General features: G+C 59.9%; 36 protein-coding genes and 1 pseudogene (1 of these 37 cut by a window edge). 25 read left to right on the top strand and 12 right to left on the bottom strand.

The window, feature by feature from the left end; genetic code table 11:
* Window positions 1-104: pseudogene (locus ACYJRZ_RS10530) on the top strand (short-chain dehydrogenase/reductase); the annotation flags it as partial.
* Window positions 105-231: 127 nt separating this feature from the next.
* Here ACYJRZ_RS10530 and purN read toward each other — a convergent pair.
* Window positions 232-831 carry a phosphoribosylglycinamide formyltransferase gene (purN, locus tag ACYJRZ_RS10525; protein ID WP_459458643.1) on the bottom strand — a complete coding sequence of 200 codons (600 nt, stop codon included), beginning with the start codon at window positions 829-831 and terminating at the stop codon, window positions 232-234.
* Window positions 832-1,009: 178 nt separating this feature from the next.
* On the opposite strand from purN, the gene ACYJRZ_RS10520 reads away from it, so the two are divergent.
* Complete coding sequence (locus tag ACYJRZ_RS10520) at window positions 1,010-2,122, top strand: pyridoxal phosphate-dependent aminotransferase (RefSeq protein WP_459458641.1); 1,113 nt, start codon at window positions 1,010-1,012, stop codon at window positions 2,120-2,122.
* 131 nt (window positions 2,123-2,253) lie between these two features.
* Here the strand turns inward: ACYJRZ_RS10520 and ACYJRZ_RS10515 are convergent, their stop codons facing one another.
* Complete coding sequence (locus ACYJRZ_RS10515) at window positions 2,254-2,517, bottom strand: sel1 repeat family protein (protein ID WP_047627276.1); 264 nt, start codon at window positions 2,515-2,517, stop codon at window positions 2,254-2,256.
* A gap of 462 nt (window positions 2,518-2,979) precedes the next feature.
* Here ACYJRZ_RS10515 and ACYJRZ_RS10510 point away from each other — a divergent pair, with 462 nt between their 5' ends.
* The 3 genes from ACYJRZ_RS10510 to ACYJRZ_RS10500 all read left to right on the top strand — a co-directional run bounded on the left by ACYJRZ_RS10510 (window position 2,980) and on the right by ACYJRZ_RS10500 (window position 5,338).
* Complete coding sequence (locus ACYJRZ_RS10510) at window positions 2,980-3,318, top strand: DUF2147 domain-containing protein (RefSeq protein WP_459458639.1); 339 nt, start codon at window positions 2,980-2,982, stop codon at window positions 3,316-3,318.
* A 205-nt stretch (window positions 3,319-3,523) separates the two neighbouring features.
* Entirely contained in the window at window positions 3,524-3,700 is a 177-nt protein-coding gene (locus ACYJRZ_RS10505) for a hypothetical protein (protein WP_459458637.1), read from the top strand.
* A gap of 135 nt (window positions 3,701-3,835) precedes the next feature.
* A complete protein-coding gene (locus ACYJRZ_RS10500) occupies window positions 3,836-5,338 on the top strand; it encodes an AMP nucleosidase (protein WP_459458635.1) in 1,503 nt (500 codons plus the stop codon).
* 32 nt (window positions 5,339-5,370) lie between these two features.
* On the opposite strand, the gene ACYJRZ_RS10495 is transcribed toward ACYJRZ_RS10500, so the two are convergent.
* Window positions 5,371-5,601, bottom strand: coding sequence for a hypothetical protein (locus ACYJRZ_RS10495; protein WP_459458633.1), 231 nt, complete (start codon window positions 5,599-5,601; stop codon window positions 5,371-5,373).
* Between the two features lie 153 nt (window positions 5,602-5,754).
* Between ACYJRZ_RS10495 and ACYJRZ_RS10490 the strand changes: the two genes are divergently transcribed.
* From ACYJRZ_RS10490 to ACYJRZ_RS10475, 4 genes are read left to right on the top strand one after another with little or no spacing between them, the layout of a single operon-like run.
* Window positions 5,755-6,114, top strand: a complete 360-nt coding sequence (locus tag ACYJRZ_RS10490; RefSeq protein ID WP_459458631.1) for a YciI family protein — start codon at window positions 5,755-5,757, stop codon at window positions 6,112-6,114.
* A gap of 10 nt (window positions 6,115-6,124) precedes the next feature.
* Window positions 6,125-6,487, top strand: coding sequence for a YciI family protein (locus ACYJRZ_RS10485; RefSeq protein WP_459458629.1), 363 nt, complete (start codon window positions 6,125-6,127; stop codon window positions 6,485-6,487).
* Between the two features lie 16 nt (window positions 6,488-6,503).
* Window positions 6,504-6,881 carry a YciI family protein gene (locus ACYJRZ_RS10480; RefSeq protein WP_459458627.1) on the top strand — a complete coding sequence of 126 codons (378 nt, stop codon included), beginning with the start codon at window positions 6,504-6,506 and terminating at the stop codon, window positions 6,879-6,881.
* Window positions 6,882-6,891: 10 nt separating this feature from the next.
* Window positions 6,892-8,133, top strand: a complete 1,242-nt coding sequence (locus tag ACYJRZ_RS10475; RefSeq protein WP_459458754.1) for an RNA polymerase sigma factor — start codon at window positions 6,892-6,894, stop codon at window positions 8,131-8,133.
* A 15-nt stretch (window positions 8,134-8,148) separates the two neighbouring features.
* Here the strand turns inward: ACYJRZ_RS10475 and ACYJRZ_RS10470 are convergent, their stop codons facing one another.
* Window positions 8,149-9,117: a lysylphosphatidylglycerol synthase domain-containing protein gene (locus ACYJRZ_RS10470; RefSeq protein WP_459458625.1), complete on the bottom strand. Its 969-nt coding sequence runs from the start codon at window positions 9,115-9,117 to the stop codon at window positions 8,149-8,151.
* A 96-nt stretch (window positions 9,118-9,213) separates the two neighbouring features.
* Between ACYJRZ_RS10470 and ACYJRZ_RS10465 the strand changes: the two genes are divergently transcribed.
* Both ACYJRZ_RS10465 and ACYJRZ_RS10460 read left to right on the top strand, forming a co-directional pair.
* Entirely contained in the window at window positions 9,214-10,233 is a 1,020-nt protein-coding gene (locus ACYJRZ_RS10465; RefSeq protein ID WP_459458752.1) for a glycosyltransferase family 2 protein, read from the top strand.
* A gap of 49 nt (window positions 10,234-10,282) precedes the next feature.
* On the top strand, window positions 10,283-10,903 hold the full coding sequence (locus ACYJRZ_RS10460) for an NUDIX hydrolase (RefSeq protein ID WP_459458623.1): 621 nt from the start codon (window positions 10,283-10,285) through the stop codon (window positions 10,901-10,903).
* On the opposite strand, the gene ACYJRZ_RS10455 is transcribed toward ACYJRZ_RS10460, so the two are convergent.
* A complete protein-coding gene (locus ACYJRZ_RS10455; RefSeq protein ID WP_459458621.1) occupies window positions 10,904-12,271 on the bottom strand; it encodes an aspartate aminotransferase family protein in 1,368 nt (455 codons plus the stop codon).
* Window positions 12,272-12,431: 160 nt separating this feature from the next.
* Here ACYJRZ_RS10455 and ACYJRZ_RS10450 point away from each other — a divergent pair, with 160 nt between their 5' ends.
* Window positions 12,432-13,772, top strand: a complete 1,341-nt coding sequence (locus ACYJRZ_RS10450; protein ID WP_459458619.1) for a glutamine synthetase family protein — start codon at window positions 12,432-12,434, stop codon at window positions 13,770-13,772.
* A 5-nt stretch (window positions 13,773-13,777) separates the two neighbouring features.
* On the opposite strand, the gene ACYJRZ_RS10445 is transcribed toward ACYJRZ_RS10450, so the two are convergent.
* Window positions 13,778-14,725: a diacylglycerol/lipid kinase family protein gene (locus tag ACYJRZ_RS10445; RefSeq protein ID WP_459458617.1), complete on the bottom strand. Its 948-nt coding sequence runs from the start codon at window positions 14,723-14,725 to the stop codon at window positions 13,778-13,780.
* A 325-nt stretch (window positions 14,726-15,050) separates the two neighbouring features.
* Between ACYJRZ_RS10445 and ACYJRZ_RS10440 the strand changes: the two genes are divergently transcribed.
* Window positions 15,051-16,259, top strand: coding sequence for an MFS transporter (locus ACYJRZ_RS10440; RefSeq protein WP_459458750.1), 1,209 nt, complete (start codon window positions 15,051-15,053; stop codon window positions 16,257-16,259).
* Here ACYJRZ_RS10440 and ACYJRZ_RS10435 read toward each other — a convergent pair.
* The gene (locus ACYJRZ_RS10435; protein WP_459458615.1) at window positions 16,224-16,628 is read right to left on the bottom strand and encodes a winged helix-turn-helix transcriptional regulator; all 405 of its coding nucleotides are present in this window, start codon (window positions 16,626-16,628) and stop codon (window positions 16,224-16,226) included. The genes ACYJRZ_RS10440 and ACYJRZ_RS10435 overlap by 36 nt on opposite strands.
* 105 nt (window positions 16,629-16,733) lie before the next feature.
* Here ACYJRZ_RS10435 and ACYJRZ_RS10430 point away from each other — a divergent pair, with 105 nt between their 5' ends.
* Both ACYJRZ_RS10430 and mgtE read left to right on the top strand, forming a co-directional pair.
* The gene (locus tag ACYJRZ_RS10430) at window positions 16,734-17,747 is read left to right on the top strand and encodes a zinc-binding alcohol dehydrogenase family protein (RefSeq protein WP_459458613.1); all 1,014 of its coding nucleotides are present in this window, start codon (window positions 16,734-16,736) and stop codon (window positions 17,745-17,747) included.
* A gap of 353 nt (window positions 17,748-18,100) precedes the next feature.
* On the top strand, window positions 18,101-19,474 hold the full coding sequence (mgtE, locus tag ACYJRZ_RS10425; protein WP_459458611.1) for a magnesium transporter: 1,374 nt from the start codon (window positions 18,101-18,103) through the stop codon (window positions 19,472-19,474).
* Between the two features lie 68 nt (window positions 19,475-19,542).
* Here mgtE and ACYJRZ_RS10420 read toward each other — a convergent pair whose 3' ends face one another.
* Window positions 19,543-20,016, bottom strand: a complete 474-nt coding sequence (locus ACYJRZ_RS10420) for an Lrp/AsnC family transcriptional regulator (RefSeq protein WP_459458609.1) — start codon at window positions 20,014-20,016, stop codon at window positions 19,543-19,545.
* Between the two features lie 144 nt (window positions 20,017-20,160).
* On the opposite strand from ACYJRZ_RS10420, the gene ACYJRZ_RS10415 reads away from it, so the two are divergent.
* On the top strand, window positions 20,161-21,075 hold the full coding sequence (locus ACYJRZ_RS10415; RefSeq protein ID WP_459458607.1) for a DMT family transporter: 915 nt from the start codon (window positions 20,161-20,163) through the stop codon (window positions 21,073-21,075).
* A gap of 79 nt (window positions 21,076-21,154) precedes the next feature.
* On the opposite strand, the gene ACYJRZ_RS10410 is transcribed toward ACYJRZ_RS10415, so the two are convergent.
* Both ACYJRZ_RS10410 and ACYJRZ_RS10405 read right to left on the bottom strand, forming a co-directional pair.
* Window positions 21,155-21,688: a GNAT family N-acetyltransferase gene (locus ACYJRZ_RS10410; protein ID WP_459458605.1), complete on the bottom strand. Its 534-nt coding sequence runs from the start codon at window positions 21,686-21,688 to the stop codon at window positions 21,155-21,157.
* Between the two features lie 6 nt (window positions 21,689-21,694).
* Window positions 21,695-23,359, bottom strand: coding sequence for an electron transfer flavoprotein-ubiquinone oxidoreductase (locus ACYJRZ_RS10405; RefSeq protein WP_459458603.1), 1,665 nt, complete (start codon window positions 23,357-23,359; stop codon window positions 21,695-21,697).
* Window positions 23,360-23,649: 290 nt separating this feature from the next.
* Here ACYJRZ_RS10405 and ACYJRZ_RS10400 point away from each other — a divergent pair, with 290 nt between their 5' ends.
* From ACYJRZ_RS10400 to ACYJRZ_RS10370, 7 genes are all read left to right on the top strand, one after another.
* On the top strand, window positions 23,650-24,438 hold the full coding sequence (locus tag ACYJRZ_RS10400) for an SDR family oxidoreductase (RefSeq protein ID WP_459458601.1): 789 nt from the start codon (window positions 23,650-23,652) through the stop codon (window positions 24,436-24,438).
* 425 nt (window positions 24,439-24,863) lie between these two features.
* Window positions 24,864-26,096 carry an efflux RND transporter periplasmic adaptor subunit gene (locus ACYJRZ_RS10395; RefSeq protein WP_459458599.1) on the top strand — a complete coding sequence of 411 codons (1,233 nt, stop codon included), beginning with the start codon at window positions 24,864-24,866 and terminating at the stop codon, window positions 26,094-26,096.
* Window positions 26,093-29,212, top strand: a complete 3,120-nt coding sequence (locus ACYJRZ_RS10390) for an efflux RND transporter permease subunit (RefSeq protein WP_459458597.1) — start codon at window positions 26,093-26,095, stop codon at window positions 29,210-29,212. The genes ACYJRZ_RS10395 and ACYJRZ_RS10390 overlap by 4 nt, the downstream gene beginning before the upstream one ends.
* Before the next feature lie 217 nt (window positions 29,213-29,429).
* A complete protein-coding gene (locus tag ACYJRZ_RS10385; protein WP_459458595.1) occupies window positions 29,430-30,719 on the top strand; it encodes an Hsp70 family protein in 1,290 nt (429 codons plus the stop codon).
* A gap of 54 nt (window positions 30,720-30,773) precedes the next feature.
* Window positions 30,774-31,661 (top strand): uracil-DNA glycosylase, encoded by an 888-nt coding sequence (locus ACYJRZ_RS10380; RefSeq protein WP_459458593.1) that lies wholly within the window; start codon window positions 30,774-30,776, stop codon window positions 31,659-31,661.
* A gap of 140 nt (window positions 31,662-31,801) precedes the next feature.
* Window positions 31,802-31,993, top strand: a complete 192-nt coding sequence (locus ACYJRZ_RS10375) for a hypothetical protein (protein ID WP_459458591.1) — start codon at window positions 31,802-31,804, stop codon at window positions 31,991-31,993.
* Between the two features lie 60 nt (window positions 31,994-32,053).
* The gene (locus ACYJRZ_RS10370) at window positions 32,054-32,209 is read left to right on the top strand and encodes a hypothetical protein (protein WP_459458589.1); all 156 of its coding nucleotides are present in this window, start codon (window positions 32,054-32,056) and stop codon (window positions 32,207-32,209) included.
* 9 nt (window positions 32,210-32,218) lie between these two features.
* Here the strand turns inward: ACYJRZ_RS10370 and ACYJRZ_RS10365 are convergent, their stop codons facing one another.
* A complete protein-coding gene (locus ACYJRZ_RS10365; RefSeq protein ID WP_459458587.1) occupies window positions 32,219-33,076 on the bottom strand; it encodes a hypothetical protein in 858 nt (285 codons plus the stop codon).
* Window positions 33,077-33,545: 469 nt separating this feature from the next.
* Between ACYJRZ_RS10365 and pepN the strand changes: the two genes are divergently transcribed.
* Together pepN and ACYJRZ_RS10355 are read left to right on the top strand one after the other, a co-directional pair.
* Window positions 33,546-36,194, top strand: a complete 2,649-nt coding sequence (pepN, locus tag ACYJRZ_RS10360) for an aminopeptidase N (protein WP_459458585.1) — start codon at window positions 33,546-33,548, stop codon at window positions 36,192-36,194.
* A gap of 229 nt (window positions 36,195-36,423) precedes the next feature.
* Window positions 36,424-38,739 (top strand): PAS domain-containing sensor histidine kinase, encoded by a 2,316-nt coding sequence (locus tag ACYJRZ_RS10355; protein WP_459458583.1) that lies wholly within the window; start codon window positions 36,424-36,426, stop codon window positions 38,737-38,739.
* Here the strand turns inward: ACYJRZ_RS10355 and ACYJRZ_RS10350 are convergent, their stop codons facing one another.
* Window positions 38,740-40,515 carry the 3' portion of a bifunctional [glutamine synthetase] adenylyltransferase/[glutamine synthetase]-adenylyl-L-tyrosine phosphorylase gene (locus tag ACYJRZ_RS10350; RefSeq protein ID WP_459458581.1) on the bottom strand. It continues 1,185 nt past the right edge of the window, so 1,776 of the gene's 2,961 nt are visible here — the last part of the coding sequence; its start codon lies off the right edge, out of view; it ends in the stop codon at window positions 38,740-38,742.

Raw genomic sequence — 40,515 nt, 5'->3', positions numbered from 1 at the left:
ACGTAGCGAAGGCAGTGTGGCGGGCAGCCACCGATCCATCCGCCCCGCTGCGAATTCCGGGCGGCGCAGATGCTGAACTCTGGATGGCTGAGGCAGGTTTGTAATCGGAACCGGTAGCAGCCAAAAGGCTGCCGCCATTCCGACTTCGATCATGCATTAGAGGGAACACGCAGCCGTCGGCCCCGGGAGCCCGGCCAGCGGCTGCATTTAACCCATTTCGGACGTGTGGTTCTATAGCGGCAGGCGCAGCCCGCCTATTGACATGCGGCGTATGAGATCGGTGAAAAGGTCGCATTCCGCAGCCATGACCCGTTGTTCCAGAGAAACTACGCTATCGTCGGGATGGATTTGAACGGTCGTTGTGGCCACGGTTCTTACGTGGTCATACTCTCCATCTACGAGGTGGATCGTTGCGCCTGTTTCGGTCTCCCGATTGTCGAGCACGGCTTGGTGAACTCTTCGCTCGTACATTCCCGATCCGCCGTATTTGGGTAGCAGCCCTGGATGAACATTCAATATTCGCCCATCAAACGCGGCCAGCGTAAGTGGGCCAAGTTTCTTGAGGTAGCCAGACAAGACAACGAGTTCGGTGCCATAGGCGACAAGCGTGTCGCAAAGCTGTTTGTCCGCATCAGCTTCCCTGCCCTTCGTCGCAATGTGAAACGAGGGAATACCGTTGGCCTCAGCATAGGCTAAGGCTGCGGACGAAGCCCTATTGCTGATCAGCACGACAGCCGCAGCGTTCACTGTGTTTGCTCGAATGGCCTCGTTGATCGTTCGAAATGAGGTTCCATTGTTTGATGCAAGGAACGCTATTGCGAGCTTACCCATCAGGGGCCTCGTTGATCGATGCTATCGCGATGACCGAGACTCCCTTTAAGGGCAACTGGCACGGATTTTCAATGAGTGCGACGACGCAATCCGAAGGCCGCGTCTTTCCGCTCTTGCAACCACCTGCCAAGCGCCTATTCTGCCGCACCCAGCAACCGAATTCGGGAAAAAAGCCAGCATGTCCGCCTTCTCGCGCTTCACGCCGCTGATCAGCGCCCTTCCCTCCACCGTTCCTTTCGTCGGCCCAGAAGCGTTGGAGCGTCAGCGCGGGCTGACGGTCAAGGCCCGTATCGGTGCCAATGAGAACGGCTTCGGGCCGGCGCCCTCCGTCATCGCGGCCATGCGCGAGCGGGCCGGCGATATCTGGATGTATAATGATCCGGAGAATTACGAGCTGAAGCAGGCGCTTGCGGCGCATCTCGGCGTCCAGCCCGCCAATATCGCTGTCGGCGAGGGCATCGACAGCCTGCTCGGCCTGATCGCGCGCATGGTCATCGAGCCAGGTACACCTGTCGTTACCTCGCTCGGCGGCTATCCCACCTTCAATTTCCATGTCGCCGGGTTTGGCGGCCGCCTCGTCACCGTGCCCTATGTCGACGATCGCGAGGATCTCGATGGTTTGCTCGAAGCGGTGAAGCGAGAGAATGCGCCGCTCGTCTATTTCGCCAATCCCGACAATCCGATGGGCAGCTGGTGGGATGCCGACAAGATCGTCGCCTTTGCCCGTGAATTGCCTGACAATTGCCTGCTGATCCTCGACGAAGCCTATAGCGAAACCGGGCCTGCCAGCTCTCTGGCGGATATCTCCGCCCTAATCGACTTGCCGAATGTCTTGCGCACCCGAACATTCTCCAAGGCCTATGGGCTGGCCGGCGCCCGTGTCGGCTATGCCATCGGCGCGCCGGAGACCGTGCTGACCTTCGACAAGATCCGTAATCATTTCGGTATGAACAGGCTCGCGACCGTGGCGGCGCTCGCCGCGTTGAAGGATCAGGCCTATCTCGCCGAGGTGATCGGCAAGATCCAAGCTGCGCGTGAAGAGATCGGCGCGATCGCCCGCGACAATGGTCTAGTACCCCTTGCCTCCGCCACCAACTTCGTCGCCATCGATTGCGGCCGCGACGGCACCTATGCCCGCGCGATCGTCGACGGGCTGATCCAGCACGGCGTCTTCATCCGTATGCCGGGCGTAGCGCCGCTCAATCGCTGCGTCCGCGTGAGCGTCGGGCCAAAGCAAGATCTCGCTCTCTTGGCCGAGGCGTTGCCGAAGGTCCTGAAGGCGATCGGTTAAGCTCAAAACGACGAAACCGCGCCTGCCTTGTCCCGGCCGGTCGCGGTTTTCATCGTTCGGCGGCTCGCCTCTCCCCGTCCGCCGACATCCCCTCCTTTGAGGTCAGTGCGTCGTATTCGGTTTGGCCCGCTTCAGTGCGTAGTCATCCACTCGCGGGCGGCGCGCAGCGCTGCTGCGAGCTGCATCTTGGTCAAGGTCGCGGCAACGTCGGCGCGAAGCTCGGCGGCGCGCTCGCTGCCACGAATGGCGGCGATATTCAACCATTTGTGGGCGGCAACGAGGTCTGCATTGCAGCCCCTGCCGGTCGCGTAGTTTACGCCCAGTTCGCAAAGGGCATCGGCGCTGTTACCACCCATCATGGCATTTCCAGACATGGTCGTTTCGAAGCGTGCCATCGGTTTTATCCCTGTTTTACTTCTGTTCGTATCTGCCCTGTTTTCCGTTCGAACCTTGCCGTCGTTCGCGGCTTTCCGGTTCTTCCGGCCGGCGGGTTTGCCCCGCTCGTCTGATGGCTTCACTATCGCAGACGGCTTTCAAAAAACGCCTAAAATGCATGATTAATTCGATGCAAACAAAGTGCAAATGCTTGGTAAACTTGGGATTTTGTTAAACATCGCTTCCCTTGCAAATTAAGGATTTTCGCGTGAGTTTAACCTTCCATTAGGATTTTGATTTAAACCCTTCGTTCACCACAAAAAGAGCGCAGTTGAATTCGATGTCGTGTTTCGAGGATGTGCGGATACCCACGGAAACGGGATTTGAGCTCCGAAAACCGTATTTACCTTTACGTTCGCGTTAGATAATCTCGCCACATTCCCGGCAGTGGAGCCGGAGGCGCCTCGGGGAGGAATAAGAACATGATCCGTGCGACCATTCTTGCTGGTGCAATGCTATTGGGTGCGAATGCGGCCTTTGCGGAAGAGCCGATCGTCGGCAACTGGAAAACAGTTGAGGGCGATACCGCCGCCATAGCTTCCTGCGGCGACAGCTATTGCGTGACGCTGAAGACGGGCAAATATGCTGGCAAGCAGATCGGCAAGATGCAGGGCAAGGGCAACAGTTACACGGGCGAATTGACCGACCCATCCGAAGACAAGACCTATAGCGGCTCCGGCACGGTCAGCGGCAACAAGATCAAGATGCAGGGCTGCGTGCTGAAGGTATTCTGCAAGTCGCAGACCTGGACAAAGCTCTGAAAAACCTCTCACCCTTGTCGATAAACGTCGTGAAGCCTGCCCGCCAACTGCCGGCAGGCGTCTTGTTATTTACCTGCGAGGAGAGGCCGGCGACCATTCGAAACCGGTAATATTTCTGAACGCCGGATGAACCGGTATCTCAGCACCTGTTCAGCCTGACCATGGCAAAACAGTGTCCAGTATAGGGCACGGGTAGGCCAAGGACATGGACTCGATCATCATCGCACGGCGCTTCATTGTCATCATGCTGTTTGCTGCCGTCTTCGCATTCAGCTTCTCGGTTGCGGTAGAGCATGGCGGCCGCAGCGGTGCGCAGTCGCATTTTGGGGCAAGCTTCACTTGCCTGCAAACCGGCACCCCTTACTGCACGACCGTGCAGTAAGTGGATGTCTCCGCGCGTGACGCGTCGGAGCCCTGAGGCGGCAGAACCCTCGATGCGGCCAAAAATAGCTGCGAGAATCCGGGCCGCCTGTTGCAACGTCGTTTGCTTGTAACCAACGACACTCTATAATGGCTCATGAGCAACAGAATCTCTCCCTTTTCACCCCTCGACATCTCCTCTCCCAGCCCGTTCCAGCCGCGGACCTTCGATGATCCGGGCAAGGCCGTAGAAGCGCTGACGGAGCTATACGATCGCAACACCGCGTTCCTGATCGACAATTTCACCAAGCTTGCCAAGGGCGCGCCGATCACCGCGCGCTACCGGGCCTTCTATCCGCAGGTCAGCATCGAGACGACGAGCTTCGGCCATGTCGACTCGCGCCTTTCCTACGGCCATGTCACCGCGCCCGGCGTCTACACGACGACGATCACCCGCCCGCAACTCTTCAAGCACTACCTCAAGGAACAGCTGACGCTGCTGATGCGCAGCCATAATGTTCCGGTGGTCGTGTCGGAATCGACGACGCCCATTCCGATCCATTTCGCTTTCGGCGAAGGCGCTCATGTGGAAGCAACCGCGAGTATTTTCGAAGACATTCCGCTGCGCGACCTCTTCGACACACCGGACTTGAACACCACGGACGACGAAATCGCCAACGGCGAATATATCCCGCCGCCGGGCGAGCCCTCGCCGCTTGCGCCATTTACCGCGCAGCGCATCGACTATTCGCTGGCCCGCCTCGTCCACTACACAGCGACCAGTGCCGCGCATTTCCAGAATTTCGTGCTGTTCACGAACTACCAGTTCTATATCGACGAGTTCTGCAAATGGGCGCGCGACCTGATGGCGAGCGGCGGCGATGGCTATACCGAATTCGTGGAACCGGGCAACATCATCACCAAGGCTGGCTCCAGCCAGCCGGAAGGCGATGTGGCCGCGCCGCGGCTGCCGCAGATGCCGGCCTACCATCTGAAGAAGAAGGGGCACGCCGGCATCACCATGATCAATATCGGCGTCGGTCCCTCCAACGCCAAGACGATCACCGACCACGTCGCCGTCCTGCGCCCGCATGCCTGGCTGATGCTCGGCCATTGCGCGGGCCTGCGCAACAGCCAGCGGCTCGGCGATTATGTGCTCGCCCATGCCTATATGCGCGAGGACCACGTTCTCGACGACGACCTTCCGGTCTGGGTGCCGATCCCGGCGCTCGCCGAAGTGCAGGTGGCGCTTGAAGCGGCCGTTGCTGAAATCACCGGCTACGAAGGCTTCGAGCTGAAGCGCATCATGCGCACGGGCACGGTCGGCACCATCGACAACCGCAACTGGGAACTGCGCGATCAGGCGGGCCCGGTGAAGCGGCTGTCGCAAGCCCGCGCGGTTGCGCTCGATATGGAGTCGGCGACCATCGCCGCCAACGGCTTCCGCTTCCGCGTTCCCTACGGCACGCTGCTCTGCGTTTCGGACAAGCCTTTGCATGGCGAGTTGAAGCTGCCGGGAATGGCGACGGCCTTCTATCGCACGCAGGTCAACCAGCATCTGCAGATCGGTATTCGCGCCATCCAGAAACTGGCCGCCATGCCGCCGGAAGCGCTGCATTCGCGCAAGCTGCGCAGCTTCTTCGAAACTGCATTTCAGTAAGCCACGAGCCAGCAAAGCAATGGGGCATCACCCTATTGCTTTTCTGCTGACACCGATTGCATCTGAGAAGCGGCCGCGACCTGCGGCCGTTGGCCGTTGGGCGTCGCCCACAAATTCAGACCAAGGATCATCACGGCAAAAATGGCAAATCCGATCATCGTGCGAGCAATCACTTCGCCGGGATTTGACATTTCCAATAACTCCTCGTCCGACATGGTCTTCTTGTGCCAGTGATAGATGAGCGCTGCTTCCAGATTGTACATGTCCGTTCTCCTTTTGAGATGACGGAACTGGTCGACCGGGTTCGGGCTTTTTCGACAGCATCGAAAATTTTTGTCATGCTGTGGATCGGGATGTCGATTTGCTTGGCAGCCGCTCGTCTATGGCTGTCAGCAAATTGAAGAGGAGACGCTGCGATGAAATATCTTTGCCAGGTCTGGTTCGATGGCACGATGCTCGACGTCATGACCAAGGATGAAAAGCACAAGCTCGATTCGGATTCGCTCGGCTATGACCGAGACCTGATGGCGAGCGGCAATATGATCCACGCCGAAGCGCTGCAATCGCCAAGATCTGCGGTGACGGTACGCGTCCGCAACGGCGAGACGGCGGTGACGGATGGACCTTTCATCGAAACCAAGGAGTATCTTGGCGGCTTCATCCTGATCGAGGCGAAGGACCTGAACGATGCGATCCGGATCGCAGCCGGCATCCCGCTCGCCAAGCTCGGTGCGATCGAAGTGCGGCCGATCCATAATTTCGGCCCGGACGTTTGAGGAGGCGACCATGAAATTCCTTTGCCAGGTATGGTTCGAGAGCGCGGAAATCGCCAAGATTTCCGAAGAGGAAGGGCGAAAACTGACCCAGGATTCGGTCGATAACGACAACCGGCTGCGCGAGAGTGGCCATCTCATCGTCGCCAATGCTCTGCGTGAACCGGAGAGTGCGAAAACAGTTCGCGTGCGCAGGGGCGAAACCGCCGTTACCGACGGCCCATTCGCGGAGATCAAGGAACATCTCGGCGGCTTCGTGCTGATCGAGGCCCGGGACATGGAAGAAGCGATTGAAATCGCCGCCACCTTCCCTGTCGCCCGCTACGGCATGATCGAGGTCCGCGCCGCTTACGATATCCGCTTTCCGAACGAATAGTAGCGGGGGAAAATATATGCGGTTTCTATGCCTGATCTACACAACAGTCGATGTCGACGGACGATTGACGCCGAACGAGATGAACCATCTGATCGCCGAACACTTCGTCTTCGACGAGGGCTTGCGGCAGGACGGCACCATGATCGTTTCCGATGCGCTGGCGCTCCGGGACAAGTCGGTCGTTGTCCGGCCGGACGGCGACACATTTTCGGTCACGGACGGTCCCTTTGCGGAGACCAAGGAACACCTGGCCGGCTTCTATCTCATAGAAGCTGCCGATCTTAGGGAAGCAACTGAGATCGCCAAACGCATTCCCTCGGCGCGTTACGGCGCCGTCGAAATCCGTCCGGTTCGTATCCTGACCCTGCGGGGAGACCTGGCGGAGGAAGGCTGACGTCGTGTCACTGAACCAAACCATCGACGGCATCTATCGCAGCCACTCGCGCCGCGTGCTGGCAACGTTGATCCGCCTGCTTGGCGATTTCGACCGGGCCGAGGAAGCGCTCCACGATGCCTTCGCGGCGGCGGCGCAGCAATGGACTGAGGAGACGATCCCGGCCAATCCCTATGCCTGGCTTGTTTCTGCCGGACGATTTCGCGCCATCGACAATATAAGGCGGCGCACACGTTTCGACTCTGCCCAGGCCGATATTGCCGACAGCCTATATCCCGAGGGCGAGATAATGGAAACATCGCAAAGCGAGGAGATCGAGGACGACATGTTGCGGCTGATCTTCACCTGCTGCCACCCGCTTATTCCCGCCGAGGCGCGGATGGCCATGGCCTTGCGGGAGGTCTGCGGCCTGACGACGGAAGAGATCGCTCACGCCTTTCTGATTCCGCCGCCGACCGTCGCCCAGCGCATCGTCCGCGCCAAAAACCGCATCCGCACCGCCCACATACCTTATGAAGTACCCGATAAGGCGCATCTACCGGAGCGGCTGGCGCAGGTGCTGCACGTCATCTACCTCGTCTTCAACGAAGGCTATTCGGCATCATCGGGTGCTGCGATCGTGCGCGCCGATCTGGCCGCGGAAGCCATACGGCTCGGCAGGCTTTTGCTGCAGCTATTGCCGGATTCGGAAGTCGAGGGACTGCTGGCAATCATGCTGTTGCAGGATTCGCGGCGGCATGCGCGTGCCGATACCTCTGGCGATCTCGTTCTGCTCGTCGACCAGGACCGCGCCCTTTGGGATCGCGCGCAGATTCGCGAAGGTTTAGCGCTGTCGTCGCGGGCTATGTCCGCGGAGAGCGTCGGCAGCTATGCCCTGCAGGCGGCGATTGCCGCGGAACATGCCCGCGCCGCGACCGCAGAAGATACCGACTGGCGAAAGCTGGTGATGCTCTATGACCTGCTGCTGACGGCGAGCCCCTCCCCGGTGATCGAACTCAATCGGGCGGTGGCAGTCTCCATCTGTGATGGTCCGGCGGCGGCACTCTCCATCGTCGACGGGCTGCTGCAGGAGGAACGGATGGCGCGGTATCACCTCACTCACGCGGCAAAAGCCGACTTTCTTCGCCAGCTTGGTCGGGTGGACGAGGCCCACCAATCCTACCAAACAGCGCTTTCGCTGTGTCAGCAGGCGCCTGAGCAAGCGTTCCTGCGCAAGCGATTGGCCGAACTCGGCGACCAGACCCACCACTGAAGATGCTGCAATCTTTCAGGGTATGAGCACGCGTCTGCGCGAGATCAGCAATCCGATCGCCGTCCCTGTTAGCGCCGAGACCACGATCAGCAGATGGGCATTGATGCTGGCCTGCGCGAGATTTTCGATTGCCTCTTTCGCGCTCGAAGCACCAAAGGCCATGGCACCGGCGGTAATGCCGGCCGGATAAGTGCCGACGCCTCCGGGCGCATGGACCGGAAGGACCGATGACAACTCGCCGCCGAGCGCGCCGCCGAAGCTTGCCGAAAGCGGCCTGACATTCATAAGGCCGAGCGCCCAGGCAAGCACCACGACCTTGACGAGCCAGTTGACGATGGTCGTCAGCCAGGCGCGCGCAAAGGCACTGGCATCAACCGGCAGACCGCGCTCCAGCTCATGCACTAGCCCCTGCGCCTTTTTCGGCAGGATGCGCGCCGCAAGGCGGATCAGCGGCCGACGGGAAGCAAAACCCGCGACCGGCAGCAGCAAGAAGACTGCCCACACGATCCAGGCTAGGACATGGTAGAGCGAAGTAAGCGCAAGGCCGACACCGGCCGCGGCCAGCAGCGCATGCAGATCGAGCAACCGCATGACGAACAGCGCGGAGGTGCCGCGGGCCAGCGGAATGCCGAATTCGGAGCGCATCAGTACCGGGAAGCTGGTCTCTCCGGTGCGGAAGGGCATCATGATATTCAGCAGATTATGGACCTGCGTCACACGAAACAGCGCCGCAAAATGGCCCGAGGTTTCCTTCGGGAAATAATCATAGATGCGCCAGGTGCGCAGGAAATAGGTGCTCGTCAGGAGCGCCAGCGCCAGAAGGATCGGCAAGGCGCCGACCTTGCCCCATTGTGCCAGGATCGAGGTCCAGCCCCAGAACCATTCGATGAAGGCAGCATAGGCAAGGACGACCGCAAGCGTCAGCAGCGTCATTCGGTTGCGAATAAACCAATTCTGTCGGCTGGCAACCGTCGGAGTCTTCATGTAGTTAGGGCACCCAAATGCGAGCGGAAGGCTGAAACCGGACTTTTCGCTCGTTTCGTCCGGCAGGTACTGCCGGTCTTTTAGGAGAAAGAAGTGTTGCAGACAACGGCAGAGTCGACCCTCCCCCAGGCCGATCCGGCAAGCCCTCTCGAGCTTTCGCTGGTCGTGCCTGTCTTCAACGAGGAAGAAAGCGTCGGACCGCTCATCGAGCGCATCTGTGCCGCCATGCGTGGATTTGATAAGTCCTGGGAGCTGATCCTGGTCGATGACGGCAGCACGGACGCGACGCTCGTCAATGCCCGCCGGTCGCTTTCGCGGGAAGGGCTGACGTTGCGCATCGTCGAGCTTCAGCGCAATTTCGGCCAGACGGCCGCCATGCAGGCCGGCATCGACGCGGCGAACGGCCGCCTGATCGCCACCATGGATGGGGACCTGCAGAACGACCCGAAGGATATTCCTTCCATGGTAGAGGAACTGGAACGGCGGCAGCTCGATCTGCTCGTCGGCTGGCGCAAGAACCGCCAGGACGGCCTTCTCCTGCGCAAGATTCCCTCCTGGTGCGCCAACTACCTGATCGGCCGCATCACCGGCGTCAAACTGCACGATTATGGCTGCAGCCTGAAGATCTATCGCTCGTCCATCATCAAGCAGGTCAAGCTGATGGGCGAGATGCATCGCTTCATTCCAGCCTGGGTCGCCGGCGTCGTGCCGAGTTCGCGCATCGGCGAAGTTCCGGTCACTCACCATGCCCGCCAGCACGGCACGTCGAAATACGGGATCTCGCGCACCTTCCGCGTCATCCTCGATCTGCTGTCCGTGATGTTTTTCATGCGTTACAAGGCGCGGCCGGGACACTTCTTCGGCTCGCTCGGCCTCGGCCTCGGTGCGCTTGCCGGCATCATCCTGCTCTGGCTCTTCATCGACAAGTTCATCTTCGGCGACGATATCGGCAGCCGCCCGCTGCTGATGGTCGGGGTCGTGCTGCTGCTGTCCTCGGTGCAGATGATCACGACAGGCATCCTCGCCGAAATGATCGCCCGCATCTATTATCGCGACGATCTCTCGCCGAACTATATCGTGCGCAAGATCTTCGATCGAGATCATCAGGACGCTTAGGCATATTGCGCTGGGCACGGGCCTACCCGCAACAGGAGCTGAACCGCGCATGAACTCGAAAGACGACATCAGGCGCTTGCTGTCTGACACGGTGGACCTGCCCCCATGGCGGACAACAAGCTCAACGCACCTTGTTCATGATCGCTGGCTGAAGGTTCGTGCGGATAACTGCGTGACGGCGGAGGGCGTGGAGATCGCGCCCTATTACGTGCTGGAATATCCCGATTGGGTCGAGATCATTGCGCTCGATGCCGAGGATCATATCTATCTCGTTCAGCAGTATCGTCACGGCCTCGGCGTCGTGGCGCTCGAGCTCCCCGGGGGAGCCGTGGATGCGAGCGATGAAGGTCCGGTCGAGGCGGCCGCGCGCGAGCTGCGCGAGGAAACCGGCCTCGCCTCCACCGATTGGGAGTATGTCGGCAAGCTCGCGCCCAATCCGGCCACGCATACGAACCACTCGCATATCGTCATTGCCCGCAATGTCGAGCTTGCAAGCAGGCCGACGGGCGACCCGACCGAGCGCATCCGCCTGATCCGCATGCCGATCCGCCAAGCAATCGAGCTGGCGCTGGAAGGCAAGATGATCCAGGTCATCCATGTTGCGGCGCTGACCCTTGCCCTTCACAAGGCGGGCAAGTGGGAAGTGCCAGCACCAGCGTTCAGGCCCTGATTACGATTTCACTTCCGCCCAGACGGCGTCGAGAGCGGCGCGCGCGATGCGTACCATCGCATCAACTTCCTCGTGGCTGATGACCAGCGGCGGCGAGGCTAGCATGCGGTCGCCGGTGGCGCGCAGCACCAGGCCGTTCGCCAAAGCATGGTTGCGAACGGCGGAGCCGATTGCATCCGGCTTTTCGAAGCGGCGACGTATCGATTTGTCGGCGGCGAGCTGCAGGCCGCCCATGAGGCCGATGCTGACGGCCTCGCCGACCATGTCGTGATCGGCAAGACTGCCCCAAGCCTTGGCGAAATAGGGGCCGATATCGTCGCGCACACGCTCGATCAGCTCGTCTTCTTCGATGATCCGCAGATTTTCGAGAGCGGCGGCCGCACAAACCGGGTGGCCGGAATAGGTGAAGCCGTGGTTGAATTCGCCGACCTCATTTATGAGCACATCGGCGATACGATCGCTGACGAGCACGCCGCCGATCGGCAAGTAGCCTGATGACAATCCCTTGGCGATCGGGGCCAGATCCGGCTCGACGCCGAAATGCTGATGGCCGAACCATGCGCCGAGACGGCCGAAGCCGCAGATGACTTCATCGCAGACAAGCAGGATGTTCCTTGCCTTGCAGATGCGTGCGATCTCCGGCCAATAAGTGGACGGCGGGATGATGACGCCGCCGGCACCTTGCACAGGCTCAGCGATGAAGGCCGCGACGCTATCCTCACCCAATTCATCGATCTTGGCTTCAAGTTCACGAGCCATCTTCAGGCCGAATTCCTCCGGCGAGAGATCGCCGCCCTCGGCATACCAATAGGGCTGACCGATATGCACGACGCCTGATATCGGCAGATCGCCTTGCTCGTGCATGTATTTCATGCCGCCCATGCTGGCACCGGCAACCGTGGAGCCGTGGTAGCCGTTCTTACGGGCAATGATTGTCTTCTTCGTCGGCTTGCCTACGGCAGCCCAGTAGACCCTTGCCATGCGGAACCAGGTATCGTTAGCCTCGGAGCCGGAATTGGTGAAGAAGACATGGTTGAACTGCGGTCCGGCATGGGCGCAGACCTTTTCGGCAAGCAGCGTCGCGGGTGTCGTGGTGGTGCCGAAGAAGGTATTGTAATAGGGCAGCTCGTTCATCTGCCTGGCGACGGCATCGGCAATTTCGCTGCGGCCGTAGCCGATGTTCACGCACCAGAGACCGGCAAAGCCATCCAGATACTTCCGCCCTTCCGCATCGAAAATATAGACGCCCTCACCGCGCTGGATGACGCGCGCACCTTCAGCATTGAGCTTGCGCATATCCGCGAAGGGATGGAGGTGATGGGCGGCGTCGAGGGCGGCGAGATTGGAGCGGGAGGATGTATCGGACATGGCTTATTCAAACCCTCTTTGAATTGGCGCCGGCCAGGCAAGTCGGCCAACGCCGCGACGATGTGCCTGGCCCAAGGCACGAAACCGCTACGCAGCCACACTTGACTGAAAGCTATCTTGGTTTACGACCATGCCGTGAGCATGGGGGATTTACAAGAGCATGGCGACCGACAACGCAACCGAAGGTAACGCGCGCATCGAAGTGCTGATCTCGGACATGAACGGTCGCCTGCGCGGCAAGCAGATCCCGATTGCTGCCGAAAAGAAGGTTTGGTCCGACGCAGTGCGCCTGCCGACTTCGACGCAATCGCTCGATATCTGGGGTTGCGACAACGACGAGATTACCGGCCTGTCGATGACGATCGGCGATCCGGACGGCACTTGCGTCGCCGACCGGCGCACCCTCGCCGACATGCCTTGGGCACCAACGGGATCGAAGCAGGTGCTCGCCACCATGCATGAGCTCGATGGCCGCCCGAGCTTCCAGGACCCGCGTGCCATTCTTGCCTCCGTCGTTGATCGCTACAAGGCGCTAGGCCTGACGCCCGTTATCGCGACTGAGCTGGAGTTCTATCTTTTGGCCGGAGACTGGCGCGATAGAGGCATCCCCTCACCGCCGCCGGCCCTGACCTATCTGGGCGAGCCGAATGGCTTTCAGCTCTACGACATGGATGCCGTCGATCTCCTTGACGACTACCTCGAAACGCTACGCGCCTACGCCCGGGCGCAAGGCCTACCGGCGGATGCGACGACGGCGGAGTTCGGCCCAGGCCAGTTCGAGGTCAATCTGCTGCATCGCCCGGATGCACTGGCGGCCGCAGATGACTGCATCATGCTGAAGCGCGTGGCCGAACAGGCGGCGCGCAAGCATGGCCTGAAATCCACTTGCATGGCGAAGCCCTATACCGATCATGCCGGCTCGGGACTACACGTGCATGCCAGCATCGTCGACGCTCAGGGCCGCAATGTCCTCGATGCGGCCGGCGGCGAGCCGAAGAGGCTAAAGTCGATCTGCGCGGGCCTGCTGCAGACGTTGCAGGACGCGCAGCTGGTCTTTGCGCCCTATGCCAATTCCTATCGCCGTTTCCAGCCAGGCTCCTTTGCCCCTGCCGATCTGACCTGGGGCTTCGGCCATCGCGGCACGGCCGTGCGCATTCCCGAAAAGGACGGACCGGGCGCACGCATCGAGCACCGTGTCGCCGGTGCGGATGCCAATCCCTATCTGGTACTGGCTGCAATCCTCGGCGGCATACTACTCGGCCTGCAGAACGACCTCGATCCCGGTGAGGAGACGACGCCGGCTTATGTGCCGGCCGATGCCCCCAAGCTGACGCATGATTTCCTGACGGCCGTCGAGCGCTTCCGAGCATCTGCCTTCATTGCGGACATCTTCGGTGCGCGGTATCAGAAGCTCTACGGCGAGACGAAGCATAAGGAAGCGCTCAGCCACCTGCGCTCAGTTTCCGATTTTGATTATAGAACCTACCTGCCGCGCCTCTGAACCCGTCAGATAGCAACGCTGTCGGCGGCGCCCTCGCGCGCAACGCTGGCGGCGGTCCCCTCTCGGACCATCACCTTGAGCTCGCCCGGATGCACCTTGAGCGTCACGTCACGCTCAAGCGGTAGCAACTCGCCATCCATGACGCAGTTGGCGAGCTGGCGCAGCTTCGGGAAATGCAGATGCACCTCCGACGCGTGCATGACCATGATATCGGTATTCTCGCGAACCCGGCCACGCAGCATGTCGATGGCAAGTCGTGCGACACCGAGCGGCCGCAGCGGCTTTGCCATGTAGAATCCCAGTTCGCCGCTGCGCAGGCTATCGGCGTAGAGCAGCGCATTGGCACCGAAGGGATTGTTCGAAACCGAGATCGCCGAGACATGCCGCCGCTCGCGAATGCCGCCGGCCTCGAAGTCTACATCGAATTCCGGCGGATTGGCGATGACGCCGAAGGCGGCGCGCGTGCTGGCCGACATTTTTCCGATGCGCGAACGATAGGTATAACCATTGCGATAGCGGACCATGCGCGCATGCAAGCCCGCCGAAAACTGATGAATGAAAGCGCGACCGTTGGCGCTGCCGATATCGACATTATCGACCTCACCCGCCGCGAGCACGCTCAACGTCTGCCAGATGTCGAGCGGCAGGCGCAACGAACGGGCAAAGAGGTTCATGGTGCCGGCCGGAATGACACCGAGGGCGACGCCGTTTTTCCAGGCAATGGCGGCGGCCGCCGAAATAGTGCCATCCCCGCCGCCGGCGACAATGCCGTCAATATCATCACGACGTGCAGCACGCTCCATCGCCGAGACGACGTTGCGCCCCTCCACGACAAAAGCTTCGAAATCATGACCGGCGTCGCGGAAGACCTGTTCCGCTTTCCTTTCATAGGCAGCCATGTCGGTCGTGCGGAACGTTCCGCCATCGCGATTGAAAAAGCCGATCAACTTCATTGGGCTCTCGGTCTTTCAGCAAATTGTCTCAGGGGCTGAGGCCCCGTGCGCTTCTTCTCAGATGGTTTTGGATGGAATGATTTCAAGCGTTGTGGCCGTTTCGCCGAGACCGGCCGCAGCACACTTATGCATGATCTACCATGCTGCACTGCATAAAATGCACGCGACAGGAAGAGTGCTCTCATTGATACTCTTAGGAGGGGTGTGTCCATGCCCGCCTGTCCCTTATTCCATTTTGATGCACTGAGCGCCGAATGCCGGGATTTGTCGCCTGATTCGCGGCGTTTGACCTTCGTGTGCCGCCCAAGGAGTTTCCGTGAGCGATATTTCCGTCGAGGCCCTCAATAGCCAAACCATCATCGAAGCGCCGTCGCGCACCGCGATCGCACTGGTGACTTTGGCGCTGGCCGTCGGCAGCTTCGGCATCGGCACGGGCGAATTCGTCATCATGGGACTCCTGCCCGAAGTCGCCAACACTTTCGGGGTCACCACGCCGGAAGCGGGCCATGTGATCAGTGCCTATGCGCTTGGCGTTGTCGTCGGTGCACCAATCATCGCCGTGCTTGCCGCCAAGATGGCGCGCCGCACGCTGCTCCTGTTGATGATGGCAATCTTCGCCGCCGGCAATATTTCCAGCGCCTTTGCTCCGACCTTCGAGAGCTTCACGGCGCTGCGCTTCATCACCGGCCTGCCGCATGGCGCCTATTTCGGCGTTGCGGCGCTCGTTGCCGCCTCGATGGTGCCGGTGCACCGCCGCGTGCGCGCCGTCGGCCAGGTCATGCTCGGCCTCACGATCGCGACCCTGATCGGCACGCCGATCGCGACTTTCCTCGGGCAACTTCTGAATTGGCGCGCAGCCTTCATGATGGTCGGCGCTATCGGCCTTGCCACCATGTTGCTGATCGCCCTCTTCCTCCCCAAGGACAAGGTTGAGGAAGGCGCCAGCATCACGCGCGAGCTCGGCGCGCTGAAGCGCATTCAGGTCTGGCTGACGCTGGGCATCGCCGCCGTCGGCTTCGGCGGCATGTTTTCGATCTTCAGCTACGTCGCGACGACCACGACCGATGTTGCCGGCCTCGGCTCCGCCATGGTGCCGGTCGTGCTGGCTCTCTTCGGCATCGGCATGAATGTCGGCAATATCGTCGGTTCGCGCCTTGGCGATATCTCCATCAAGGGAACGATCGGCGGCATGATGATCTTCAACATCGTCATCATGACGCTCTTTTCGCTGACGGCGGCTAATCCGATCATGCTCTGCATCTGCGTCTTCCTGATCGGTTGCGGCTTTGCCGCCTGCCCGGCCGTACAGACGCGCCTGATGGATGTGGCTGCCGACGCTCAAACACTGGCCGCCGCCTCCAATCACTCCGCCTTCAACATTGCCAATGCGCTCGGCGCCTGGCTTGGCGGGCTGGTGATCTCCTGGGGCTTTACGGCGGCTGCGACCGGCTATGTCGGCGCAGCTCTTTCCGTTGCCGGTCTTGCCGTCTTCGCCGTTTCAGTTGGCCTGGAGCGCTGCAGCGGGCGCGCATGACATGCCAGGGGCGCCTAGCTGCTGGCGCCCGTCGCGGCAAAATACATTCTCCTCGCCCCAGACGGCCATCGCCTTGATGATCGGCCCCAGGCTGGCGCCAAGTGGCGTCAGCGCATAATCGACGCGCGGCGGCACGACCGGAAAGACGGTGCGTGATAGTAGCCCGGATTCTTCCAATTCCCGTAATTGCTTGGTCAACATGCGCTGCGTTACCGATGGCAGCTTGCGGCGGATTTCGTTGAAGCGCAGCGTTCCATCCATCAGGTGAAACAGGATCACGCCCTTCCATTTGCCGTCGAGCACGCTCAGCGTCGCCTCGACCGGGCATCCGGGAAAATTGCCGACGAGCTTGGAGCGGGGAACCGACATTTGACAGTATCCTTTTTGTATCTACGTACAGAAAATGTGCATTCTTGCACCTTTTGAGGATAATGCGCATCTAGCCTCTGTGCAACCAACCCAGGAGCTTCTCCCATGCGCGCAGTCGCCTATAAGCACCCACAACCAATTTCGGCAGAAACATCCCTGATCGACATCGAGCTGCCGACGCCCGAGGCAAAGGGTCATGATCTCCTCGTCGAAGTGAAGGCCGTTTCCGTCAATCCGGTCGATGTCAAAGTCCGCGCCAACGTCGCCCCGCCCGAAGGTGAATACAAGGTCATCGGCTGGGATGCTGCGGGCATCGTCAAGGCGGTCGGCCGCGACGTCACCATGTTCAAGCCGGGAGACGAAGTCTTCTATGCAGGCGCCATCAATCGGGGCGGCTCCAATGCTGAATTCCATCTGGTCGACGAGCGCATCGTCGGCGCGAAACCGAAGAGCTTGGATTTTCCAGCTGCTGCCGCGCTGCCGCTGACCTCGATTACGGCCTACGAGACACTCTTCGACCGGCTGAAGGTGCAGAATCCGGTTCCCGGCGCAACCAATGCCATTCTCGTTATCGGCGGAGCCGGCGGGGTTGGATCGATCGCAATCCAGATCGCACGCGCGCTGACGGGTCTCACCATTATCGCCACGGCATCCCGGCCGGAAACGCAGGCTTGGGTGAAGGAATTGGGCGCCCATCACGTCATCGATCATTCGAAGCCGCTTGCGCCGCAGATCGAAGCGCTCGGCACCGGCGCGCCGGCTTTCGTCTTCTCGACGACGAACACGTCTGATCATATCGGATCGATCGTCGAAGCGATCGCGCCGCAAGGTCGCTTCGCCCTGATCGACGATCCAAAGACGCTCGACATCGTGCCCTTCAAGTGGAAGGCGGTGTCGATCCATTGGGAAATGATGTTTACCCGCCCCCTCTACAACACCGCCGACATGATCGAGCAGCACAAGTTGCTGACGAAGATCGCCGAGCTCGTCGATTCCGACAAGATTCGCTCGACCCTGACGGAGACCGCGGGCACGATCAACGCCGCCAATCTGAAGAAGGCGCATGCTCTCGTCGAGACCGGCAAGATGAAGGGCAAGGTCGTTCTGGCGGGCTTCTGAGCGGCCAATATTCGCAACAGATCGGGCCGGGCGCATGTCGTCCGGCCGCTTTGTTTAACGCATTTGCACCAGGTTTTGTTGCATCGCGAAAATTTGCAGCCGCCTAAACAAATTTTTATCGCAGGATCGAGCATTTAGGCGTGTCCGCCTCTTGACTTTTCATGCCTTCGGCGCGACTTCTCCGCACGTGGGGAACAGCGTTTTCCATACCGATTAACCGGAGCCATCTTTCGATGCCTAGCGACAGTAGTAGTCGATTGCCTTTGCCGTCAGTAGCATTCGTGCACTAACCGACTCCTGTCGGCTCGCCACGATCCGCTACGACGGCGGATCGACCGGAAAGGCGAGCTATAATGAACATCAACAGCTTTCCCGCGCGGGCCGGCAATGCCGCTCGTGCATTCATCAATAATAATCGCGCCGTCACCATTGCGGAACGCGTCGAGGCTCTGAACGCAACGGATGTGGCAGAGGCTGCCCGCATTCTCGCCAAAATGCCGGAAGAGCGCGCCGTGCGCATTCTCGACCGGCCGGAGCTGCGCAACGCACCTGCCATCCTCGAAGTCATGGGCAATGCGGACGCTTCGCGGCTGCTGCACGGCATGTCCAATGACCGCGTCGCCGACGTGCTGCTCGAAATGGACGTCGACGCACGCGCCCGGCTGTTCGCGACCTTTGACGAGCATGCAAGGCAGGCGATCCAGGGCCTGATGGGCTATCCGCCGCGCACGGCCGGCGGCATCATGACGACGGAATTCGTCAGCGTTTTCGCGAGCTGGACCGTCGCCCAGACGCTCGATCACGTTCGCCAGGTCGAGCGCTCCCGCGAAACGGTCTATGCCATCTATGTGCTCGATGACGAGACGCATGTGCTGCTGCACGTCGTGACGCTGCGCCGCCTCATCACCGGCGAGCCCGATGCCTGCATTCTGACCGTGGCCCAGAAGGGCGTGCCGGTCACCGCACCGCCGCTGATGAAGCAGGAGGATGTCGCGCGCCTGATCCGCCGACACGATCTGCTGGCACTGCCTGTCGTCGACGACAAGGGTCACATGCTCGGCATCGTCACCGTCGATGACGTCATCGACACGATGATCGCCGATACGACCGAAGATGCCCAGAAGTTCGGTGGTATGGAGGCACTCGGTCAGCCCTATATGAAGATCAGCTTTGCGGGCATGATCCGCAAACGCGCCGGCTGGCTTGCAGCCCTCTTCCTCGGCGAGATGTTGACCGCAAGCGCCATGCAGCACTTCGAAGGCGAGCTGGAAAAAGCCGTCGTGCTGACGCTCTTCATCCCGCTCATAATGAGCTCGGGCGGCAATTCCGGCTCGCAGGCGACCTCGCTGATCATCCGGGCGCTGGCGCTTGGCGAGCTCAAGCTTTCGGACTGGTGGCGCGTGGCGTTCCGCGAACTGCCGACCGGCATCGTGCTCGGCGCGATCCTCGGCCTCGTCGGCTTTGCCCGCATCATTCTCTGGCAGACCATCGGCCTCTTCGATTACGGCCCGCACTGGCAGCTGGTCGCTCTTACGGTTTTCGCTGCCCTCATCGGCATCGTCACCTTCGGCTCGCTCGCCGGCTCGATGCTGCCCTTCGTTCTGCAGAAGCTTCGCCTCGATCCAGCCAGCGCATCGGCACCCTTCGTCGCGACGCTCGTCGATGTTACCGGCCTGGTGATCTACTTCTCGGTTGCCTTGCTGATCCTCAGCGGAACGATGCTCTGAGGACGATCAGGTTCTCTTCAAAAAAGGGGCCGGCAACGGTCCCTTTTTTCATTTTCACTTCGCCTGTTTCATTCAGGCTGCGGCAGTTTCAGAGCACCGTTGGTCTTGAGCGTGCGGATCGCGAAGTTCGAGCGCAGATCGACCACGCCGGGAAGCACCAGAAGCTTTTCCGACATCACCTTTTCATAGGCCGCCAAATCCTCCACCACGACCTCAGCCAGGAAGTCGGCCGTCCCCGAAATCAGATGGCAGGCGACGACTTCCGGAATGGCGAGCAACGCTGCCTGCTGCGTCTCGGAATTCTCCTTTGAATGATGGCCGACCTTAAGTTCCACAAAGACAGTCAGACCCAACCCGGCCTGCTTGCGGTCGATATCGGCGCGGTAGCCGCGCAAGAGCCCGGATTTTTCCAGATTTCGGATGCGCCTGAGGCAGGGAGACGGCGAGAGATTTACGCGCTCGGCAATCTCGACATTGGTGGCGCGCGCATCCTCCTGCAGGCAGTTGAGGATCGCAATATCGAATTTATCCAGTTTTGGCATATCTAGGAAACTCAAAAATCCATATTGGCAGATAATTGCTTATAGCGTGATTTTAGAGCCATAACTAGCAAGGACATGCCTCGGCCTTCGGCGCTATCTTTTCTTCATTCGAAAGAGAACCGGATCGTTGGAAAGGATATGTCGATGACCGCTTTGTCTCTCTCCACCCGCAAGGCAACCCCAACTATGGTCGGCTATGCCGGTGCTATTATTACCGTCTTGATCTGGGCAAACTGGATTCTGGCAACCCGCCACACTGCCGAAACACAGATGCGCACGATCGATCTCGGTCTGATCCGCTACGGCGTGCCGGCCCTAGTGCTCGCTCCCGTCTGGTGGAAGACCGGCCTGCTGCCAAAGGGCGTTCCGTTTAAGCTGCTGGCGCTGATGGTCTGCGGCTCCGGCGCCCTCTTCTTCCAGCTCACCACCTTCGCCATCCAGTTCACGCCCGCATCATCGGCCGGCATCCTGCTCGGCGGTTCCATGCCGCTAGCCACCGCGCTGATCGGCGTGCTGTTGTTTCGCGAGCGGCTTGATATCACCCGTTGGCTCGGCCTTGGCGGCATCGTCGCCGGCGTCGTGATCCTCCTGGCATGCAGCCTCTATGGTGTGCAGATCTCCTGGGAGGGCTTTACGCTGCTGCCGCTTGCCGCCCTGCTCTGGGCAACCTATACCCACGCTTTCCGCCGCTCTGGTCTGAGTGCCGTGCAGTCGAGCGCCATCATCGCCGTCTGGTCGTTCCTGATCCATGTCGGCCTGGCCGCCATCTTCGGCAGCTCGCTTACCTCCGTGCCGCTGCCGGAAATCGGCCTGCAAATCGTCAGCCAGGGGCTGCTCTCTGGCCTCGCCGCCACACTTGCCTATGGTCTTGCCGTCCAGGCTCTTGGCGGCACTCAGGCCGCAGCTTTCACCGCCATCACCCCTGTTCTTGCCACGATCGGCGGCGGCTTTCTGCTGGGCGAGGAAATCGGACTGGCCGGCATTGCAGCCGCAATCGTGACCGGAGCCGGCGTTGTCCTTTCCACTGGCCTGCTTGCTCGCAAGCCTGCCCAGCACTAATCCCTCTCTCACAGAGAGTTGGAGCGGTTCAGCAAAACACTGAACCGCTCTTCTCATTTGTTTAGACGAAATTTAAGAACTACATCAAAAATCGAAGTGCCATGGCCACGCGCCTCGCAGGATCGGCGCCGTGAGCAAGCTCATTCTCCAGGATCTGCGTGAGAGCGGCTGACCTGTCCTCGTCATCCAGGATACGAAACCCCATCGAGGCATAGAATGGCGCGTTGAAAGCCACCTGCCGGTCCGTCGTCAAAGTGACGCCAGCGGCCCCCTGCGTTCTCGCCGCCGCAATCGCAGCTTCCATCAGCCGACGTCCGACGCCTCGCTTCTGCCAACGCCTAACGACATCGATTTCGGCGATGTGAACCGAGCTATCTTTCATAACCCCGGCCAGAAAGCCGAACGGCCGGTCCTCACCATCGACGGCAACGAACAGCAAGCCTTCAGCAAAGGATTGCTCCAACACGTCAAGGGGCAGCGACGTCGGCTCGCAGGCGACTGCGCCGGCCTCATGCAAGGTCCAGAAGGCATCGATTTCGATGGCTGCGAGCAAATGCAGTTCGTCGGCCCTGGCCGAACGGATCGTCCAGGCGCCGTGTTCGATCTCCGTCATCGCATCTCACATATTCGGATAGACCGGTCCTTCGCCGCCCTGCGGCGGTACCCAGTTGATGTTCTGGTTCGGGTCCTTGATGTCGCAGGTCTTGCAGTGGACGCAGTTCTGGGCGTTGATGACGAAGGTGTCCTTGCCGTCCTTCTCCACCCATTCGTAAACGCCTGCGGGACAGTAGCGCGTCGACGGACCGGCAAAGACATCGTGTTCCGAATTCTTCTGTAGGTCCATGTCCCTGACTTGCAGGTGCACCGGCTGGTCTTCCTCGTGGTTGGTGTTCGACAAGAACACCGAGGAGAGGCGATCGAAGGTCAAAACACCATCCGGCTTCGGATAGTCGATCTTCTGGTGCTGGGATGCAGGCTCCAGGCTCTGTGCGTCCGTCTTGCCGTGCTTCAGCGTACCGAAGAAGGAGAAGCCGAACAGCTGGTTCGTCCACATGTCGAGACCGCCGAGGGCCACGCCGATCGCCGTGCCGAACTTCGACCAGAGCGGCTTGACGTTCCGGACGCGCTTCAGGTCCTTGCCGATGTCGGAAGTGCGCCATTCGTTTTCGATCTCGATCACTTCGTCATTGCCACGACCGGCGGCAATCGCCGCGGCGATCCTGTCGGCCGCCAGCATGCCCGACAGCACCGCGTTGTGGCTGCCCTTGATGCGGGGAACATTGACGAAACCGGCCGAGCAGCCGATCAGCGCACCGCCCGGGAAGGTCAGCTTCGGCACCGACTGATACCCGCCCTCGGTGATGGCGCGCGCGCCGTAGGAAATGCGCTTGCCGCCTTCAAAAGTGCTGCGGATCGCCGGATGCGTCTTGAAGCGCTGGAATTCCTCGAAGGGATAGAGATAGGGGTTCTTGTAATTGAGGTGCACGACGAAGCCGACGGCGACCAGATTGTCTTCCAGATGATAGAGGAAGGAACCACCGCCCGTCTTCATCCCCAGCGGCCAGCCGAAGGAGTGTTGCACGAGACCTTGTCTGTGGTTCTCCGGCTTGACCTCCCAGAGTTCCTTGATGCCGATGCCGAACTTCGGCACGTCGCTGTTGCGCGCGAGATCGAACTTGGCAATGAGCTGCTTGGCAAGCGAGCCGCGCACGCCTTCGCCGATCAGCACATATTTGCCTAAGAGCGCCATGCCGCGGGTGTAGTTCGGGCCGGGCTCGCCATTCTTCTCGATGCCCATGTCGCCGGTGGCAACCCCGATGACGGCGCCCTCGTCATTATAGAGCACTTCGGTCGCGGCAAAGCCGGGATAGATCTCGACGCCGAGCGCTTCGGCCTTTTCGGCCAGCCAGCGACAGACATTGCCGAGCGAGACGATATAATTGCCGTGATTGTTCATCAGTGGCGGCATCAGGAAATTCGGCAGGCGGACGGAGCCGGCCGGCCCTAAGAACAGGAAGTGGTCGTCCTTGACCTCGGTCTTGAAGGGATGCCCCTCCTCCTCGCGCCAGCCCGGCAGCAGCCGGTCGATGCCGATCGGATCGACGACGGCGCCCGACAGGATATGCGCGCCGACTTCGGCACCCTTCTCGAGCACGACGACGGTCAGATCCGGATTGATCTGCTTCAGCCGGATCGCAGCCGATAGGCCCGCAGGCCCCGCACCGACAATCACGACGTCGAATTCCATGCTCTCGCGTTCCGGCAGCTCGCTCGCATCAGTCATTCATTTTCTCCGCTTGGCCGTGTCCAATCATATCGGATCGCAGCCTCATCCCCTTTGGGCGCCTTCCCCATTTCGGTTATCTCTTGTCAAAATGGGAGGGCATTGTCGAGCCGGGAAGCGACAGGCGATCCCCCAATTTGCCCAACACGTAAAACAAATTAAATTACTCTTACGTTAACGTCAATATTCCGATGGTATTTGCGGCCATCTGCGAAGTGCGCCTTCCATAGTGCTCCGATGGCTCTATAAATGCCGATCAGACAATCCGAACAGCATGAAGGGTGATCAGGATGGATCTTGGTATTGGCGGAAAACGCGCGCTGGTGCTCGCCTCATCGAAGGGGCTCGGCCATGGCATTGCGGTAGCGCTTGCCCGCGAAGGTGCGAACGTTCTGCTCTGCGGCCGCAGCGGCGACAAGCTTGAGAATAATTGCAAGGCCATCAATGCCGAGGGCAAGGGCCGCGCCGACTGGATCTGGGCCGACCTCAACGACGAGAATTTCGTGGACGTCGTCTCAAAAGCAGCAACAGAAAAGCTTGGGGGCATCGATATTCTCGTCAACAATAGCGGCGGACCGACGCCTGGGACGACAGAAGATATGACCGCCGACCGGCTGGAGACCTATTTCATCTCCATGGTGTCGCGGATTATCACCCTCACCAATGCGCTCTTACCGGGCATGAAGGCGCAGGGATGGGGACGTATTCTCACCGTGGCCTCCTCCGGTGTCATCGAACCCATTCCCAATCTCGCACTTTCCAATACGCTGCGCCCGGCGCTTGCCGGATGGAGCAAGACGTTGGCCAACGAAGTAGCGGCCCATGGCATTACGGCCAATATGTTGCTGCCGGGCAGCATTGCGACTGATCGGCTGGCAGAACTCGACACCGCCACGGCCAAGCGCGGAGGCAGGAGCCTGGAGGATGTTAGCGCCGAACGTCAGCAGCGCATCCCGACCGGCCGCTACGGCCGCGTGGAGGAGTTCGCCGCTACAGCAGCCTTCCTCTGCAGCCAACCGGCAAGCTATATCACGGGCACCATGGTCCGCTGCGATGGGGGAGCGGCTCGCTCTCTTTGAAATCCTGACCAGCGAGCAGTTTGCAGGCCTTCACAGAAGGCCTGAAACACAATTCCGTGAGCGGCGACAGAGCTTCTTGCACGCGACAGCACATCTGCCGATGTATAAATACTGCCTCAGGCTGTCTTTCCCACCGAATATTACATAATCGCAATCAAAAAATAGCCATTTGACTGTTTGCTGCGCCGCACAAACGGAACCTATTCCAAAGCTTTCCAAGCTTTAATTTTTCGCGGTCCGGAACTGTGGTAGATTGAACGGCATCAGCGTTCATGAATTCGCGTGAAAAGGGACAGAATTACCGAACGTTAGCGGCGACGGCGATGTGATGAACTGCGACGAAGCGCGTCTTTGTTGTGCGACGCCGTAAATACACTTCAACCGCACCGCGCTTCCAGCAACAAGCCCCGACCGGTTCTTAAAATATGAAAAAACTTTGGCTTCCCCTCGGCCTTCTTGTCGTCGCAGCCCTTGCAGCATGGGGCTATCGCGACCGTATTCCTTTCCTCTCCGCATTTGTCGATCAAGCCTCCGCAGAAACCAAAGATGCCGGCAAGGCAGCGCAGGCCAGCGGCAAGCGTCAGGCCGGCCCCATCGCGGTAAAGACCGTTGCCGCCGTCAAAACTACGCTCCCCATGGACGTTCCCGCGACCGGCTGGGTCGTGCCGATCAATTCAACGACGATCGCCGCACAGGAAGCCGGGCTGATCACGCAGATTGCCGTAAAAGATGGCGCGACAGTCAAAGCCGGCGACCTGATCGCAAAGCTCGATCCGCGTACGGCACAGGCTGCCGTCAATAAGGACCAGGCGAACATTACGAAAGACCAGGCAAACCTTGCCCAAGCGGAGACCGCGCTGACCCGTGCCAATAGCTTGCTTACGAGTAGCGCCGGCACTCAGGCGACTGCCGATGAAGCACGTGCGACCCGCGACGCCGCCATTGCCACGCTTAGCGCAGACCAGGCGCAGCTTGCCTCGGATCAGGTCCTGCTCGGAAATACCGACATACGGGCACCCTATGATGGCCGGCTTGGCGATGTTCAATTGAGCCTGGGGGCATATGTCAGCGCCGGCACGCCAATCGTGACGATCAGCAAATATGATCCGGCATACATCAAGTTTACCATGCAGGAAAACAATCTGCGCGAACTGCAGGAACAGCTAGCCGCGGGTCCTGTCCACGTTACCACCGTTCCACGTTCCGCACAGGGCAAGCCTCGCACCGGAACGATCACCTTTTACGACAACACAGTCGACCAGGCTTCCGGAACGATTGCTGTGAAGGCAACCTTCGAAAACGCCAACGGGGCCTTGTGGCCTGGACGCTCCGAGAACGTCATGGTTCACTTCGCCGACAACGAGCAGCTTATCGTCGTGCCGACCGTTGCCGTCAGCCCGGGGCCGGACGGCTATATCGCCTTTGTGGTAAAGGATAACAAGGTCAAGATCACGCCGGTGACAATTGCTCGCGCCAATGGCGGGCGCACAGCCGTCGCCACGGGCCTTTCGGTGGGCGATCATGTCGTTGTCGAAGGCCAGTCGCAACTGAACAACGGCACCGAAGTCAAGGAACAGTTCAGCGACAATCCAAACGAGAAGGTCGCTTCGGCCGATGATGGAAAAACCGAAACCATCGCAGTTGGAGCGCAACAATGATCCCGACCTTCTGTATCCAGCGTCCGGTCGCGACCACGCTCCTCGCGATCGGCGTGGTGCTTGCCGGTCTCGCCGGCTATCAGCTGATCCCCGTCGCAGCAGTGCCGCAGGTGGATTTCCCGACGATCAACGTCTCGGCCCAGCTGACCGGCGCTTCACCACAGACGATGGCGACATCGGTCGCCACGCCGCTGATCAAGCAGTTCGAAACGATCCCCGGCATCAGCGAAATTTCTTCGACCAACTCGCTTGGCAATACCAGCATCGTGCTGCAGTTCAATCTCGACCGCAACATCGACGCCGCCGCCGGTGACGTGCAGGCGGCGATTTCGACCGCGCAAAGAAAACTTCCCAATAACCTGACCACCCCGCCAAGCTATCGGAAGACCAATCCAGCCGACGCGCCCGTCATGCTGATCGCCGTACAAAGCGACACCTTGCAACGCAGCAAGCTCGACGATATCGCCGAGAACATCATCTCTCCATCGATCTCGACACTGCCTGGGGTCGCGGAAGTGACCGTAAACGGGGCTCAGACCTACGCGGTGCGTATCGACGTCGATCCGAACAAGCTTCTGGATCGCGGCATCGGTATCGACACCGTCAATACAGCCGTCGTCAACGCCAACAACCAGGTTCCGGTCGGCACGTTGCAAGACTCGGCGCAGAGCATGACGATCAATGCGGATACGCAGCGCGTCAACGCCGACCAGTTTCGCACGCTTGTGATTGCCAATCCCAACGGCAAGCCAATTCACCTCGGCGACGTCGCCGACGTCCAGGACAGCGTCCAAAACCAGAATATCGGTAGCTGGTACGATGGTCAGCGAGCGATCATTCTGGCTATTCAACGCCAGCCCGATGCAAACACCGTCGACGTCGTCGATGCCGTCAGCAAGACGCTGCCGAAGCTGCAGGCCGAAATGCCGGCTTCCGTGAAAATGACCGTTATGAACGACTCGGCCCAGCCAATCCGCGAGGCCATCTCGGACGTCAAATTTACCTTGCTGCTGACCATCGGCCTCGTCGTTCTCGTCATCTACCTGTTCACGGGGCACGTGACGGCAACGATTATCCCCGGCCTCGCCGTTCCTCTTTCGCTGATATCAACTTTCGGCATGATGTATGTGCTCGGCTACAGCGTCGACAATATTTCGCTGCTCGGATTGACGATCGCGGTGGGCCTCGTGGTGGACGACGCCATCGTCATGCTCGAGAACATTCTACGGCACATGGAAGAAGGCATGCCTGTGCGGCAGGCGGCCATCAAAGGCGCGGCCGAAGTCAGCTATACGATTATCTCCATGTCGGTCTCGCTCATCGCCGTGTTCATCCCCATCTTGCTGATGGGCGGCGTCGTCGGCCGTATCTTCAACGAGTTCGGGATGGTCGTGGCAATCGCCATCGTATCGTCCGCGGTGGTCTCGCTGACCGTCACCCCGATGCTCGGTTCGCGTCTCTCCAACGCCCACAGCCATCCTCCCCTGCCAGTGCGCCTCTTCAACAAGGGCTTCAACTGGACCGAGGTCAACTACGGCAAGGGCGTGGAATGGTGCATTCGCCATCGCTACATCGTGCTTGGAAGCTTCCTCGCTTCGGTCGCGCTCTCGGCCTATCTCTTCCTGGCGCTGCCGGCCAGCTTCTTCCCGCAGGAAGACATCGGCCGGCTGCAGATTTCAACGCGCGCCCGCCAGGATATTTCCTTCCCGGCGATGCGTGACCTGCAGAACCAGGCCGCTGCGGCGATCAAGGCGAATCCTGCCGTCGAGCACGTGATGTCGGTTGTCGGTGCCAGCGCGCGTCAGACACTTAATAACGGTACGATCTACGCTCAGCTGAAGGATAAGAAGGATCGTCCGCCGCTCGACCAGACTTTGCGCGAAATGCGCGCCGCCGTCGCCAAAATCCCAGGCATTCAGATCTTCATCAATCCTCAGCAAAGCCTTCGCTTCGGTGGACGCCAGACCGCCAGCCAGTATCAGCTCGTCATCCAGGCACTCAACGCTGATCTGACCAACGAGTGGGCTAACAAGATGCTGCAGGAGATGCGAAAGGATCCACGCTTCACTGACGTGACCACCGACGCGCAGTACAACGCATTGCAGGCCAATATCGTGGTCGATACGGAGAAAGCCGCCGCCTACGGCATCAACAACAGCCTGCTGCGCACCACGCTTGAAGAGGCCTTCAGCGACTACGCCGCCGCACAGATCCAGTCGACCGGCGACAGTTATGACGTGATCATCGAATATGATGCGAACCAGCCCTGGGACGACCAGAAGCTGTCGCGAATCCATGTGACGTCTTCGAAGGGCCAGCAAGTTCCCTTGTCGGCCTTCGCGCACATCGAGCGCAACACCGGGCCGGTGACCATCAACCAGACCGGTCAGCTCGTCTCGACCACGGTATCCTTCAACCTGCCAGCCGGCGAAGCGCTTGGCGATGCAACGGCACAGATCGAACAGATCAAGAAGGATATCAACATGCCGGCGGACGTTTTCACGTCTTACGGCGGTACGGCTCAGATCTTCCAGCAGTCGCAGGGCAGCACGCCTTACCTGATCCTGGCTGCCGTGCTGACGATCTACGTTGTTCTCGGCGTTCTCTATGAGAGCTTCATCCATCCGCTGACCATTCTCTCCGGTTTGCCGGCCGCTGCCCTAGGCGCCCTGCTCGCCCTGAAGCTCTTCGGCTTCGATCTATCGATCATCGCGCTCATCGGCTTGCTGATGCTGATCGGTATCGTTAAGAAAAACGCGATCATGATGATCGACGTCGCGCTGGAAACACTGCGCTCGAGTACTGGCATGTCGCCGGCGGAAGCGATCCACGAGGCCTGCGTACGCCGTTTCCGGCCGATCATGATGACTACCTTCTGCGCCCTGCTCGGCGCCCTACCGATCGCGGTCGGCAGCGGCGCGAGCTCCGAGCTGCGGCAACCGCTCGGTATCGCTGTGGTTGGCGGCTTGGTGGTGTCGCAGCTTCTGACCCTGTTCATCACGCCGGTGATCTTCCTGGAGATGAACCGCCTGAGCGACTTCCTTGGTCGTTTCGGCCGGCGCAAGGACGACGACCCGCATCACAAGGATCCGCCAGCGGCGATCGCAGCCGAATAAGATCAGCGGGCGCCGAAGGGCGCCCGTTTCTTTTGGGGTCCAACAGAGTACGGGAATGCTGTCGGCGGATGCCGCGGCAGGTAAAAATAAAAGCATCCTCCGGCTTGAACTTGAAGCTCAGCCATGTCATGACGCGCCCTCTTTGCGACAGGGCGCGTCAGCGTCTCATAGGGGCTAGGCCCCAATCCAGACAATTTCGACGGAAAGGAGTGCGGGCATGGCTCGGGCGCTTGGTTTCGACTTCGGCACGACGAACACGGTTCTGGCGATGGCCGATGGACCCGCGACACAATCGGTCGCCTTCAACAGCACGGCCGGCATCGCAGACAGCATGCGCACCGCGCTCTCTTTCATGAAGGACCCAGGATTGGGCGCGGCCGCACTCAAGGTGGAGGCTGGTCATGCGGCCATCCGACAGTTCATCGACAATCCCGGCGATTGTCGCTTCCTGCAGTCGATCAAGACTTTTGCAGCGAGCGCGCTTTTCCAGGGCACGCTGATCTTCGCCAAGCGCCACAGCTTCGAGGATCTGATGGAGATCTTCGTACGCCGGCTGCGCGCCTACGCCGGAGAGGGATGGCCGGAAAATGTTTCGCGCATCGTCACCGGCCGACCGGTGCATTTTGCCGGCGCCAATCCGAACCCCGCTCTTGCCACCGAGCGCTACAATGCCGCCCTCGCCCGCTTCGGCTTTCCGGAAATCCACTACGTCTACGAACCGGTAGCCGCCGCCTTCTATTTCGCCCAGCATCTGAAGAAGGATGCGACCGTCCTGGTCGCCGACTTCGGCGGCGGTACGACCGACTATTCGCTCATCCGCTTCGAGACCCATGCTGGAAAGCTGACAGCGACGCCGATCGGCCATTCCGGTGTCGGGATTGCCGGCGATCATTTCGATTTCCGGATGATCGACAACATCGTTTCGCCGGCGATCGGCAAGGGCAGCTACTTCAAGAGCTTCGACAAGCTACTGGAAGTGCCGAGTTCCTACTACGCCAATTTCGGCCGCTGGAACCAGCTCTCGATCTTCAAGACTTCGCGTGAATATGCCGACCTGAAGACGCTGGTGCGCAGCAGCATGGAGCCGGAGAAGCTGGAGACCTTCATCGAACTCGTCGAGCATGACGAAGGCTACCCGCTCTACCAGGCCGTATCGGCGACGAAGATGGCGCTTTCGCGCGAGGAGGAAGCCGAATTCAACTTCCCGCCGCTCGGCAAGGCCGGCCGCAAGCATGTTCGCCGGGCCGATTTCGAGACGTGGATTGCGGAAGACCTCGCCCGCATCGAGGGAGCGTTGGATGACGTGCTGACGACCACGAACACGTCGCCCGATGCGATCGACAAGGTATTCCTGACGGGTGGCACCTCCTTCGTGCCGGCGGTGCGTCGCATGTTCACCGAACGGTTTGGTCAGGAGCGCATCGAGACGGGCGGCGAATTGTTGTCCATCGCCCATGGTCTGGCCCTGATCGGCGAGCGCGACGATATCGCCCAGTGGACGGCCTGACATAGCGCCCACCCTGCCCTTTCGTTCCTGCGCCGCTTTGGGTAGAGTTCGCGGATGATTTCCGCCAACGACCTCACATCGGCCGAGCTTGCCGCTCTTCTGCATTTCCATGCGGATGCCGGCGTCGACTGGCTGCTGGAAGAGCAGCCGGTGGATCGATTTGCCGAATTCGAGGCGATGCGCGCGGCACGACAAGGCGCGCGAGCAACACCGCCTCGGACCGAAGCTCCAGCACCCGCGGCGCGGCCGCAAACCGAGCGCCGCACGACCACCAAGCCGGCGGCGTCTCCCTCAGCAGCGCCGCCACGTGCAACACCCGCCATTCCTGATGAGCAAGCCGTGGAGCAGGCCCGATTCGCTGCCGAAAGCGCGCGGTCGCTCAGCGAGCTGAAGACGGCACTCGAAGCCTTCAATAGCTGCAATCTCAAGAACAGCGCGCGTTCGACGATCTTTGCCAGCGGCACGCCGGAAAGCCGCATCATGGTGATCGGGCCGATGCCGAGTGCCGACGACGACCGTGAGGGGGCGCCATTTGCTGGTCGCGCGGGACAATTGCTCGACAGAATGCTTGCCGCCATCGGCCTGCAGCGCGATAAGATCCTGCTGACCAACGTCATTCCGTGGCGGCCGCCGGGCAACCGAGCCCCTTCCCCACCCGAAATCGAGATATGCCGTCCATTCATAGAAAGGCAAATTGCGCTGGCCGAGCCCAAGGCCGTACTTCTGCTTGGCAATTTCACCGCCCGGCATTTTTTCGGAAGTACTGAAACTATCCATGGATTGCGTGGAGAGTGGCGGGAAATAAGCGTTCTCGGTCGAGCAATACCGGCCATCGCCAGCCTTCATCCCCAGGAATTACTGACCGCGCCAATTAACAAGCGGCTGGCGTGGAGCGATCTTCTTGCCTTCAAGAATTATATCATCGCTGAAATATTAGGCTGATTCTTACAGTTGCTAACGAAAGATGACTATCGCCATGCGTTTTTCGCATGGCAGTCTTCCCCTGCTGTGCATTGCGGAATCAATGCTGCATTGCAATATATACTGGTGTCTTGGGAGGAATCTCGAAAGGAACCAAGGCCATGACTGCACGTTTTCGTCCTATCCACTGCGGGTTTGATACCCTGCGCCGCGCGCTAGAGCCTGTGCGTGCTACAAACGGACATCGTAACCTCGGCATCGCTGCCAATGAGCAGATGACCGCACGAGGTACTGGAGTCTCGGCTCGCGTCAGCCGCCCGACGGCGATCTTCGCCGACTTCCGCGCCTGCTAATCGACAGGCGCGCCTTACGCCGCAGTCCAGCAAAAAAGTTTGAGTATCAGGAACGACACCATGTCTTCGGGTTTGCGTCCATTCATCGCCCTGTTCGATTCCGTCAACCATATTGGCGCGGCGGTTCGCGCCGCCGAAGAATTCGAGCGCGCGCGCAACGTCTCCAAAGATGAATGCCGTGACGCGCGAGCTGCGGCTGCCAGCATCCCTCTTTAGGGATCGGGATCAGCCTCGTAAGGTGGATTGCGCCCAGGCAAAGGCCTCATCGACCGCCGCCAGTTTTATGGCCTGCCAGCCGCAATACTGATCGAAAAAATAGCGCGATATCCACATCTGGGTCTTCTTGGATTCATACCAGCCGACGTCGCCGCGATCAGCCGACTTGCGCAGGATACGTTGCAGATGCGTCCGCGATATCATGAAATGGGTTGCCAAAGCGCGCGCATCGACGTGACCGATATCGATCCGATCGCCCACCTGGCCATCAAGGTCAAGCCTCGACATGATGTAATCGACGACAAGACCTCCGGATTCCGTCCAAAGAAACAGACCGACGCTTTCAGGCGGCTCGCGCCAAAGGTCGGCTGCCAGACAGGTGCGTGCCATACGCGGCTGCGCCAGGTCGAGAAGCATCGGTGAGGCGACCAGCGTGGCAGCGCGGCTACCATCGTCGATCAAATCGAGCGCAGTCAAATTGGCGAGATACCAGCCGAACATCCCCGAATAGGCGGTTTCAGTCGGCACGTAACGCCGCGGGCGGCGAGCCGGCCCAGGAGCCAATTCCAGAAAGCGATAGGTCAGCAGTTCCTCTATAAAGCTCAAAACCGTATTGCGACTGGCAACGCGATAATGCGTGATGAGGTCGCGCAGCGCGACAACAGTCAGCCCCGAGCGGGGACGCTCCGGATCATATTCGAGATGAAGCGCATAGGCGGATTGGCTTAGAAGCCAACGCTGATGCGAGGCGAGCATGCGCGCAATCCTCGGACCGTTGTCATAGCGGTTGCGCAATGTCTCGGAGAGAAAGCGCAAGGACGCCACAAACTTGGGATGGCGAGAAAGTTGCTCGATGGAAAAACTCAATCGGGCCTCCGTGGTGCCCTTCCTAAAAAGCAGCAGAAAGTTGATGTTTCATTTTTATGAACAAACTTGCCGGAATCGATCATAATTCCGATATCTAATAGCATGCTATAGTTATGCAAGCTTGCCGATATCGCAAGTGGTTAAACGATAATTTACTTTAAATTATCGTTTCCTTACCGTAACGGCCAACATTTTACGGTAATGCAACCATGATGTTTTGCTTAAATATTATGTTAGCAATTCTACAGTTGATCTGCAAATGCAGCCTGAGATTTGCTGTTTTCCATTCGAATAGCTGAAACGGGAACGGCGCAGCGAGCAAATACTTACCGTGCCATACCAAAACAACACAATGTTGCGATATGACTTTAACTTTGGTTCAGATTTCGATGTAATGATGCGGTCACTTTCGGTTCGGAGGAAAGCTTCGGACCGTGCCCGCCGAAGCATAGCCTGATCAGGATAGACCATGCGCACAGACACCGGCCAGATCATCAATCTGGCAGACTATCGTCCCACCGACTTCGTTCTGGAACGCGTGGACCTCACCTTCGATCTACATCCGACGGAGACCAAGGTGGAAGCACGGCTGATCTTCCATCGGCGCGAGGGTGTCGATGTGAATGCGCCGCTGGTGCTTGATGGCGACGAATTGGTGCTCTCCGGCCTGCTGCTCGATCAGAGCGAACTTCCGGCCGAGCAATATGATACGACGCCAGAAAGCCTGACCGTCCGCAATCTGCCAGAAAGCACACCTTTCGAGCTGACGATCACGACCGTGATCAACCCGGAAGCCAACACCCAGTTGATGGGTCTTTACCGCACGGGCGGCATCTATTGCACGCAGTGCGAAGCCGAAGGCTTTCGCCGCATCACCTATTTCCCCGATAGACCGGATGTGCTTGCCCCTTATACGGTCAATATCATTGCCGACAAGGCGACCAATCCTCTGCTGCTGTCGAACGGCAATTTCCTCGGTGGCGCCGGCTACGGCGAAGGCAAGCACTTTACCGCCTGGTTCGATCCGCATCCGAAGCCGAGCTATCTCTTTGCGCTCGTTGCCGGCGATCTTGGTGTCGTCGAGGACACGTTCACCACCATGTCCGGCCGTGAGGTGGCGCTGAAAATCTATGTCGAACACGGCAAGGAGCCGCGCGCGACCTATGCCATGGATGCGCTGAAGCGTTCGATGAAGTGGGACGAAGAGCGCTTCGGCCGCGAATACGATCTCGACATCTTCATGATCGTCGCCGTGTCGGACTTCAATATGGGAGCAATGGAAAACAAAGGCCTCAACGTCTTCAACGACAAGTATGTTCTGGCCGATCCCGAGACGGCGACCGACGCCGACTACGCCAATATCGAAGCCATCATCGCGCATGAATACTTCCACAACTGGACGGGCAATCGCATCACCTGCCGCGACTGGTTCCAGCTCTGCCTCAAGGAAGGCCTGACCGTCTATCGCGATCACGAATTTTCCGCCGACCAGCGCTCGCGTCCCGTCAAGCGGATTGCCGAAGTCCGCCATCTGAAATCGGAACAGTTTCCGGAGGACAGTGGCCCGCTTGCCCATCCGGTCCGGCCGACGACATACCGTGAAATCAATAATTTCTATACGACGACCGTCTATGAGAAGGGTAGCGAGGTCACCCGCATGATCGCGACGCTGCTTGGCCGCGATCTGTTCAAGAAGGGCATGGATCTCTATTTCGATCGGCACGACGGACAGGCGGTGACGATCGAAGTTTTCGTCAAGTGTTTCGAGGATATCAGCGGCCGCGATCTCACGCAGTTTTCGCTGTGGTACCATCAGGCCGGTACGCCGCTCGTCACCGCATCGGGCGCTTATGATGTCAATGCCAAGACATTCACCCTGTCGCTCGAACAGATGGTGCCGGCAACGCCGGGCCAGACCGTCAAAAAGCCGATGCACATTCCGCTCCGCCTGGGCTTGCTCGCCGAAGACGGCAGTCTCATCACGCCGGCATCCGTGACCGGAGCAGAGCTGACCGACGACGTGCTGCACCTGACAAAGAAGGCGCAAACGGTGACGTTCCACGGCGTTCCCTCCCGGCCGGTCCTCTCGCTCAATCGCAGCTTCTCGACGCCGATCAATCTGCAGTTCAGCCAGAGCACTGAGGATCTCGCATTGATCGCCCGCTATGAGACCGATCATTTCGCCCGCTGGCAGGCGCTGATCGATCTTGGCCTGCCCAACCTCTTGCAGGCGGCGCGCGATGCGCGCCAGGGTGCCGACATAACGTGTGGCTCGGCCTTCACCGACGCCTTGCTGGCTGCCGCAGCCGACGAAAGTCTGGAGCCGGCCTTCCGCGCTCAGGCGCTCGCCTTGCCGAGTGAATCCGACATTGCCCGCGAGCTTGGCGGCAATAATGATCCTGATGCCATCCACGCGGCGCGCCAGACGATCATCAAGCGGGTCGCCGAGACCGGAAAGGACGTCTTCACCGCGCTCTATGATAGCATGCAGACGCCGGGACCGTTCAGCCCCGACGCGGCAAGCGCCGGCCGCCGCGCCCTGCGCAATGCGGCACTGGGCTATCTGTCGCAGTTGGATGAAACGCCGGCGAGAACTAAGGCCGCCTATGATGCGGCAAACAACATGACCGATCTCAGCGCCGCGCTGACCATTCTCGCACAGCGCTTCCCTGATACTACCGAGACGGCGGCAGCGCTTGCGCATTTCCGTGACCGCTTCGCGGACAACGCGCTCGTCATGGACAAATGGTTCGCCATTCAGGCGGCAATCCCGGGCGCCGGGGCGCTGGAGCGCATTCGGCTGCTCATGGAAACCCCGCTCTTCAAGCGCACCAATCCCAATCGCGTCCGCTCGCTCATCGGCACTTTTGTCTTTGCAAACCCCACGGGTTTCGGCCGGGCCGATGGCGCCGGATACAATTTCCTCGCCGACGAAATCCTCGAGATCGATCAGCGCAATCCGCAGCTTGCGGCCCGCATCCTGACCTCGATGCGCTCGTGGCGGTTGCTCGAACCCGTGCGCGCCGATCATGCCCGCTCTGCACTGATGCGGATCGAGCGTGCGGCCGGCCTGTCGACCGACGTGCGCGACATCGTCGAACGCATCCTCAAGGAGTGATTTCGATCACCCGGCGCACCGATTTCAAAGGCTGATTTGCCTCGGCCTTTTCAGCTCCAACGAGTCCCGAACGCGTGCAACTTACCGCTGCGTGTGCAAAATATGCTAAAATCGCAGATGGTTAAGAAAGTTTTACCGCACCCTCTGGACAAGCCGAATCACGAATGATTCATTAAGGCAGATTCGGGCGAGCGGCGCAGCGAATCACACGAGGGACAAGGCTAAAGCGATGGTGGACGTGCGGCGGGCAACCGCGGCCGATGGACGGCTGCGTGTTAATTTCGACGGTCTGAAATCCTGGCATAGCGGCGTTACCGATCGAACCGGAGTGCGGATGGAGACGATTTCGCGTCGTTTTCCGCAGACGGAACATATTCTCAAGCGCATCATCCCGGTCCTCATCGTTTCCTTCCTGATGGTCGTTGCCGCCTCGCATTTCTTCGGCATGATCACGGAACATAGCCGCATGGCGGCTTCCGCCCGCCGAACGACCTCGCTTTCCATCGCAGCAGCCGCCGCCGCCTTTTCGAACGATGCCAGCCTGTTCCAGGCCGGCGACCGCAGCGGAGCAGAGCGGAAGCTTGCCTCCTACTTGCCGCAGGATCGGCTGGATAGCGGCGCCTTCGTCCTGCTCGTACAGTCGAGCGGCCGCGTATTCGGCTCGTCGGCCGCTGGCTCCGGCTATATCGGAATGATCGTCTCCGACTTCTTTCCCGAAGTGGCGGCCATCCGCAGTTTCGGCGATCATGCCGGCGTGATCGAAACCATGATCGGCGGCGAGCCCTATTATGCGGCAATTTCCCTGATCGGCGACAAGGGTGATTTCATTCTGTCAGCGGCGTCGATGGATGAGATTGAAAAGCTCTGGCGCGACGAGCTGACCCTGAACGTCACACTCTTTGCCGGCATATCCTCCATCCTGCTCGTCATCCTCTATGCCTACTACACCCAGGTGAAGCGTGCCCGGGATGCGGACGAAATCTTCCTGGAATCCAACCTGCGGGTCGAAACCGCACTGTCGCGCGGCCGCTGCGGTCTCTGGGATTTCGATTTTACCAGCCGCCAGTTCTTCTGGTCGCGGTCGATGTACGACATGCTCGGGCTGCCGGTCGCCGATAAGCCGCTCGCCTTCACGGATGCGGCGCGGCTGATGCATCCGGATGATAACAGCCTGCATATGCTTGCCCGCACCGTCACCCGTGGTAATGCCGGCCAGGTGGACCAGATCCTCCGCATCCGCCATGCCAAGGGACATTACGTCTGGATGCGGGCTCGCGCCCAGGTGATCCGAACCAATTCGGGCCGCGTCCATATGATCGGCATCGCCATGGACGTGACCGAGCAGCATCGCCTGGCGCAACGCTATGCGGAGGCCGACCAGCGCCTGGCCGATGCTATCGAATGCACTTCCGAAGCCTTCGTGCTGTGGGACAAAAACGACCGCCTGGTCATGTGCAATGCGCATTTCCAGCAGGCTTACGGCCTGCCGGACAATGTGCTCGTGCCGGGCACCGAACGCGCCGTCGTCAATGCCGCTGCCGCACGGCCGGTCATCGAGCGCCGCATTGTCGATCCCGGCCGCTCCAACCACTCGCAGACGACGGAAGTCCAGCTTGCCGACGAGCGGTGGCTGCAGATCAATGAGCGTCGCACGCGCGACGGTGGCCTCGTCTCAGTCGGCACCGATATTACCCAGCTCAAACGCAACCAGGAGCGGCTCCGCGAATCGGAGCGCCGGCTGATGGCGACCATCAACGACCTCTCGGCTTCGCGGCAGATTCTGGAAAAGCAGAAGGCGGAACTTTCCACCGCTAACACCAATTATCTTGCGGAGAAGGAACGCGCCGAAGCGGCCAACAAGGCGAAATCCGAATTCCTCGCCAACATGTCGCATGAGCTGCGCACGCCGCTCAACGCTATCCTCGGCTTCTCGGAAATTCTGCAGGATCAGATGTTCGGCCCGTTGGGTTCGGCCCGCTACAATGAATATGCCAAGGATATTCACGACAGCGGCAAGCATCTGCTTAACGTCATCAATGACATTCTCGACATGTCGAAGATCGAAGCGGGGCATATGAAGCTCAGCTGCGAGCGGATCAATCTCGCGCCGCTCATCGAGGAATGCCTGCGTTTCACGCGCATCCCGGCGGCGCAGAAGAACATTCTCGTCGAACAGCGCATATCTTCCGATATCAAGCTGAGCGCCGACCGCCGGGCAATGAAGCAGATCGTGCTCAACCTGCTATCCAACGCGGTGAAATTCACCAATGATGGCGGCCGCATCTCGGTTCGCACGCGCAGGATCGGAGACGCCGTCATGCTCATCATTGCCGATACGGGCATCGGCATACCGAAATCGGCGATGAGCAAGATCGGCCAGCCTTTCGAACAGGTGCAGAGCCAATATGCGAAGAGCAAGGGCGGTTCCGGCCTCGGACTCGCCATTTCCAGATCGCTCACCGCCTTACATCACGGCCGCATGCGCATCCGCTCCCGCGAGGGCATTGGCACCGTGATCGCGATCCGCATCCCGGATCAGCGCTGATTAGTCTCCCACGGTCGCCTGGAATATTTTCCGCACCGCTTTCGACAGGCGCTTTAGCTCGGCTTCCAGCGTGCGGAGATCCGGGCAATCACCGGCGCGGCAGACCAGTTCGATCAGGCCAGAAGGCGTGTTTTTGGGATCGAACGTACCGTCGATGCAGAGGCGGATGAGCTGCGACACTTCCGTGTAGAGCTGCAGCGCCTTAAGGCAGACGTCGAGATCGTTGCGATCCATCAGGCTGTCGCCGAGTAGTTTCAACGCTTCGGCCGTGCTGAGGCCATTTGCATCGATGCCGACGCCGTGAGCAGGAGCAATCAGGCGCAGATATTGCGCGATGAATTCGATATCGATCAGGCCGCCGGGGACCAGCTTCAGATCCCAAATGCTCTCCGGCGGCTTCTCCTGTTCGATCATGCCGCGCATCTCGCGAACATCCCTGGCGATCTTGGCGATGTCTCTCTTGATCGAGAGAACTTCGCCGATGACGCGCTCCGCATCGTTCACCAATTCATCGTGGCCGCAGATCAACCGCGCCCGCGAAAGCGCCATATGCTCCCAGGTCCAGGCTTCCTCGCGCTGGTACTTCTCGAAGGAGTTTATACGCGTTGCGACCGGGCCCTTATTGCCCGAGGGCCGCAGACGCATATCGACCTCGTAGAGCACGCCCTCGGCCGTCGGCGCCGAAAGGGCCGCGATTAGGCGCTGCGTGATACGGGTAAAGTAGCGCGTCGCATCGAGAGGCTTAAGCCCATCGGATTCGCCGACCGTATCGTCGTAATCGTAAAGCAGGATGATATCGATGTCGGAACCGGCCGAGAGCTCGAAGCTGCCGAGTTTGCCCATTCCAACGACAGCGACGCGGCCCCCAGGATATTCGCCATGCGCTGCGCGGATTTCCTTCATGACGGCATCCAGCGCCGCCTCAACGATGAGATCGGCAAGATAGGTGAAGGCACGAGCTGCCATCGTTCCACCAATTGCGCCCGTCAGCAGGCGAATGCCGATCAGGAAGCGCTGTTCGGATGCAAAGATGCGCAGCAGGTCGAGCGTCTCTTCATAATGTGTCGCCGGAGCCAGGAAGCTTTTCAGGCGTTCGGCGAGATAATCGCGCGTCGGCAGCTCCGCCATGAGGGTTGGATCTAGCATGCCATCGAAAACATGCGGCTTGGCCGCGATGATCTCGGCAAGCCGCGGCGCCGACGACATGATGTTGACGATGAGCGAGAGAAGCGCCGGATTGGTCCCGAGCAACGAGAAGAGCTGGATGCCGGCGGGCAGGCCGGAAATGAAGCTGTCGAAGCGTAATAAAGCCTTGTCGGCACGCTTGCTTTCGCCAAAAACGCGCAGCAGCTCCGGCGTCAGCTCCGTCAGCCGCTCGCGCGCTTCGACCGATTGCGTGGCACGATATCGGCCGTAGTGCCAGGTGCGGATGACATTAGCGATGTCGGACGGCCTATCGAAGCCGAGGCGCCGCAGCGTTTCCAGTGTATCCGGATCATCACCTTGGCCGGTAAAGACCAGATTGCCGGTTTCGCTCGAGAGCTTTGTTTCCTGTTCGAAAAGGCGCGCATAGCGGCGCTCGACGGTTTTCAATGTCGTCACCAGCGCTTCGGAAAAAGCCGACACGTCGGCAAAACCCATCATGTAGGCGATGCGCCGGAGTTCGGCATCGGTTTCCGGCAGGAGGTGCGTCTGCTCGTCACGCACCATCTGGATACGATGCTCGACATCACGCAGAAACCAATAGGCCGATGTCAGCTCGTCGCGGGTTTCCGC

Source organism: Rhizobium sp. No.120 (assembly GCF_054558365.1).
Note: the sequence above shows the minus strand (reverse complement) of the source record. Positions and strands in the feature narration are given on the sequence as shown.

Bases quoted from the DNA above. Each gene is read 5' to 3' on its own strand.
- ACYJRZ_RS10490 (WP_459458631.1), top strand. From the start codon at position 5,755: ATGAAATATCTTTGCCAGGTCTGGTTCGATGGCACGATGCTCGACGTC.
- ACYJRZ_RS10505 (WP_459458637.1), top strand. From the start codon at position 3,524: ATGGACTCGATCATCATCGCACGGCGCTTCATTGTCATCATGCTGTTT.
- ACYJRZ_RS10415 (WP_459458607.1), top strand. From the start codon at position 20,161: ATGACCGCTTTGTCTCTCTCCACCCGCAAGGCAACCCCAACTATGGTC.
- ACYJRZ_RS10510 (WP_459458639.1), top strand. From the start codon at position 2,980: ATGATCCGTGCGACCATTCTTGCTGGTGCAATGCTATTGGGTGCGAAT.
- ACYJRZ_RS10455 (WP_459458621.1), bottom strand. From the start codon at position 12,271: ATGTCCGATACATCCTCCCGCTCCAATCTCGCCGCCCTCGACGCCGCC.
- ACYJRZ_RS10470 (WP_459458625.1), bottom strand. From the start codon at position 9,117: ATGAAGACTCCGACGGTTGCCAGCCGACAGAATTGGTTTATTCGCAAC.
- ACYJRZ_RS10445 (WP_459458617.1), bottom strand. From the start codon at position 14,725: ATGAAGTTGATCGGCTTTTTCAATCGCGATGGCGGAACGTTCCGCACG.
- ACYJRZ_RS10380 (WP_459458593.1), top strand. From the start codon at position 30,774: ATGATTTCCGCCAACGACCTCACATCGGCCGAGCTTGCCGCTCTTCTG.
- ACYJRZ_RS10485 (WP_459458629.1), top strand. From the start codon at position 6,125: ATGAAATTCCTTTGCCAGGTATGGTTCGAGAGCGCGGAAATCGCCAAG.
- ACYJRZ_RS10515 (WP_047627276.1), bottom strand. From the start codon at position 2,517: ATGGCACGCTTCGAAACGACCATGTCTGGAAATGCCATGATGGGTGGT.
- ACYJRZ_RS10400 (WP_459458601.1), top strand. From the start codon at position 23,650: ATGGATCTTGGTATTGGCGGAAAACGCGCGCTGGTGCTCGCCTCATCG.
- ACYJRZ_RS10500 (WP_459458635.1), top strand. From the start codon at position 3,836: ATGAGCAACAGAATCTCTCCCTTTTCACCCCTCGACATCTCCTCTCCC.
- ACYJRZ_RS10370 (WP_459458589.1), top strand. From the start codon at position 32,054: ATGTCTTCGGGTTTGCGTCCATTCATCGCCCTGTTCGATTCCGTCAAC.
- ACYJRZ_RS10395 (WP_459458599.1), top strand. From the start codon at position 24,864: ATGAAAAAACTTTGGCTTCCCCTCGGCCTTCTTGTCGTCGCAGCCCTT.
- mgtE (WP_459458611.1), top strand. From the start codon at position 18,101: ATGAACATCAACAGCTTTCCCGCGCGGGCCGGCAATGCCGCTCGTGCA.
- ACYJRZ_RS10450 (WP_459458619.1), top strand. From the start codon at position 12,432: ATGGCGACCGACAACGCAACCGAAGGTAACGCGCGCATCGAAGTGCTG.
- ACYJRZ_RS10520 (WP_459458641.1), top strand. From the start codon at position 1,010: ATGTCCGCCTTCTCGCGCTTCACGCCGCTGATCAGCGCCCTTCCCTCC.
- ACYJRZ_RS10410 (WP_459458605.1), bottom strand. From the start codon at position 21,688: ATGACGGAGATCGAACACGGCGCCTGGACGATCCGTTCGGCCAGGGCC.
- ACYJRZ_RS10390 (WP_459458597.1), top strand. From the start codon at position 26,093: ATGATCCCGACCTTCTGTATCCAGCGTCCGGTCGCGACCACGCTCCTC.
- ACYJRZ_RS10355 (WP_459458583.1), top strand. From the start codon at position 36,424: ATGGTGGACGTGCGGCGGGCAACCGCGGCCGATGGACGGCTGCGTGTT.
- ACYJRZ_RS10480 (WP_459458627.1), top strand. From the start codon at position 6,504: ATGCGGTTTCTATGCCTGATCTACACAACAGTCGATGTCGACGGACGA.
- ACYJRZ_RS10420 (WP_459458609.1), bottom strand. From the start codon at position 20,016: ATGCCAAAACTGGATAAATTCGATATTGCGATCCTCAACTGCCTGCAG.
- ACYJRZ_RS10435 (WP_459458615.1), bottom strand. From the start codon at position 16,628: ATGTCGGTTCCCCGCTCCAAGCTCGTCGGCAATTTTCCCGGATGCCCG.
- ACYJRZ_RS10375 (WP_459458591.1), top strand. From the start codon at position 31,802: ATGACTGCACGTTTTCGTCCTATCCACTGCGGGTTTGATACCCTGCGC.
- ACYJRZ_RS10405 (WP_459458603.1), bottom strand. From the start codon at position 23,359: ATGACTGATGCGAGCGAGCTGCCGGAACGCGAGAGCATGGAATTCGAC.
- purN (WP_459458643.1), bottom strand. From the start codon at position 831: ATGGGTAAGCTCGCAATAGCGTTCCTTGCATCAAACAATGGAACCTCA.
- ACYJRZ_RS10385 (WP_459458595.1), top strand. From the start codon at position 29,430: ATGGCTCGGGCGCTTGGTTTCGACTTCGGCACGACGAACACGGTTCTG.
- ACYJRZ_RS10495 (WP_459458633.1), bottom strand. From the start codon at position 5,601: ATGTACAATCTGGAAGCAGCGCTCATCTATCACTGGCACAAGAAGACC.
- ACYJRZ_RS10460 (WP_459458623.1), top strand. From the start codon at position 10,283: ATGAACTCGAAAGACGACATCAGGCGCTTGCTGTCTGACACGGTGGAC.
- ACYJRZ_RS10430 (WP_459458613.1), top strand. From the start codon at position 16,734: ATGCGCGCAGTCGCCTATAAGCACCCACAACCAATTTCGGCAGAAACA.
- pepN (WP_459458585.1), top strand. From the start codon at position 33,546: ATGCGCACAGACACCGGCCAGATCATCAATCTGGCAGACTATCGTCCC.